The sequence below is a fragment of the Pseudomonas sp. GW456-E7 genome, from assembly GCF_059424105.1.
On the sequence record NZ_JBWKZB010000032.1, the window covers coordinates 1 to 57,147 of the forward strand.

General features: G+C 60.7%; 55 protein-coding genes. 11 read left to right on the plus strand and 44 right to left on the minus strand.

The genetic code is table 11. The features are described 5' to 3' along the window. Positions 1-141 precede the first annotated feature (141 nt). The 5 genes from mnmC (at position 142) to AC07YV_RS19655 (ending at position 7,619) form a co-directional block, all read left to right on the plus strand. Complete coding sequence (gene mnmC, locus AC07YV_RS19635; RefSeq protein WP_102700864.1) at positions 142-2,121, plus strand: bifunctional tRNA (5-methylaminomethyl-2-thiouridine)(34)-methyltransferase MnmC2/FAD-dependent 5-carboxymethylaminomethyl-2-thiouridine(34) oxidoreductase MnmC1; 1,980 nt, start codon at positions 142-144, stop codon at positions 2,119-2,121. Between the two features lie 170 nt (positions 2,122-2,291). Then, a complete protein-coding gene (locus AC07YV_RS19640; RefSeq protein WP_102700865.1) occupies positions 2,292-4,064 on the plus strand; it encodes an N-acetylglutaminylglutamine amidotransferase in 1,773 nt (590 codons plus the stop codon). 3 nt (positions 4,065-4,067) lie between these two features. Then, positions 4,068-5,816, plus strand: a complete 1,749-nt coding sequence (gene ngg, locus AC07YV_RS19645) for an N-acetylglutaminylglutamine synthetase (RefSeq protein ID WP_102700866.1) — start codon at positions 4,068-4,070, stop codon at positions 5,814-5,816. A 174-nt stretch (positions 5,817-5,990) separates the two neighbouring features. Then, complete coding sequence (locus tag AC07YV_RS19650) at positions 5,991-7,181, plus strand: osmoprotectant NAGGN system M42 family peptidase (protein WP_007973683.1); 1,191 nt, start codon at positions 5,991-5,993, stop codon at positions 7,179-7,181. Between the two features lie 210 nt (positions 7,182-7,391). Next, positions 7,392-7,619: a YheU family protein gene (locus AC07YV_RS19655; RefSeq protein WP_003199186.1), complete on the plus strand. Its 228-nt coding sequence runs from the start codon at positions 7,392-7,394 to the stop codon at positions 7,617-7,619. A 4-nt stretch (positions 7,620-7,623) separates the two neighbouring features. Here AC07YV_RS19655 and csrA read toward each other — a convergent pair whose 3' ends face one another. From csrA to AC07YV_RS19670, 3 genes are all read right to left on the minus strand, one after another. Continuing rightward, entirely contained in the window at positions 7,624-7,809 is a 186-nt protein-coding gene (gene csrA / locus AC07YV_RS19660; RefSeq protein ID WP_102700867.1) for a carbon storage regulator CsrA, read from the minus strand. Between the two features lie 154 nt (positions 7,810-7,963). Continuing rightward, on the minus strand, positions 7,964-8,296 hold the full coding sequence (locus AC07YV_RS19665; protein WP_008004345.1) for a YnfA family protein: 333 nt from the start codon (positions 8,294-8,296) through the stop codon (positions 7,964-7,966). Between the two features lie 64 nt (positions 8,297-8,360). After that, on the minus strand, positions 8,361-9,176 hold the full coding sequence (locus AC07YV_RS19670; RefSeq protein ID WP_102700868.1) for an SDR family oxidoreductase: 816 nt from the start codon (positions 9,174-9,176) through the stop codon (positions 8,361-8,363). Positions 9,177-9,454: 278 nt separating this feature from the next. Here AC07YV_RS19670 and AC07YV_RS19675 point away from each other — a divergent pair, with 278 nt between their 5' ends. After that, a complete protein-coding gene (locus AC07YV_RS19675) occupies positions 9,455-9,613 on the plus strand; it encodes a DUF3309 family protein (RefSeq protein ID WP_172435350.1) in 159 nt (52 codons plus the stop codon). A gap of 57 nt (positions 9,614-9,670) precedes the next feature. Here AC07YV_RS19675 and AC07YV_RS19680 read toward each other — a convergent pair whose 3' ends face one another. The 10 genes from AC07YV_RS19680 to AC07YV_RS19725 all read right to left on the minus strand — a co-directional run bounded on the left by AC07YV_RS19680 (position 9,671) and on the right by AC07YV_RS19725 (position 19,380). Then, positions 9,671-11,764 carry an LTA synthase family protein gene (locus AC07YV_RS19680; RefSeq protein WP_102700869.1) on the minus strand — a complete coding sequence of 698 codons (2,094 nt, stop codon included), beginning with the start codon at positions 11,762-11,764 and terminating at the stop codon, positions 9,671-9,673. A gap of 337 nt (positions 11,765-12,101) precedes the next feature. Continuing rightward, entirely contained in the window at positions 12,102-12,707 is a 606-nt protein-coding gene (locus AC07YV_RS19685) for an START domain-containing protein (protein WP_102700870.1), read from the minus strand. A gap of 42 nt (positions 12,708-12,749) precedes the next feature. Continuing rightward, entirely contained in the window at positions 12,750-13,004 is a 255-nt protein-coding gene (locus AC07YV_RS19690; RefSeq protein WP_102700871.1) for a YkgJ family cysteine cluster protein, read from the minus strand. Between the two features lie 166 nt (positions 13,005-13,170). Further along, complete coding sequence (locus tag AC07YV_RS19695) at positions 13,171-13,653, minus strand: translation initiation factor 2 (protein ID WP_102700872.1); 483 nt, start codon at positions 13,651-13,653, stop codon at positions 13,171-13,173. A gap of 80 nt (positions 13,654-13,733) precedes the next feature. Next, positions 13,734-15,173, minus strand: coding sequence for an aminotransferase-like domain-containing protein (locus AC07YV_RS19700; protein ID WP_102700873.1), 1,440 nt, complete (start codon positions 15,171-15,173; stop codon positions 13,734-13,736). 327 nt (positions 15,174-15,500) lie between these two features. Then, positions 15,501-16,307, minus strand: coding sequence for an OmpA family protein (locus AC07YV_RS19705; RefSeq protein ID WP_102700874.1), 807 nt, complete (start codon positions 16,305-16,307; stop codon positions 15,501-15,503). Then, complete coding sequence (locus tag AC07YV_RS19710; protein WP_015093949.1) at positions 16,304-16,660, minus strand: DUF4398 domain-containing protein; 357 nt, start codon at positions 16,658-16,660, stop codon at positions 16,304-16,306. The genes AC07YV_RS19705 and AC07YV_RS19710 overlap by 4 nt, the downstream gene beginning before the upstream one ends. 9 nt (positions 16,661-16,669) lie before the next feature. Beyond that, positions 16,670-17,506, minus strand: a complete 837-nt coding sequence (locus AC07YV_RS19715; protein ID WP_102700875.1) for a substrate-binding periplasmic protein — start codon at positions 17,504-17,506, stop codon at positions 16,670-16,672. A 194-nt stretch (positions 17,507-17,700) separates the two neighbouring features. Further along, complete coding sequence (locus AC07YV_RS19720) at positions 17,701-18,630, minus strand: electron transfer flavoprotein subunit alpha/FixB family protein (RefSeq protein WP_102700877.1); 930 nt, start codon at positions 18,628-18,630, stop codon at positions 17,701-17,703. Continuing rightward, positions 18,631-19,380 (minus strand): electron transfer flavoprotein subunit beta/FixA family protein, encoded by a 750-nt coding sequence (locus tag AC07YV_RS19725; protein ID WP_015093946.1) that lies wholly within the window; start codon positions 19,378-19,380, stop codon positions 18,631-18,633. A gap of 548 nt (positions 19,381-19,928) precedes the next feature. On the opposite strand from AC07YV_RS19725, the gene AC07YV_RS19730 reads away from it, so the two are divergent. After that, entirely contained in the window at positions 19,929-21,593 is a 1,665-nt protein-coding gene (locus tag AC07YV_RS19730; protein ID WP_102700878.1) for an electron transfer flavoprotein-ubiquinone oxidoreductase, read from the plus strand. Positions 21,594-21,770: 177 nt separating this feature from the next. Here the strand turns inward: AC07YV_RS19730 and AC07YV_RS19735 are convergent, their stop codons facing one another. The 6 genes from AC07YV_RS19735 to AC07YV_RS19760 form a co-directional block, all read right to left on the minus strand. After that, positions 21,771-22,574 (minus strand): IclR family transcriptional regulator, encoded by an 804-nt coding sequence (locus AC07YV_RS19735; protein WP_102700879.1) that lies wholly within the window; start codon positions 22,572-22,574, stop codon positions 21,771-21,773. 60 nt (positions 22,575-22,634) lie between these two features. Continuing rightward, positions 22,635-23,945 carry an MFS transporter gene (locus AC07YV_RS19740; RefSeq protein ID WP_102700880.1) on the minus strand — a complete coding sequence of 437 codons (1,311 nt, stop codon included), beginning with the start codon at positions 23,943-23,945 and terminating at the stop codon, positions 22,635-22,637. Positions 23,946-24,135: 190 nt separating this feature from the next. Further along, positions 24,136-25,284, minus strand: a complete 1,149-nt coding sequence (gene dgoD, locus AC07YV_RS19745) for a galactonate dehydratase (RefSeq protein ID WP_007977010.1) — start codon at positions 25,282-25,284, stop codon at positions 24,136-24,138. A 45-nt stretch (positions 25,285-25,329) separates the two neighbouring features. Then, the gene (locus AC07YV_RS19750) at positions 25,330-25,950 is read right to left on the minus strand and encodes a 2-dehydro-3-deoxy-6-phosphogalactonate aldolase (RefSeq protein ID WP_102700881.1); all 621 of its coding nucleotides are present in this window, start codon (positions 25,948-25,950) and stop codon (positions 25,330-25,332) included. A 19-nt stretch (positions 25,951-25,969) separates the two neighbouring features. Beyond that, positions 25,970-26,962, minus strand: a complete 993-nt coding sequence (locus AC07YV_RS19755; protein ID WP_102700882.1) for a 2-dehydro-3-deoxygalactonokinase — start codon at positions 26,960-26,962, stop codon at positions 25,970-25,972. Between the two features lie 197 nt (positions 26,963-27,159). Beyond that, on the minus strand, positions 27,160-27,642 hold the full coding sequence (locus AC07YV_RS19760) for a GNAT family N-acetyltransferase (protein ID WP_085724875.1): 483 nt from the start codon (positions 27,640-27,642) through the stop codon (positions 27,160-27,162). A 341-nt stretch (positions 27,643-27,983) separates the two neighbouring features. On the opposite strand from AC07YV_RS19760, the gene AC07YV_RS19765 reads away from it, so the two are divergent. Beyond that, positions 27,984-29,189, plus strand: a complete 1,206-nt coding sequence (locus tag AC07YV_RS19765) for an MFS transporter (protein ID WP_102700883.1) — start codon at positions 27,984-27,986, stop codon at positions 29,187-29,189. An 81-nt stretch (positions 29,190-29,270) separates the two neighbouring features. Then, positions 29,271-29,594 carry a hypothetical protein gene (locus AC07YV_RS19770; protein ID WP_102700884.1) on the plus strand — a complete coding sequence of 108 codons (324 nt, stop codon included), beginning with the start codon at positions 29,271-29,273 and terminating at the stop codon, positions 29,592-29,594. A 71-nt stretch (positions 29,595-29,665) separates the two neighbouring features. On the opposite strand, the gene araH is transcribed toward AC07YV_RS19770, so the two are convergent. From araH to AC07YV_RS19880, 22 genes are all read right to left on the minus strand, one after another. Further along, positions 29,666-30,634 carry an L-arabinose ABC transporter permease AraH gene (gene araH / locus AC07YV_RS19775; protein ID WP_102700920.1) on the minus strand — a complete coding sequence of 323 codons (969 nt, stop codon included), beginning with the start codon at positions 30,632-30,634 and terminating at the stop codon, positions 29,666-29,668. A gap of 12 nt (positions 30,635-30,646) precedes the next feature. Next, positions 30,647-32,185: an L-arabinose ABC transporter ATP-binding protein AraG gene (gene araG, locus AC07YV_RS19780; RefSeq protein ID WP_102700885.1), complete on the minus strand. Its 1,539-nt coding sequence runs from the start codon at positions 32,183-32,185 to the stop codon at positions 30,647-30,649. A gap of 64 nt (positions 32,186-32,249) precedes the next feature. Next, on the minus strand, positions 32,250-33,254 hold the full coding sequence (locus tag AC07YV_RS19785) for a substrate-binding domain-containing protein (protein ID WP_102700886.1): 1,005 nt from the start codon (positions 33,252-33,254) through the stop codon (positions 32,250-32,252). 138 nt (positions 33,255-33,392) lie between these two features. After that, positions 33,393-34,211 (minus strand): SDR family oxidoreductase, encoded by an 819-nt coding sequence (locus AC07YV_RS19790; protein WP_102700887.1) that lies wholly within the window; start codon positions 34,209-34,211, stop codon positions 33,393-33,395. A 274-nt stretch (positions 34,212-34,485) separates the two neighbouring features. Next, positions 34,486-35,361, minus strand: a complete 876-nt coding sequence (locus AC07YV_RS19795) for an SMP-30/gluconolactonase/LRE family protein (RefSeq protein ID WP_102700888.1) — start codon at positions 35,359-35,361, stop codon at positions 34,486-34,488. Positions 35,362-35,484: 123 nt separating this feature from the next. Then, entirely contained in the window at positions 35,485-36,201 is a 717-nt protein-coding gene (locus tag AC07YV_RS19800; protein ID WP_102700889.1) for a FadR/GntR family transcriptional regulator, read from the minus strand. Between the two features lie 191 nt (positions 36,202-36,392). Next, positions 36,393-36,953 carry a DUF1285 domain-containing protein gene (locus AC07YV_RS19805; RefSeq protein WP_102700890.1) on the minus strand — a complete coding sequence of 187 codons (561 nt, stop codon included), beginning with the start codon at positions 36,951-36,953 and terminating at the stop codon, positions 36,393-36,395. Between the two features lie 16 nt (positions 36,954-36,969). Further along, positions 36,970-37,578: a DUF4823 domain-containing protein gene (locus AC07YV_RS19810; protein ID WP_102700891.1), complete on the minus strand. Its 609-nt coding sequence runs from the start codon at positions 37,576-37,578 to the stop codon at positions 36,970-36,972. Between the two features lie 169 nt (positions 37,579-37,747). After that, positions 37,748-38,716: a GTP 3',8-cyclase MoaA gene (locus tag AC07YV_RS19815; RefSeq protein ID WP_102700892.1), complete on the minus strand. Its 969-nt coding sequence runs from the start codon at positions 38,714-38,716 to the stop codon at positions 37,748-37,750. Between the two features lie 137 nt (positions 38,717-38,853). Beyond that, positions 38,854-39,492 carry a TetR/AcrR family transcriptional regulator gene (locus tag AC07YV_RS19820; protein WP_007977040.1) on the minus strand — a complete coding sequence of 213 codons (639 nt, stop codon included), beginning with the start codon at positions 39,490-39,492 and terminating at the stop codon, positions 38,854-38,856. Between the two features lie 342 nt (positions 39,493-39,834). Beyond that, the gene (locus AC07YV_RS19825; protein ID WP_102673872.1) at positions 39,835-40,620 is read right to left on the minus strand and encodes a TatD family hydrolase; all 786 of its coding nucleotides are present in this window, start codon (positions 40,618-40,620) and stop codon (positions 39,835-39,837) included. A 68-nt stretch (positions 40,621-40,688) separates the two neighbouring features. Further along, a complete protein-coding gene (locus AC07YV_RS19830) occupies positions 40,689-41,675 on the minus strand; it encodes a DNA polymerase III subunit delta' (RefSeq protein WP_102700893.1) in 987 nt (328 codons plus the stop codon). Then, positions 41,668-42,300 carry a dTMP kinase gene (tmk, locus tag AC07YV_RS19835; protein WP_007977045.1) on the minus strand — a complete coding sequence of 211 codons (633 nt, stop codon included), beginning with the start codon at positions 42,298-42,300 and terminating at the stop codon, positions 41,668-41,670. Before tmk ends, AC07YV_RS19830 begins: the two co-directional genes overlap by 8 nt. Positions 42,301-42,319: 19 nt before the next feature. Then, positions 42,320-43,552: an endolytic transglycosylase MltG gene (gene mltG / locus AC07YV_RS19840; protein ID WP_102700894.1), complete on the minus strand. Its 1,233-nt coding sequence runs from the start codon at positions 43,550-43,552 to the stop codon at positions 42,320-42,322. Positions 43,553-43,555: 3 nt separating this feature from the next. Further along, entirely contained in the window at positions 43,556-44,371 is an 816-nt protein-coding gene (gene pabC / locus AC07YV_RS19845; RefSeq protein ID WP_102700895.1) for an aminodeoxychorismate lyase, read from the minus strand. Further along, positions 44,371-45,615, minus strand: a complete 1,245-nt coding sequence (gene fabF / locus AC07YV_RS19850; RefSeq protein ID WP_102700896.1) for a beta-ketoacyl-ACP synthase II — start codon at positions 45,613-45,615, stop codon at positions 44,371-44,373. Before fabF ends, pabC begins: the two co-directional genes overlap by 1 nt. 109 nt (positions 45,616-45,724) lie before the next feature. Further along, positions 45,725-45,961 carry an acyl carrier protein gene (gene acpP / locus AC07YV_RS19855; protein WP_003175607.1) on the minus strand — a complete coding sequence of 79 codons (237 nt, stop codon included), beginning with the start codon at positions 45,959-45,961 and terminating at the stop codon, positions 45,725-45,727. A gap of 196 nt (positions 45,962-46,157) precedes the next feature. After that, positions 46,158-46,898 (minus strand): 3-oxoacyl-ACP reductase FabG, encoded by a 741-nt coding sequence (gene fabG, locus AC07YV_RS19860; protein ID WP_102700897.1) that lies wholly within the window; start codon positions 46,896-46,898, stop codon positions 46,158-46,160. 16 nt (positions 46,899-46,914) lie between these two features. Beyond that, on the minus strand, positions 46,915-47,853 hold the full coding sequence (gene fabD / locus AC07YV_RS19865; protein ID WP_007977053.1) for an ACP S-malonyltransferase: 939 nt from the start codon (positions 47,851-47,853) through the stop codon (positions 46,915-46,917). A 125-nt stretch (positions 47,854-47,978) separates the two neighbouring features. Next, positions 47,979-48,989: a phosphate acyltransferase PlsX gene (plsX, locus tag AC07YV_RS19870; protein ID WP_102700898.1), complete on the minus strand. Its 1,011-nt coding sequence runs from the start codon at positions 48,987-48,989 to the stop codon at positions 47,979-47,981. Between the two features lie 4 nt (positions 48,990-48,993). Beyond that, the gene (gene rpmF / locus AC07YV_RS19875; RefSeq protein ID WP_003179396.1) at positions 48,994-49,176 is read right to left on the minus strand and encodes a 50S ribosomal protein L32; all 183 of its coding nucleotides are present in this window, start codon (positions 49,174-49,176) and stop codon (positions 48,994-48,996) included. Positions 49,177-49,189: 13 nt separating this feature from the next. Next, the gene (locus tag AC07YV_RS19880) at positions 49,190-49,717 is read right to left on the minus strand and encodes a YceD family protein (protein WP_007942001.1); all 528 of its coding nucleotides are present in this window, start codon (positions 49,715-49,717) and stop codon (positions 49,190-49,192) included. A gap of 105 nt (positions 49,718-49,822) precedes the next feature. On the opposite strand from AC07YV_RS19880, the gene AC07YV_RS19885 reads away from it, so the two are divergent. Next, positions 49,823-50,401 (plus strand): Maf family protein, encoded by a 579-nt coding sequence (locus AC07YV_RS19885; RefSeq protein ID WP_102700899.1) that lies wholly within the window; start codon positions 49,823-49,825, stop codon positions 50,399-50,401. Between the two features lie 88 nt (positions 50,402-50,489). On the opposite strand, the gene AC07YV_RS19890 is transcribed toward AC07YV_RS19885, so the two are convergent. From AC07YV_RS19890 to rluC, 3 genes are read right to left on the minus strand one after another with little or no spacing between them, the layout of a single operon-like run. After that, the gene (locus tag AC07YV_RS19890; RefSeq protein ID WP_102700900.1) at positions 50,490-51,479 is read right to left on the minus strand and encodes a S49 family peptidase; all 990 of its coding nucleotides are present in this window, start codon (positions 51,477-51,479) and stop codon (positions 50,490-50,492) included. Between the two features lie 24 nt (positions 51,480-51,503). Further along, on the minus strand, positions 51,504-52,166 hold the full coding sequence (locus AC07YV_RS19895; RefSeq protein WP_102700901.1) for an HAD-IA family hydrolase: 663 nt from the start codon (positions 52,164-52,166) through the stop codon (positions 51,504-51,506). Continuing rightward, positions 52,153-53,115 carry a 23S rRNA pseudouridine(955/2504/2580) synthase RluC gene (gene rluC / locus AC07YV_RS19900; protein WP_095963753.1) on the minus strand — a complete coding sequence of 321 codons (963 nt, stop codon included), beginning with the start codon at positions 53,113-53,115 and terminating at the stop codon, positions 52,153-52,155. Before rluC ends, AC07YV_RS19895 begins: the two co-directional genes overlap by 14 nt. Before the next feature lie 701 nt (positions 53,116-53,816). Here rluC and rne point away from each other — a divergent pair. After that, positions 53,817-57,017 (plus strand): ribonuclease E, encoded by a 3,201-nt coding sequence (gene rne, locus AC07YV_RS19905; protein ID WP_102700903.1) that lies wholly within the window; start codon positions 53,817-53,819, stop codon positions 57,015-57,017. Positions 57,018-57,147: the final 130 nt, after the last annotated feature.

Below are 57,147 nucleotides of genomic sequence, written 5' to 3' on the forward strand. Positions count from 1 at the left end.
GTCGAGCGATGCGGCCTGGATCAAAAGATCGCAGCCTTCGGCAGCTCCTACAGGATTACGCAGCCCCATGTAGGAGCTGCCGAAGGCTGCGATCCTTTAGCGATCGGCTAGAATGGCGACCTTGCCGTTGCCGAGCCTGCCATGAAACCTGTATTGCCCCACGCCCAACTCGACTGGGACGACCAAGGTCGCCCGTATTCGCGAGTGTTCGATGATGTGTATTTCTCCGACAAATCGGGGCTGGACGAAACCCGCTACGTGTTCATCGAACAGAACCGCTTGGCAGAGCGCTTTGCGGCCTTGCCCGAGGGCGGTCGGCTGGTCATCGGTGAAACGGGGTTCGGCACCGGGCTGAATTTCCTGTGCGCCTGGCAGGTGTTCGAGCAACACGCCGTGGCCGGTGCGCGACTGCATTTTGTCAGCGTCGAAAAGTACCCGTTGAGCCCGGCCGACTTGCAACGTGCCCTGGCGCTGTGGCCGGAACTCAAGGTGTTTGCCGATCAACTGCTTGAGCAGTACGTAGCCATCCATCAGGGCTTTCAGCGCCTGACGCTGGACCACGGCCGCGTCACCCTGACCCTGCTGATCGGCGACGCACTGGAACAACTGCCCCAACTCGACGCCCGGATCGACGCCTGGTTCCTCGACGGTTTCGCTCCGGCGAAAAACCCTGACATGTGGACCGCCGAACTGTTTGCCGAACTGGCGCGCCTGGCCGCGCCCGGTGCCTCCATCAGCACTTTCACCAGCACCGGTTGGGTGCGACGCCTGCTCAACGCCGCCGGTTTCAAGATGAAACGCACCCCGGGCATCGGCCACAAATGGGAAATCCTGCGCGGCGAGTTCCTCGGCTGGCCCCACGACGTACCCGCCCCGGCGCCCGACAAGCCCTGGTTTGCCCGACCTGCACCAACGAGCGGCGAGCGCCGGGCACTGGTGATCGGTGCCGGGCTGGCCGGTTGTGCCAGCGCCGCCAGCCTGGCCGCACGGGGCTGGCACGTGACGTTGCTGGAGCGTCACGACGACGTCGCCCGGGAAGCGTCGGGCAATCCGCAGGGCGTGCTCTACCTGAAGTTATCGGCGCATGGCACGGCGCTGTCGCAAATGATCGTCAGCGGATTCGGCTACACCCGGCGACTGCTCGAACACTTGCAACGGGGCCGCGACTGGGACGATTGCGGCGTGTTGCAACTGGCCTTCGATGCCAAGGAAGCCGAACGCCAGGCGCAATTGGCGGCGGCGTTTGCGCCGGACCTGTTGCACCTGCTGGATCAATCCGGGGCCCAGGCCGTGGCCGGGATCGGATTGGCACAGGGTGGCCTGTTCTATCCGCAAGGCGGCTGGGTCCACCCACTGGCGCTGTGCCAGTGGCAGGCCGGCCACCCGCAGGTTCAACTGCTCACGCATTGTGATGCGCTGGAACTGCGCAAGGTCGGGGATCAGTGGCAAGCCTGGAACGGCGAGCAATTGCTGGCCTGCGCACCCGTGGTGGTCCTCGCCGGTGCCGCGGACATCCAGCGTTTCCCCGAGAGTGCCGGGTTGCCGCTCAAACGCATTCGCGGGCAAATCACCCGCCTGGCGCAAACGCCGCAAAGCCAGGTCCTGAGTACGGTGGTGTGCGCCGAAGGCTATGTCGCTCCCGCACGCTTGGGCGAACACACCCTGGGGGCCAGTTTCGATTTCAACAGCGATGACCTGACGCCGACCACGGCTGAACACCTGGGCAACCTGGCCATGCTCAACGAGATTTCCCACGATCTGGTCGAACGCCTGGAAATCGACCGCCTCGACCCCGAGAGCCTCCAGGGGCGCGCCGCGTTTCGCTGTACCAGCCCCGACTACCTGCCAATCGTCGGCCCACTGGCCGACACCCAGGCCTTCGCTCAGGCCTATGCCGCGCTGGGCAAGGACGCCCGGCAGGTGCCGGACGTCGAATGCCCGTGGCTCGACGGTTTGTACGTCAACAGCGGCCACGGCTCGCGCGGCCTGATCACCGCGCCACTGTCAGGAGAACTGCTGGCCGCCTGGCTGGACAACGAGCCCCTGCCCTTGCCCAGGAGCGTGGCCGAAGCCTGTCATCCCAACCGGTTTGCGTTACGGCGCCTGATCCGGGGCAAATAGTCGATACCGCCGTCGAGAGCGCCCGCACAGCGGCTCTCGGCCCCGGCTTCGCCCGCTTATAACTCATCGATATAAAACTCCCCTTGCCGAGGCGGGTCAGTTTCTGAGTACCCGCCATTTTGGCGCGGTATCGATTGACCCTCCCCAACGGAAAAACCGGTAAGGAATTTATGTGCGGATTAGCTGGCGAGTTACGTTTTGATCATCAACCTGCAGACCTTGCAGCCGTTGAACGAATCACCCATCACCTGGCCCCTCGCGGCCCCGACGCCTGGGGATTTCATAGCCAGGGGCCGGTTGCCCTGGGCCATCGGCGCCTGAAAATCATGGACCTGTCGGACGGCTCGGCACAGCCGATGATCGACCCGCAATTGGGCCTTTCCCTGGCCTTCAACGGCGCTATCTACAATTTTCCGGAACTGCGCGCCGAGCTTGAAAGCCTGGGTTACTCCTTCTATTCCGGTGGCGACACTGAAGTCTTGCTCAAGGGCTATCACGCCTGGGGCGAAGCCTTGCTGCCGAAACTCAACGGCATGTTTGCCTTTGCCGTCTGGGAGCGCGATGCCCAACGCCTGTTCATCGCCCGCGACCGTCTTGGCGTAAAACCCTTGTACCTGTCGCGCACCCGCCAGCGCTTGCGCTTTGCCTCAGCGCTGCCGGCCTTGCTCAAGGGCGGCGACATCAATCCGGTCCTCGATCCGGTGGCGCTCAATCACTACCTGAATTTCCACGCCGTGGTCCCGGCACCGCGCACGTTGCTGGCAGGCATCGAAAAACTGCCGCCAGCCACCTGGATGCGCATCGAAGCCGATGGTCGCACCGAGCAAAAAACCTGGTGGACCCTGGCCTACGGCCCCCACGACGACGAGAAAAACCTGACCCTCGAAGACTGGCGCGACCGGGTGCTCGACAGCACCCGCGAAGCCGTCGCGATTCGTCAGCGTGCGGCGGTCGATGTTGGCGTGCTGCTGTCCGGCGGTGTCGACTCGAGTCTGCTGGTGGGCCTGTTGCGGGAAGTCGGCGTGGACAATCTGTCGACCTTCTCCATCGGCTTCCAGGATGCCGGCGGCGAACGCGGTGACGAGTTCCAGTACTCCGACCTCATCGCCCGGCACTACGGCACGCAGCATCACCAATTGCGCATCGATGAAAAAGAGATCATCGAACAACTGCCCGCCGCATTCCGCGCCATGAGCGAACCGATGGTCAGTCACGACTGCATCGCCTTCTACCTGTTGTCTCGCGAAGTGGCCAAACACTGCAAGGTCGTCCAGAGCGGCCAGGGTGCCGATGAACTGTTCGCCGGCTACCACTGGTATCCGCAAGTGGACGGTGCGAGCGATCCCTATGCCGCGTACCGCGACGCATTTTTCGACCGCAGCTACGACGACTACGCGGCGACCGTGCAGCCAAAATGGCTGACCGCCAATGACGCCGCCGGTGACTTCGTCAAAGCCCATTTCGCCCAACCCGGTGCCGATGCGGCGGTGGACAAGGCCTTGCGCCTGGACAGCACGGTGATGCTGGTGGACGACCCGGTCAAACGCGTCGACAACATGACCATGGCCTGGGGCCTGGAAGCGCGCACGCCGTTTCTCGACTACCGCCTGGTGGAACTGTCGGCCCGGATTCCGGGGCGTTTCAAACTGCCGGACGGCGGCAAGCAAGTCTTGAAAGAAGCTGCGCGCCAAGTGATTCCCAGTGAAGTGATCGACCGCAAGAAAGGTTACTTCCCGGTGCCGGGCCTCAAGCATTTGCAGGGCGATACGCTGGAGTGGGTGCGTGAGTTGCTGCTCGATCCGAGCCAGGATCGCGGCCTGTTCAACCCGGCAATGCTCGACCGTCTGCTGACCGATCCGCAGGGACAATTGACGCCGTTGCGCGGCTCCAAGCTGTGGCAACTGGCTGCCCTCAACCTGTGGCTCAGCGAACAAGGAATCTGACCGATGAAACCTCACGCCACGGCTTTCAGCCAACGCCTGTTGCGCGGCCAGTCGCCTTCCTACGAACGTTTGCAGGCACGCCTGGCCGAGGATGGCAGTGAACTCGGCGCCGCACCGATTGCGGTGCATTGCGGTTGGGGCCGCCTGTTGATCGGCCACACCTTTGCCGATGCGGCGAGCCTCGCCGCGGAGTTGCTCAACGAGCAGCCCGGCGAACGGGACATCGCGCTGTACGTCGCCGCGCCCCAGCAGGTGTTGGGGCTGGAGCCGGCGCAGCTGTTCCTCGACCCGTCCGATACCTTGCGCCTGTGGTTCAGCGACTACCGCCAGGCGACCCGGGTGTTTCGTGGATTTCGCATTCGACGCGCGCAGAGCGACGCCGACTGGCAGGCCATCAACCAGCTGTATCAGGCGCGCGGCATGCTGCCGATCGATGCCACCCTGCTCACTGCGCGCCACCTGGGCGGCCCGGTGTACTGGCTGGCGGAAGACGATGACAGCGGCGCGGTCATCGGCAGCGTCATGGGCCTCAATCATGCAAAGGCCTTCAATGATCCGGAACACGGCAGCAGTCTCTGGTGCCTGGCGGTCGACCCGCATTGTGCGCGGCCGGGTGTCGGCGAGGTGCTGGTGCGGCATCTGATCGAACACTTCATGAGTCGCGGTCTCGCTTACCTCGACCTGTCCGTGCTGCACGACAACCGCCAGGCGAAAAGCCTGTACGCCAAGCTCGGCTTTCGCAACCTGTCGACCTTCGCCATCAAGCGCAAGAACGGCATCAACCAGTCGCTGTTTCTCGGGCCGGGCCCCGAAGCCGCCTTTAATCCGTACGCCCGGATCATCGTCGAGGAAGCACACCGTCGCGGCATCGATGTACAAGTCGATGACGCCGATGCCGGAATGTTCACCCTCAGCCATGGCGGGCGCCGGGTACGCTGCCGGGAATCCCTGAGTGATCTGACCAGCGCCATCAGCATGACCCTGTGCCAGGACAAGAGCCTGACCCACAAGGTGCTCAAGGCTGCCGGGTTGAACCTGCCCGTGCAGCAACTGGCGGGCAACGCCGATGACAATCTGGCGTTCCTTGATGAGCACCGGCGCGTGGTGGTCAAACCGCTGGACGGCGAACAGGGCCAAGGCGTGGCGGTCGACTTGCAGACCATCGAAGAGGTACAGCACGCCATCGAGGCGGCCCGCCAGTTTGATAGTCGCGTGCTGCTGGAAAGCTTCCACCAAGGCCTCGACCTGCGAATCCTGGTGATCGGTTTTGAAGTGGTCGCGGCCGCGATTCGCCGGCCGGCCGAAGTGGTCGGCGATGGCCAGCACTCCATCGGCGGGTTGATCGAAGCCCAGAGCCGGCGCCGACAAGCAGCCACGGGTGGCGAAAGCAAGATCCCGCTGGACGCGGAAACCCTTCGCACCTTGCAGGCGGCCGGATACGACTACAGCAGCATTCTGCCAGCCGGCGAGCATCTGTTCGTACGACGTACGGCGAATCTGCATACCGGCGGCATTCTCGAGGACGTCACGGCGATCCTGCATCCGACGCTGCTGGATGCGGCTGTACGGGCCGCCCGGGCGCTGGACATTCCCGTGGTCGGTCTCGACCTGATGGTGTCCGCCGCTGACCAGCCGGACTACGTGTTTATCGAAGCCAACGAACGGGCCGGGCTGGCCAACCACGAACCGCAGCCGACGGCGGAGCGGTTTGTCGATTTGTTGTTTCCCCACAGCCAGCCGGCGGTCTCTTAGCGATGCGTTGCCTGGACTGGCCCCTTCGCGGGCAAGCCCGCTCCCACATTCGACCGCATTTGCATGGAGTAACTCGGTCAACTGTGGGAGCGGGCTTGCTCGCGAAGACGGACTGACAAACAACACAAATCCCTCATCGAAACCATCGATGCGCTCAACTCATCAGGAGTTTCCATGACCAGCAAAATCCCCGAACCGGACCTCGGTTACCTGCAAAAAGTCCTGCTGGAAATGCTCGCCATTCCCAGCCCCACCGGGTTCACCGACACCATCGTGCGCTACGTCGCCGAACGCCTTGAAGAACTCGGCATTCCCTTCGAGCTGACCCGTCGCGGCACCATCCGCGCCACGCTCAAGGGCAAGAAGAACAGCCCCGACCGCGCCGTTTCCGCCCACCTGGACACCATCGGCGCGGCGGTTCGTGCAGTGAAGGATAACGGGCGCCTGACCCTCGCGCCGGTTGGCTGCTGGTCCAGCCGCTTTGCCGAAGGCAGCCGGGTCAGCCTGTTTACCGACAACGGCGTGATCCGTGGCAGCGTTCTGCCCTTGATGGCGTCCGGGCACGCGTTCAATACCGCCGTGGATGAAATGCCGATCAGTTGGGATCACATCGAGTTGCGCCTGGATGCCTACTGCGCCACCCGCGCCGACTGCGAGTCGCTGGGCATCAGCGTCGGCGATTTCGTCGCCTTCGACCCGTTGCCGGAGTTCACCGAAAGCGGCCATATCAGCGCCCGCCACCTCGATGACAAGGCTGGAGTGGCCGCACTGCTGGCGGCCCTCAAAGCCATCGTCGACAGTGGCGAAGAACTGATGATCGACTGCCATCCGCTGTTCACCATCACCGAGGAAACCGGCAGCGGTGCCGCGGCGGCGTTGCCCTGGGATGTCAGTGAATTCGTCGGCATCGACATCGCACCGGTCGCGCCCGGCCAACACTCCAGCGAACATGCAGTAAGCATCGCGATGCAGGACTCCGGCGGACCGTATGACTATCATCTGTCGCGCCACCTCTTACGCCTGGCCAGCGACAACGAGCTGCCGGCACGCCGCGACCTGTTCCGCTACTACTTCAGCGACGCGCATTCGGCGGTCACCGCCGGCCACGACATTCGCACGGCCCTGCTCGCCTTCGGCTGCGATGCCACCCACGGTTACGAACGCACCCACATCGACAGCCTCGCCGCCCTGAGCCGCCTGCTCGGTGCCTACATCCTCAGCCCGCCGGTGTTTGCCAGCGATGCGCAACCGGCCAAGGGCTCACTGGACCGGTTCAGCCATCAGCTCGAACATGACACCCAGATGGAAAGCGATACGCGGGTGCCGTCGGTGGACAGCCTGGTGGGGCAGCGGTCGGAGAGCTGATCCAGGATCTTCATCGCCGGGTAAACCGCTATCGCGAGCAAGCTCGCTCCCACAGTTGATCGGTGGTGAACACAATTCTCCGGTTCGCCGCTGAACTTTGTGGGAGCGAGCTTGCTCGCGATGGCGTCAGTGCAGACAACATCAAATCCCAGGCTAGCCGATACCGGCCATACGCCGTAGCATCGCGCCATTGATCCAACCGAGGTGCCTATGCTGATCCCCCACGACCAACTTGAAGTCGACACCCTCACCCGCCTGATCGAGGATTTCGTGACCCGCGACGGCACCGATAATGGTGACGACACGCCGCTGGAAACCCGCGTACTGCGCGTGCGCCAGGCGCTGACCAAGGGCCAGGCACTGATAGTCTTCGACCCGGAAAGCGAGCAATGCCAACTGATGCTCAAGCATGACGTGCCCAAGCACCTGTTTGACTGAAGCTTCAGCGTTCTTTGGTTTTCGCCAGTTTGTTCTGGATGCGTTCATAGATTTCGGCGCGGTGCACATTGACGTCCTGGGGAGCCTCGACGCCAAAGCGAACGTGGTTTCCGTTGACCGCGAGAACGCGCACGCAAATGTTGTCACCGATGGAAATGGTTTCGCCCACAACGCGACTGAGTACGAGCATAAGGAGTGTCCTTCAGGGGTTATTGGCCCCTGAAGATGCCCGGCCCGCCGTGCGCCTACAATGCTCCGACAGCAAACCGGACCGGACTGACAGCCCCTGAGCCACCCCGCTGACGGAAAAGTCCGACACGCCGGGTGATTGTAGGGACGAGCTGTCAGGACGCGGAGAATCGCGGCCCGAACAGGATGATACTCGCGCCAATGACACACAGCGCCACGCCGAGCCAGTCCGAACCCAGCGGACGAATCCGCTCGACCACGGCCAGCCAACCAATCGAGGCAATGATGTAGATGCCACCGTAGGCAGCGTAGGCGCGGCCGGCGTAGGTGGCCTCGATACGGGTCAGCAGCAGCGCGAACAGGGTCAGGCTGAGGAGCGCCGGCACCACCCACCACATGCTTTTACCCTGGCGCAGCCACATCCAGAAGGCGAAGCAACCGGCAATTTCGAACAGCGCGGCGAGGAAAAACCACAGGTAATTGAGCATGCAAGCGTCTCGCAAGGATGGCCGATGGCGGCCACCCTAACCACAGCGTTGCCTGCGGGCAAGATCAGCTTGCGGATTGCCTGGCCTTGGCGCGCATTTTATCGGCCATGACGGTCATTTCGTTGTAGAGCAATTGCGGGTCCTTCTGCTTGATCGCCCAGGCCATGCGGCCCTGTTCGTGGGGCAGGATCATGAACTCGCCGGCAGCGACCTGCCGGTAGATGTAGTCGGCGATGTCGGCGGCGCTGATCGGCGAGCTTTCCAGCAGCTTGCCGACCTGGGCTTTCATGGCCGGGGTTGGGCCGCGGAAGGAGTCCAGCAGGTTGGTCTGGAAGAACGACGGGCACACCACATGTACGCCGACTTCCTGATGCGCCAGCTCGATCAGCAGGCTTTCGGACAACGCCACCACGCCCGCCTTGGCCACGTTGTAGTTGCTCATCGCCGGGCCTTGCATCAGCGCGGCCATGGACGCGATGTTGATGATCTTGCCTTTGCTTTGTTCCAGCAGCGGCAGGAAAGCCTTGCAGCCCTTGACCACACCCATCAGGTTGATCGCGATCTGCCAGTCCCAGTCCTCCAGGGACAGCTCACTGAAGAAGCCGCCAGAGGCTACACCCGCGTTATTGACGATGACATCGATGCCGCCGAGCTTGACCTCACAGGTCTGGGCGAACGCCGTCAGCTGGCTGTAGTCGCGCACGTCGCAGCGCTGGATAAAACCATCGCCACCGGCTTCACGGACCAGCTTCAGGGTTTCCTGCAAACCGGGCTCGCTGACGTCCGACAAGGCCAGCTGCCAACCTTCACGCGCCCAGCGCAGCGCGATTTCGCGACCCAGGCCAGAGCCTGCACCAGTGATCATCATGCGATTTTGCATAGCAAACAGCCTTGTTGTTCTCGGAAGATGCATCGAGTGTAGCGAAGGAAATTGTCCGACCCACGCTCCATCAGATTGCTGAATGGCCCGAGCAAACCGCGGGCGCGTCACAAGCAACTAAGGCAATCACAAAAGAAATAAGAACCTGTCCGAAATACTTCAAAAAAACTTGGAATTTTCCGGCAGGCGCGAGAGTCGGATTTTTTAAGCAGCTCGAATTTACTTCATTCCCGCTGACCTGATTGGCATGGTCATTCCACTGCATTTTCAACAAGGAAATAGACATGGGCACAATACTGATCATCATTCTGATCCTGTTACTGATTGGTGGTTTACCGGTCTTCCCGCACTCCAGAAGTTGGGGTTACGGCCCGTCCGGAATCATCGGCGTCGTGTTGGTGGTGCTGTTGATCCTGCTCTTGCTCGGCCGAATATAAAAACCGTCAGGCAAAAAAAGAGGCCCTCGAAGGGCCTCTTTTCTATTGCGTCACAACTTAGTCCGGCTTGCCGTCAACGACACCTGCGGTGTTGTCCAGCAGGCTCTTGGTCGCTGTTTGCAAGAAAGCTTCGAGCTTGAGTTTCAACTCGGCGGTACGCGGCGCGTCAGCAATGATTTCGGCGCGAGGCTTGCCGCCCAATTCATACTGATACAACTTCGGTGCCATATCCTTGTCCTTCGGCAGGACCAGAATCTGGTCGGCGGTGAGGATGGCCGTGGTCTGCTCGCTGCCCGACGGCTTGATCACACCAATGCCGAGGTCGCCTTGCGGCAGGTTGAGCAGGTCGCGTCCCCAGCACTGATGGCGCACTTCGCCACCGATACGGCCCATGATGGTCGGCACGATGTCGATCTGGGTGCCCACGGTGTGGTCACGCTGACCGAATTTTTCCTGGATGCCCGGCGCGATCATCAGCATTGGCACGTTGAAGCGGCCCAGGTCCATCTCGGTGATCTGCTGTTCGTTACCAAAACCGTGGTCACCGACGATGACAAACAGGGTTTCCTTGAAGTACGGCTCCTTGCGGGCCTTTTCAAAGAACTGGCCCAGTGCCCAGTCCGAGTAACGCATGGCGGTCAGGTGTTCGTTCAGGCTGCCACGATCGGTGACGCGCTCGACCGGCAATGGCGTCGGCAAGGCGTAAGGCGTGTGGTTGGACAGGGTTTGCAGCAAGGCATAGAACGGCTTGCCGTTTTCTCGCGCCTTGAGCTCGACCAGGCCACGGTCGAACATGTCCTGGTCGGACACGCCCCAGGTCGGATCAGAGAACACCGGGTTCACAAAATCGTTACGACCGATGAAGTTGGTCATGCCCTGGTTGCTGAAGAAACCCGACTGGTTGTCCCAGGCGAAATCGCCGTTGTAGACATACACGTCGTCGAAGTCACGGGCACTGAGCAACTGCGGCAGACCAGACAGCTTGTGGCTGCCTTCCGGGGTCTGCATCAGGTATTCGAAGCCCGGCAGGTTCGGGAAGCAGGCCATGGTGGCGAACATACCCTGGTGGGTATGGGTGCCGTTGGAGAAGAAGCGGTCGAACAGCAAGCCTTCCTTTGACAGTTTGTCGAGGTATGGCGTGATGTTGCCCGGCCCGCCCAGCGCTCCCACCGAGTGACCGGCCATGCTTTCCATCAGGATCACAACGACGTTCTTGATCGGCAGGGTCTTGTCGGCCGGCGGGGTGTAATCGCGACGTACCGCTGCGGTGTCGGTATCCACCAGTTTGTCGGCCGGTACCACCAGCATGTCACGCACCACTTGCTGGGCTTGAGGCTGAGGCAGGGTCGCCTTCCAGATATTGTCGCGATCCTCGGACATCCGGCTCTTGGCTGCGGCGACCAGAGAAAGAGTACCGTTGAGACCCAACTGGTTGGCGAAGTTGGAATCTGTGGTGTAGACATCACCCCAGCGCATCGGTGGGCCTTGACGCAAGGTGCCACGGGCCGCGACGACGCAGATCAGCAGGCAAACCACGAACACACCAATGCGTGCATACCACGGCGCAACCTGGCGAGTGCCGATGCTGCCGCCACTGAACGGGCCACGAGGGCGGGTCGCACGGTCCGCGCCCTTGAATGCCAGGCTCAGGATCCAGGTGCCCACGGCCCATGCCAGCAGGTAGCGGACCACGGGGAAACCGTACCAGAGCATGCTCATCACGGTTTTCGGATCTTCCTTGACGTACTGGAAGACCAGGCCGTTGAGGCGCTGGTGGAACTCACGATAGAAGTCCATCTCCATCAGGCCCAGGAACAGCGCAATGCTGGAGACGACAGTCAGCCAGAGACGGAACAGCCCGCGTGCGGCCATGGCCCGGACACTGAACAATGCCAGCAGCAACGGAATACTGAGATAGACCACCAGACGCAGGTCGAAACGCAGACCGTTGGCGAAGGCCTCGAGGAAGGTCGAAGCCGGTGTATCGAGGATCATCGAGCGGTTGTAGACCAGCAGCGCGACGCGCAGCAGGCTGAACATGACCATCATGACCAGGGCACACAACAGCGTGTAGGCCAGATGCGATTTGACGGTCGGTTGCAGCAGGCGACTAGAAGCTCGCTGCTGATTCAGGGCGTCCGGGATTGCCATGTCGTTTTAGGACCCATTGGAAGTTGAAGTTTCAAAAATACAGCTGCGCCTTGCCCTCTTTTTGGCCAGTACCAGGCCCCGGGGATTGCGCGGTGCGCAAATGTTGCACGATCAACGGCTGTATTGCCATTGATAACTACCCTCATCCCGACTGTTTCATCCTGCATTCAGGAATACGCTGCGGGTTGCGGGAGAGCCGGCGAATTGTCTTGGAGACGTGGTGAAAATTTCGTGCAACGCATATCTGAAAACAAATTAAAGCGCCCTGCCCTGTCAAAAACGCAAACGCCCCGAACCGGTCGGGGCGCTGCGAAGTCACCTTAAATGAACCACACCGTCACTTCTCGGCGCGTTCCTTGAGGGCTTTCAAGGTATTGAACGGGGCATCCACCACGAACTTGTTGGCCACCATCGACGGCACGCTGCCGCCCGGTTCGGTGTGCACCTGATAGGTCACTTCGATCTGGTCGCCCTTGGGTACGAACTTCCAGAAACCGTCGACCTTGGTGACGCGGACGAAGCCTTTTTCTTCAGGAAGGTATTTCGGTACGCCTTCGAGCTTGCGGGTCAGGCTGCCATCGGCACCTTCGGTGGTGGTGATGTGCAGCACCGAATCACGCGGAGTAACCGGCCATGGGGTGTTGAACTGAGTGTAGGTCCAGCTCTGGTCACCTTCGTGCTTGAGCAGCTTCTGGGTTTTGCATTCGTGAATCCAGGCGCAGGCTCCGGACACGTCATCCTGCAACGCACGCAGCTTGGCCATGGTGGTTTTCATCAGCGTGACGCCCTGGTAGGCCTTGTAGTCGGACCCGGCCACTTCACTCAGGGAGATCTTGATGCCGTCTTCGTCTTTTTTGACTTTCCAGTCTTCGGCCTGGGCCGTCGAGGTAGCCAGCACAACCGTCAAACCGCACAGCACAGCCATACGATGCAGCGAACCCATAGTCTTATTCCTTATTGTTGAAGTTCCGTTCGTTGGAACACATCACGCCGCCGTCATTTGCTCCCACCAGCCAATCAGCCGGATGGCTTCTTCGCTGCTGCTTCCGCACACCTCGGGGTCGGCCTCGAAGGCAGAACACACCGCCGGCCGTTCCGGCTGGCCGAAAATATTGCACAGGTTATCGGCGGAAAGTTGCAGGCAACGCTGCCCCGCGGCCTTGCCGTCAGGCATACCGGGTATCGGTGAACTGATGGAAGGGGCAATGCAACAAGCGCCACAACCCTCACGGCATTTCATGACGACAAGCTCCTCGCGACGAGTGATGTGTAAAAGGACGGGGCACAGAGTACCCGCTAAAACAGTTGTTTTAAATTACCTGCGAGCGGGTTTTTCCACGCAAACGGGCATGACCGAGCAGTCTCCGACAAAGCGTCTGTTCTGCGGCTCGCGGATCTTGTTGGCGTTACTGCTTGAACTCGAAATCCAGTGCCGCGCCTTCAACCTCGCGGCGCTCTTCATTGCGCAGTTGCAGCTGCATTTCATTGCTGAGCAGGCGGCCGTTGAGCTGGAACGGGCTGCTGCCGCTTTTGTCACCGAACATCTGGGGTAACAGCGGTTCGCGCTTGGACAACGGCATTGTTCCGACCGGTTTGAGTTCCTGAACCATATCCTTGGGCAAGCTCAGGTCCAGCTTGGCGGATGGAAGCTCGGTCTTTACCACTTCGCTGGCCGGTTTCGATTTGGAAGCAATGGGTAGGCGTTTTTTCGCGGGCGTCGCCGGTTTCCTGGCCGGCGAGGCTTTTTTTGCGGGTGCGGTTTCTATCGGTGCTACGTGGAAACTGCCGGTGGTCTGCTGGTCCTGCTCGGTGGCGGCAACGACGGATACCGGCTGAATACTCGCAATCAGGCAGAGCAAAAGCCAGGCAGCAGGAAAAATCGGTTTCATGTATCCAACGGTGGGTGCAAACGGCAGAGGTACATATGCTCGCCTGTTGCAGCCCACAAGACAAGCGCAGTAGCAGACTATTACAAACCGCCAGCCATCTCCTGGCAGAGTTGGGTGGCCAGCATGCCCAGGGTCATCAACGCGCGCTCGGCTTCACGATTCCAGGGCGTGCCGCAATTGAGGCGAATGCAGTGATTGAATTGCTCGGTATTACTGAATATCAGCCCGGGCGCAATACTGATGCCCTGCTGCAATGCCCGCACGTGCAACTCCTGGGTGTTGACCCGCCCCGGCAGACTGACCCACAGAATGAAGCCACCGGTAGGCCGGGTCATCTGCGTGCCTTCCGGGAAATACTGCTGCACGGCCAGCTGGAAGGCACTGAGGTTCTTGCGGTACTCCTGACGGATGAAGCGCAAATGCCGGTCGTACCCGCCGTTTTCAAGGTAAGCGGCAATGCCCATCTGGGTCACGCTGCACGCTGAATGCGTGCTGAAGGTCTGCAAGCGCTGGATTTCCTGCTGAAACTTGCCGGCAATCATCCAGCCGATCCGCACCCCGGGCGACAGGGTTTTCGAGAAGCTCGAGCAATAGATCACCCGGTCCAGCCGATCATAGGCCTTGAGGGATTTGGTGCGTCCCTGCTCGAACATCAGCTCACCGTAGATATCGTCTTCGACAATCTGGATATCGAAGTCCGACGCCAGGCGCAGCAGTTGTTTCTGTCGTTCTTCAGGCATGGTGCCGCCCAACGGGTTACTCAGCCGGGTGGTCAGCACCAACGCCTTGATCGACCATTGGTTGGCTGCCAGTTGCAGGGCTTCCAGGCTCATGCCCGTGGCCGGATCGCTAGGGATCTCGATGACCTTGAGGCCCAACAGATCGGCCAGTTGCAGCAACCCGTAATAGGTCGGCGACTCGGCTGCAATCAGATCGCCCGGGCGGGTCAGCACGCGCAAGGACATCTGCAGCGCATCGACGCAGCCGTGGGTGATCACCACTTCCGACGGATCGACCACAACGCCGGCATCGCGCATGCGGATCGCCACCTGCCGGCGCAACGGCTCGAAACCGGGACTGAACATGTAACTGAAGGCCCGCGGGCTATGGAAACGAGTGACTTTGGCCAATTGCTGATGCAGCGCCCGCACCGGCAAATAGTCGACACTCGGCACCGCAGCGCCCAGCGGGAAGACACCTTCACGACGGGATTCGACCAACACTTGTTGAATGATGCTGCTACGGGTGACCAGGCCGGGGCGCTCGACCCGGGCGATGTCCGGCGTCGGCGCCGTGAGTGCCGGTGTCTGGTGCACGTAGTAACCCGACTGCGGCCGGGCGCGGATCAGCCCCTGATCTTCGAGATTGGCATACGCCTGCAACACCGTCGCATGACTGACATTGAGCTGCGAACTCATCTTGCGCACCGAAGGCACGCGCTCTCCCGGCTGATAGACCCCACGGCGGATGTCTTCGGCCAGTTGTTGAGCAATACGTTGATAGAGCAAAAGATTGGTCATGACGCAGCACTCGATTTCACGGGCATTTTATTCTTGTGTAAAACAATACCGGAACAGTTTAGAAGTGTACGGGGACAGTTACCACAATAGTCGACCGTACAGTGCAGTGTCAGCAAAATCTGTACTGTTTTGTGCGGTAATCGGCAGGCATAAAAAAACCCGGCGCTGCATGGCAGACCGGGCTGTAGGAGCTTGTAGGAGCTGTCGAGTGAAACGAGGCTGCGATCTTTTCAGCCCCACTTGAGCATCAAGAGCAAGATCAACAGATCGCAGCCTCGTTTCACTCGACAGCTCCTACAGGGTGCATAGCGTCACCCTGGAGCAGATTTAGCGGGCGGCGCCGAGCTGGCCGTTTTCGTCGGAAAACACAATCTCCACCCGACGGTTCTGTGCACGGCCCCGTTCCGACGCATTCGCGTCCACGGGATACTCGTCGCCATAACCTTCGACCTGGATGCGCTTGTCGTCGATGCCCAGGTCTATCAGCACGTCAGCCACCGACTGTGCGCGGTCGCGAGACAGCTTGAGGTTTTCCTGCTTGCCCCCGGTACTGTCCGTGTAACCTTCGATGCGCACCACACGCTTGGGGTTGAGTTGCAGGAACTGCACGATCTTCAACACCACGCGGTTGGCCGAAGGTTTCAATTCCGCTTCGCCGGTGTCGAACAGCATGTCGCCCAACGTCATCACCAGACCGCGGTCGGTCTGGGAGGTGGTCAATGCCAGGATCTGCTCTTCGAGCCATTTGCCTTGCTGCTGCACACTGAACAGTTTGGACTCACGCAATGCCAGTTGCAGACGCTGGCGTTCCAGTTCGAGTTTTGCCGCTTGCTCTTCGTTGAGCGCCTGATTGGTGTGTTCCCGGGCAATGGCGCTATAGCGCTGGCTCAGGTAGGCGTAATGCACCACGTCCGAACCACTGCCCCAATAGCTGGACAGGCGGTCGGCACGGGCCAGGGACTCACCGGCGCGGATCACGTCCTTGGGGGCGATTCGCAGCACATTGGAGTCTTCCTTGACCTTCTGAAAGTCGGTTCCGGCCTGCTGCAACGCGTTCTCACTGTGCTGGCTGACGCAACCGGTCAGGCTGGCGGCCAGGATCAAACCGCCAAGGGTTTTGCGCTTGAGGCTCATTGAGCATCTCCCAGTTGCTTTTGCAGACGGGCGATGCGGGTGTTAAGCACGTTCAACTGTTCCTCGCTCTTGGCCGTCAACACCTTGGCCTCAGCCAGGCGCGCATCCAGCTCGGCCTGTTCGGCCCGCATGCGCGCGTTCTTGAACGATTGATCAGTCATGTTGCCCTTGGCACGGTTGTACTTGTCCTCGGCCAGTTTCATTTCCGGCACATCGTCGGCGGTGGCACCCACGGCCTTGGCCTGTTCGAGTGCCTGTTCGGTCAGGCGCATTTGTTCATTCGGCGCCGGATCGGTTGCACAACCCGCCAGGGCGACAATGGCCACGGCAGCGAAAAGAGGTCGAATACTCACTAAATATCCCTACTGTTTTGGGGTACTGACGGGTTGTTGCGAGGGTTGCTGCGGTTGTGAGCGCTGTGCCTTCCAGCGCTCGATATTGCGCATCAGCACGGCTTCCGTCAGTCCGGACGCGGGCAATTCTGTCATCTTTTTGGCCAACTGTCCGCGCAACCACGGATCGTTGCAGGCCGAGTTGTGGGAAATCGCCAGGAACAGGCCAGGCTTGTCGACCGGTTGCGAACGTGCGATCAGATCACCGGCCATGCCCAACGTCTGTGCAGTCGCCATGCCCGAGTAACGTCCGGCCAGGACAAATTCGACTTCACCCAACAACAGTTTCTGAAAGGCCAGGGTCAGGTTGGACGTGCGCGCAAGGGTTAATTGCTGTGCGGCAAAGGTGCCGAATTCCGGGGTCAATCGAGCCTTTTCCGACACGGCACCCGGATGGCCGTGCAGATCTGGCGCTTCGTTGTAGACCAGCGTCGAGTCCTTGCGCGTCCAGACCAGGTAGTCGTTTTCCAGCAAGGGTGGATGGATGTAATCCAGGGTTTCCAACTCACTGACGGTCAACGTCGCGTCCGCCAGCATGTCCATGCGTCCGCTGCGCACTTCGTCCAGGGCCTGGGCGCGTTTGCCGGCATACAGCAGTTCGACCTTGAGCCCCAACTCCCCCGCCACTTGCTGCAGCAAATCGGCACTGGCACCGATCAGGTGTTTGGGATTCTGCGGGTCTTGCCACAGGTACGGCGGCGCGTCGGGGCTGCCGGTGACCACCAGGCGTTCGCATTTGCCTGCGGCGAAAGACAGCGCCGGCAACAGCGTCAATCCCAGCAAGCTCCACACACAGCGCAGATCCATGGCTTCACACTCCACTCATACCCGGTTATGCCCCCCTGTAGGAGCGAGCCTGCTCGCGATGGGCGTTAACGATGACGCGTTCATTCTGGAAAAACGCGGCGCATTGAAGTCCATCGCGAGCAAGCTCGCTCCTACAGAAGAGCAAAAAAAAGCCCGACCAAAAGGCCGGGCTCTTTATAAGTGAAGCAGCCGGTTTAGACCAGCTTCTCCAGCTCAGGGATGGCTTCGAACAGGTCCGCCACCAGGCCGTAATCGGCCACCTGGAAGATCGGCGCTTCTTCGTCCTTGTTGATCGCAACGATCACTTTGGAGTCTTTCATGCCGGCCAGGTGCTGGATCGCGCCGGAGATACCGACGGCGATGTACAGCTGTGGAGCAACGATCTTGCCGGTCTGACCGACCTGCATGTCGTTCGGAACAAAACCTGCGTCGACCGCGGCGCGCGAAGCACCCACGGCAGCGCCCAGCTTGTCGGCCAGGGCGTACAGGTGTTTGAAGTTGTCGCCGTTCTGCATGCCGCGCCCGCCGGAAACGACGATCTTGGCAGCGGTCAGTTCCGGACGATCGGACTTGGCCAGTTCTTCGCCGACGAAGCTGGAGATGCCAGCGTCGTGGGCAGCAGCAACCGCCTCAACAGCAGCCGAACCACCTTCAGCGGCAACCGGGTCGAAACCGGTGGCACGCACGGTGATCACTTTCACTGCAGCGTTCGATTGAACGGTAGCGATGGCGTTACCGGCGTAGATCGGGCGCTTGAAGGTGTCAGCGCTTTCTACCGAGATGATCTCGGAGATCTGGTCAACGTCCAGTGCAGCGGCAACGCGCGGCAGGATGTTTTTACCGTTGGAAGTAGCGGCAGCCAGGATGTGGCTGTAGCCCTTGCCGAGTTCGGCAACCAGCGGCGCAACGTTTTCCGGCAGTTGGTGAGCGTAGGCAGCGTTATCGGCTACCAGCACTTTAGCCACGCCAGCGACTTTCGCAGCGGCTTCAGCCACGGCGCCAGCGCCCTGGCCTGCAACCAGAACGTGGATGTCACCACCGATTTTGGCGGCGGCAGCAAGGGTGTTCAGCGTGGCCGGGGCCAGCACTTTGTTGTCGTGTTCAGCAATAACCAAGATAGTCATTTAGATTACCTTCGCTTCGTTTTTCAGTTTCTCGACCAGTTCAGCCACCGACTTGACCTTGATACCCGCGCTGCGTGCAGCCGGCGCTTCGACTTTCAGGGTCTTGTTGGTGGAGGCGGTGGAAACGCCCAAAGCGTCCGGAGTCAGCACTTCGAGAGGCTTCTTCTTGGCTTTCATGATGTTTGGCAGAGACGCGTAGCGCGGCTCGTTCAAACGCAGGTCGGTGGTGACGATGGCCGGCAGTTTCAGGGAAACTGTCTGCGCGCCGCCGTCGATTTCGCGAGTCACAGCAACGCTGTCACCGCTGATTTCGACTTTCGAAGCGAACGTGCCCTGACCGTAGCCGCTCAATGCAGCGAGCATCTGGCCAGTCTGGTTGTTGTCGCTGTCGATGGCTTGTTTGCCAAGGATCACCAGCTGAGGCTGTTCCTTGTCGACAACGGCCTTCAGCAGCTTGGCAACGGCCAGGGAAGTCAGGTCTTCGGCGGACTCGACGAGGATGGCGCGGTCGGCACCCAGGGCCAGCGCGGTGCGCAGTTGCTCTTGAGCGGTGGACGGGCCGACGGAGACGACGACGATTTCAGTCGCAACACCTTTTTCTTTCAGGCGTACGGCTTCTTCCACGGCGATCTCGCAGAACGGGTTCATCGACATCTTGACGTTGGCAAGATCGACGCCGGAATTGTCCGCCTTGACGCGAACCTTGACGTTGTAATCCACAACGCGTTTGACAGCTACAAGAACCTTCATGGATTCCTCGTTACTCTCCGGTGAAAAGAAAGTCGCCTAGGCGAACCTGGCGGTTGATGCTCATCGGGCGCAAGGGCACCTCCAAAAACGCCGGCAAAGGTGTCAAGTGACCAGCGCTCATGATCTGCATGACCGTTCGTCAGTGGTGACTGACGAGTCATTCAACATCGCGGCGTGTAAACTGCGCATCAAACCCGCGCAGCGCATCACTCTCTACTGCCATCGCCCTGTCTTTAGAGGTGCTCTTGAAACCAACTGCCAGCCTACGGCGAGCGCAAAACCGCCCGTATCTTGACCGGAACGCCTATTCCGGTCAATACGCCAAAATGGCCGTTCATAAGGCGCGTGACTTTGATTTCTCTGGCTTTGAGCCAATTCAAACAAACGTTTGTATTGGACGCTGAGAGTGGTGTAGATATAATGCGCCACCCAAAGAGAAAGGTGGTCAATCGATTGTCCGCTTTCGGCGTTGCGCCGGAATTCATGGATGCGACACCCAACCTCCAAATTAGAAAAAAAACTGTTGAGCCTTGAGTAGGAGATAACCTGTGGAACGCGAATACATGGAATTCGACGTCGTCATCGTCGGTGCCGGCCCCGCTGGTCTTTCCGCCGCCTGCCGCTTGAAGCAGAAGGCCGCCGAAGCCGGTAAGGAAATCAGCGTCTGCGTGGTCGAAAAAGGCTCCGAAGTCGGTGCTCACATTCTGTCCGGTGCCGTGTTCGAACCACGCGCCCTGAACGAACTGTTCCCGGACTGGAAAGAACTCGGCGCGCCGCTGAACACCCCCGTCACCCGTGACGACATCTTCGTGCTGAAGAACGCTGAAAGCGCGCAGAAAGTTCCAGACTTCTTTGTGCCCAAGACCATGCACAACGAAGGCAACTACATCATCTCCCTGGGCAACCTGTGCCGCTGGCTGGCCCAGCAGGCCGAGAACCTGGGCGTGGAAATCTACCCGGGCTTCGCCGCTCAGGAAGCGCTGATCGACGAGAACGGCGTAGTTCGCGGGATCATCACCGGCGACCTGGGCGTTGACCGCGAAGGCAACCCGAAAGAAGGCCTGTACACCCCGGGCATGGAACTGCGTGGCAAGTACACGCTGTTCGCCGAAGGTTGCCGTGGCCACATCGGCAAGCAGCTGATCAAGCGCTTCAACCTCGACAGCGATGCCGACGCCCAGCACTACGGCATCGGCCTGAAGGAAATCTGGGAAGTCGACCCGGCCAAACACCAGCCAGGCCTGGTGGTGCACACCGCCGGTTGGCCTCTGGACATCATGGGCACCGAGAACACCGGTGGCTCGTTCCTCTATCACCTGGAAAACAACCAGGTCGTCGTCGGCCTGATCGTCGACCTGTCCTACAGCAACACCTACCTGTCGCCATTCGACGAGTTCCAGCGCCTCAAGCATCACCCGGTGCTCAAGCAGTACCTGGAAGGCGGCAAGCGCATCAGCTACGGCGCTCGCGCGATCTGCAAAGGCGGCCTGAACTCGCTGCCGAAGATGGTCTTCAAGGGCGGCGCGCTGATCGGTTGCGACCTCGGCACCCTGAACTTCGCCAAGATCAAAGGCAGCCACACCGCGATGAAGTCCGGCATGCTCGCCGCTGAATCCGTGGCCGAAGCACTGTTCGCTGAAAAGGACGGCAGCGAAGAGCTGACCACCTACGTCGACGCGTTCAAGAAGAGCTGGCTCTACGACGAACTGTTCGCCAGCCGCAACTTCGGCCCGGCGATCCACAAGTTCGGCGCCATCGTCGGTGGCGGCTTCAACTGGCTGGACCAGAACATCTTCGGCGGCAAACTGCCGTTCACCCTGCACGACACCAAGCCGGATTACGCGTGCCTGAAACTGGCGGCCGATTGCAAGAAGATCGACTACCCGAAACCGGACGGCAAGATCAGCTTCGACAAACTGAGCTCGGTGTTCATCTCCGGTACCAACCACGAAGAAGAGCAGCCGTGCCACCTGAAGCTGGCCGATCCGAGCATCCCGATCAGCAAGAACCTGCCGCTGTACGATGAGCCGGCACAGCGTTACTGCCCGGCCGGCGTGTATGAAGTGATCACCAAGGAAGACGGCGAGAAGCGCTTCCAGATCAACGCCCAGAACTGCGTTCACTGCAAGACCTGCGACATCAAGGACCCTGCACAGAACATCACCTGGGTAACGCCGGAAGGCGCTGGTGGCCCGACTTACCCGAACATGTAAGCCGACCGCTGAACATCAAGGCTCCCGGATGGGGGCCTTTTTGTTGCCTGGCATTTATGCAACAACACAAACCCCTTGTGGGAGCGGGCTTGCTCGCGAAAGCGGTCATTCATTCAACATTGATGTCGACTGATACACCGCTTTCGCGAGCAAGCCCGCTCCCACAAAGGGGTCGAATCAGACCTTGAGACCCAGCTCCGCCGAGAGCCGCGCCGTAACACCCTTGATCAGTGGAATCAGCTCGGCCATTTTCTCCAGCGGCATATACGGCACGGTACTGGCGATGCTGATGCCGGCGACGATGCGCTTGCTGGCATCGCGCACCGGCGCCGCCACGCAACGGATCGACGGCTCGTTATCTTCCAGATCGAAGGCGTAGCCGCCGGCCACGTACTCGACCATGCGCTGCTGAAACTGCTCCCAGGACTGCTCCGGGTGCTGCGGCCAGAACTGGTTTTTCCCACCCACCGGCAGGCTGACTTCGTACAGGCGCTGCCACTCTTGCGGCGAATCATCAAGCATCAGCGCCTTGCCGATCCCGGTGCGCGCCAGCGGCATCCGATGGCCGACCCGCGAGCGCATTTCCGGGCCATTGCGTCCCGGGTTCTTGTGCAGGTACAGCACTTCGTCGCCTTCACGGATCGCCAGATGAACGGTGTCGCCGGTCAACGCCGACAACTCATCCAGATACGGCCCGGCCAGGGTCACCAACGGCAACTCTTCACGGGCCTGAAAGCCCAACTCGATCAACTTCGGCCCCAGCAGATAACCGACTTGCGGCACCACCCGCAGGTAACGCTCGTCCACCAGGCAACTGGCCAGGCGATGGGTGGTGCTGCGCGTGGTGCCGATCAGCCGGGCGATTTCCTTGAGATCGCGGGCGCCGCTGGCCACGGCATGAACCACACCCAAACCGCGAAGCAGGGTCTGGGTGCCGGTCGGTGCGGCGTCCTTGGCGATTTTTGGGGCGTCTTCCTGCATATCCAGCCTATACCGTTGAGCGAGTGAACGGGCGGCATTATGGTCGCCCGCGTGCCACGACTACAACTTGATACGCTCGACCTTGCCCACCAGCAAGATGTAGGACAGTGCACCGATCAATGCCAGCACCGAGATGTAGGTGATCGCCGGGGCAAAGGAATCACCCGTGGCGAGGAAGCCGATCACGATAGGCGTGGCAATCGCCGACAGGTTGCCGATGAAGTTGAACACCCCGCCGGTCAGCCCGAGCAAACGTGCCGGGGCGAGCGTCGACACCAATGACCAGGTGATCGAAGCCAGGCCGTTGCCGAAAAATGCCAGCGCGAGGAAGGCAATCACCAGCGGCGTCGACTCAACGAAGTTGGCGCCGATAATCGAGGTGGAAATCAGCAAGCCGCTGATGATCGGCAACTTGCGGGCGAAACCCACCGTGTAACCGCGACGGATCAAAAAGTCCGAGAAAAAACCGGAACACAGTACGCCGACAAAGGCCGCGAGAAACGGCAGCGACGCCAGCAGGCCGGACTTGATGAAGTCCATGCCGCGGTATTTCACCAGGTAGGTCGGGAACCACGTCAGGAAAAACCACAGGGTCGAGTTGAGGCAGAACTGGCCGAGGTAGATACCCCAGAGCTTGCGTTTGGTCAGGACAATCCCCAGGTCAGTCCAGCTGAATTTGGTTTTGACCTTGGCCTGTTCGGCCTGGATATCCACCAGCCCACCGCCCTCGCGGATCAAGTCGATCTCCGCCTGATTGGCGCCTTTGAAATCCCGTGGCTCGCGATACACCGCGTACCAGATCACGGCCCACAGAATGCCTACCGCGCCGGTGGTGACGAACACCATGTGCCAGCCGAATTCGTGCTGCAGCCAGGCCAGCACCGGTGTCAGGAAGGCCAGGCCGACGAATTGTCCGGAGGTGTAGAAACCGATGGCCGTGGCACGCTCCCGCTCGGGGAACCAGGTGGTGACCACGCGGCTGTTGATCGGATAGGCCGGCGCTTCCAGGGCCCCGACCGCCATGCGCAGCACGAACAGCGCGATGAAGCTGCCGGCGAAGCCGAGCATCACGGTGGCAATCGACCACAGCAACAGCGCTGCCGTGTAAAGAATGCGTGGCGGGACCCGGTCTACCAGCCAGCCGCCGGGGATCTGCATGGCCGCGTAGGTCCAGCCGAAGGCAGAGAAGATCAGGCCGACGTGGATCGGGTCGATGCCCAGGTCACTGGTCAATGCCGGGGCGGCAATCGACAGGTTGCTGCGGTCCAGGTAGTTGATCACCACGGTGATGAACAACAGCACCATGATGAAAAAACGCTTGCGGCTGGGCGCCACCAACGACGCCTGGCCGGTGAGGGTTTGCGGTTGCATGGGGGGGTGCCTCTTCTTATGGTTATTGAGGTCGAAAACCGGGTTAACGCAGATCTCACTGTGCAAGGAGATCAAACTGTGGGAGCGAGCCTGCTCGCGAATGCGGTGTGTCAGGCAACATCCATGTTGAATGCACCATCGTCTTCGCGAGCAGGCTCGCTCCCACAGGGTTCAGTGGTGTGTCAGTGACTCACCACTCGGCAAAACTGCCATCGGCATGGCGCCAGATCGGGTTGCGCCAGCGGTGGCCGATGGCGGCGCGTTCGATCACGTATTCCTCGTTGATCTCGATGCCCAGGCCCGGGCCGTTCGGGATCTTCACGAAGCCCTGGTCGTAATCGAACACCCGTGGGTCTTTCACGTAGTCGAGCAGGTCGTTGCTCTCGTTGTAGTGGATGCCCAGGCTCTGCTCCTGGATGAATGCGTTGTAGCAAGCCGCGTCCAGTTGCAGGCAAGCCGCCAGGGCAATCGGGCCCAGCGGGCAATGCAGCGCCAGCGCCACGTCGTAGGCTTCGGCCATGTTGGCGATCTTGCGGGTTTCGGTGATGCCTCCGGCATGGGACGCATCCGGCTGGATGATGTCGACGTAGCCTTCGCTGAGCACGCGCTTGAAATCCCAGCGCGAGAACAGGCGCTCGCCGAGGGCAATCGGTGTGCTGGTCAGTGGTGCCAGTTCTTTCAGCGCTTCGTAGTTTTCGCTGAGCACCGGCTCTTCGATGAACATCAGCTTGTACGGATCAAGCTCCTTCATCAGCACCTTGGCCATGGGCTTGTGCACCCGGCCATGGAAGTCCACGCCGATGCCGACGTTCGGGCCGACCGCATCGCGCACGGCAGCGACGTTGGCCAGGGCCTGGTCGACTTTGTCGAAGGTGTCGAGGAATTGCAGTTCTTCGGTGCCGTTCATTTTCACCGCGGTGAAACCGCGCTCGACCGCTTCTTTGGCCGCACGCGCCGTGTCCGCCGGGCGGTCACCGCCGATCCACGAATACACGCGAATCTTGTCCCGCACCTGACCACCCAGCAGGTCGCTGACCGACACCCCCAGCGCCTTGCCCTTGATGTCCCACAACGCCTGGTCGATACCGGCCAGGGCGCTCATGTGGATCGCGCCGCCACGGTAGAAGCCACCGCGATAGAGCACGGTCCAGATGTCTTCGATGTTGCGTGGGTCTTTGCCGATCAGGTAGTCGGACAATTCCTCAACGGCAGCGGCGACGGTATGGGCGCGGCCTTCGACCACGGGCTCGCCCCAACCGGTGACGCCCTCGTCGGTTTCGACCTTGAGGAAGCACCAGCGTGGCGGAACGATGAAGGTGGTCAGTTTGGTGATTTTCATCTGTTGTCTCTCTTATGGATGCAGCGCTCGCAGCGCCAAAAAGTCTTAGCGAAGGGCTTTCCAGGCAGCGACATAGGCCTTGGCATTGGCCGCCACTTGCTCCGGGGTCATGCCCGGTTTGAACAGACCGGAGCCGAGGCCGAAACCTTTGACGCCCGCGTCGATAAACTCCTGCATGTTGTCCGGGGTGATGCCACCGACCGGCGCCAGGATCGTCCCGGCCGGCAGTACCGCCAGCCAGGCCTTGACGACTGCCGGCCCCATTTGCTCGGCCGGGAACAGCTTGAGGATGTCCGCGCCTTCGGCCAGCGCCGCGAAGGCTTCGGTCGGTGTGGCGACACCGGGCGACAGGTACAGCCCCGCCGCTTTCGCCGCACGCAGGACCTTCGGATCGCTATGGGGCATGACGATCACCTGCCCCCCCGCCGCTTTCACCCGTTCGACCTGTTCCGGGGTCAGCACCGTGCCGGCACCGATCAGGCAATCGGCAGGCAAGATACTGCGCAGGATGCGGATACTGTCGTACGGTTCAGGGGAATTGAGCGGCACTTCGATGACGCGAAATCCGGCGGCGTACAGGACTTCGCCGATAGCGGCAGCTTCCTGTGGACGCAGGCCGCGCAGGATCGCGATCAGGCCGTTTTGCGCCAGCGCTTGTTTGAGCATGTCAGACCTCCAGGCAGGTTTAACGGGATGCGGTGGACGTGACCAGACCGGCGGCGAGCGCCAGTTGCCACAATCCGCGTTCGGTGGCCTGTTCGGCCAGGGTCACCCGGGTAAAACCGCAGGCGTCGAGCGCACGGCGGTAGCGGGCACAGAGATGGGTATTGCCGATAAGGATGATCGACGGCAAATGGACGCTGTTGCGCCGACGCCGCTGGACATTGGCCAGGGCCGACAACTCGTGGCCGATCAGCAGGCCGGACAGATAGTCCGCCTGAGCGGTGGCGCTCAATTCGCCGGTCAGGCCCAGGCTACGGGCACTGAACAGGGTCGACAGCGGACCGGTTTCACCGTCCGCCGACAACGCGACCTGCACGCCACGATCAAACGCGTCGCCATCGAAAGACCCGCCACGCTGCTGGGTGCGTCCGAGAATGCTGTGCTCGCTGAGCACGGCGAAGACTTCGCCAGTCATGAAGGTATCGAAATGCACGATGCAGCCGTCGGCCACTTCGACCCATTTCGAATGACTGCCCGGCAGGCCGATCAGCAGGTCCGCGCTCGCCTCGCCCGGCAGGTTCTGCAGCACACCGAGCACCTGGGTTTCTTCGCCGCGCATCACGTTCGGCAGACGTGAACGCTCGATGACGCCGGGCACGATGTGCACATCGACGCCACGCAGGCTGCACACGGTTTGCAAGGAAGTGCCGAGCGTGGCGACGTTCGCCGGCGTGTCGCGATACGCCGCTTCGCACCAGCCCTGGGCGCTGCCGACCATGCCACAGGCAATCACCGGCAATTGCGGCTGGGCATCGAGCCAGTCACCGCATGCCTCATCGAAGGCCAGTTCAAAACCGTCGGTGCATTCCCGGCCGCCAATGACTCGAGGTGTCTTGGGCAACTGCATGATCCCCGACGCCAGCGAGCGCTGTTCGAGCACCTGCCCGCCTTCAGCCAGTTTGTAAGCACGTAATGAGGTTGTCCCCCAGTCGAGCGCGATCAATTGCGCCTGCATCGCTTCACCTGTTTTGGTTTTTGGCAGTGAGTGAGCGGGACTATAAACCCGGATGCCGGGAAATCTCAATATATAAATATCAATCCCATATTGTGAGACGAAGACAAAAAAAAGATCGCAGCCTTCCGCAACTCCTACAAGGTGAACGTTCGTCCCGGTGTAGGAGCTGCCGAAGGCTGCGATCTTTTAAGGGCCGATCAATTACCCGCAGCAAAATCCCTCAAAACGGCCCCGTCCATCCGATACCGAACCCACTCCTCCTGCGGCTGCGCACCCAGGGATTTGTAGAAATCGATGGCCGGCGTATTCCACTCCAGCACGCTCCACTCGAAACGGCCGCAGTCGTTGGCGCAGGCGATTTTCGCCAGATGCCGCAGCAGGGTCTTGCCCGCGCCACCGCCGCGTTGTTCCGGCGTGATGTAAAGGTCTTCGAGGTACAGGCAATTGCTGCCCAACCAGGTGGAATAGCTGAAGAAGAACACCGCGAAACCGATGGCAGCACCGTCGCGCAGGCAGATCAGGCCGTGGGCGGTGGCGCCTTCGCTGAACAGGCTGCGCTCGATATCGGCAACGCTGGCGATGACTTCATGGCGGGCACGTTCGTAGTCGGCCAGTTCGGTGATGAACGCGAGGATTTGCGGTGCATCACTGGGGGTCGCCGGGCGGATTTCGATCGTCATGGACGTGCCTTGTCTAAAGTTGAAAACGCCATACTAAGACGACGCGTGGCCTGTGGCGAGGGGGCTTGCCTGTGGCGAGGGAGCTTGCTCCCGCCGGGTTGCGCAGCAGCCCCAAAAAGAACACTTGAGTCTTACTGGTGGAACGCAGTCTTTGAGAAAGGGCCTGCTTCGCAGGCCAGCGGGAGCAAGCTCCCTCGCCACAAAAGCTGGATCGCCACAACAACGCAGAGGCTTCACTCCGGTCACCACTAACCCTGGCATCGATAACCTTGGACCTGACATTCGGGCACTGCGTGGTTAGATAGCGGCGCTGCTCACTTATCCGGTCAAGGAACCGCGTCATGTCTACCGCAACACCCCCAGTCTCAAGCAAGTTGTTCGGCCTGTTTTGCCTCGCCAGTTACCTGTTGTCGTTGTCTTACGGCTCGACCTTCCTGCTGTCGCTGTTGATCAGCGCGCGTGGCGGCAACGAACACGATGCCGGCAGTGTGATTTCGGCGGCGATGCTCAGCACCTTTGCGGCGGTGATCGTTTCCGGCCATCTGTCCGACCTGCTCGGTGCCGCCCGGTCAGTGGCACTGTTCGGTGTGTTGCTGGTAGCGGCCAGCCTGGGCTTCGCCCTGACCCCGGGCTTCGGCCCTCTGCTGTTGTTTTTCGGCCTGTTGCTGGGCTTGGGTTGGGGCGTGTTCTACACCCTGGGGCCGATCATGGTGGCAAGCCTGGTAACACCCGCACAGCGCGCCAGATACTTCGCCCTGCTGTCGGGCAGCATGATGACCGGGATCGGCAGTGGTCCACTGCTCGGCCGCGCGGCGAGTGCCCTCGGGTATCCGGTGAGCGCTGCGTTTTATCTGGCGGCACTGGCCAGCCTGATCGGTGTGCTGCTGTTCTGGCGCCTGCAGCAAAAATTGAATCAGGCCTCCCTGCCATCGGGCAGCATGTCGCGGATTTCGTGGCGTGCAGCGGGTCAGGTGCTGTCGTCCAGGGCTGTCTTCCCGATCATCATGGTCGGTCTTGGTGGCTGCGTGTTCGGCGGGCTGTCGAGCTTTCAAACCAGTTATGCCGCAGCGCGCTCGCTCGACTACTCGCTGTTCTTCCTCGGCTTCATGAGCGCGGCGATCAGTGGCCGGATGCTGATTGCCGGGTTCGTGGTCAAGCGCGACCCATTGCGTGCCTCGTGTCTGCTTTCGGGGCTGATGCTGGCATCGATCGTCATGTTCGGTTTTGTCGTCGACAGCAGCTTCAGCTACGTGCTCGCGGCGGTGATGCTCGGGATCGGTTACGGCCTGACCTACTCGGTGATCAACGGCCTGGCCGCCAATGAAGCGCCGACTGGCACCACCGCGCAATCCCTGCTGCTGTTCAGCCTGTCGTACTTCATCGGAGTGTTCGGCTTCCCCTTGCTGGCCGGGAAAATCATCGTCGAGCAAGGGATGGCCACCCTGCTGCTCACCGTGTTGGCGGTTGCTACGCTCAACTGGTTGATCACCGCAGGCCGATTGATCTGGCGAAGGGCAGCAGCGGTCAGGGCATTGACGCAGGCCTGAGCCGTCCGTCGCTGACAACGCACCTATCCCGGTCGAGGACGGACTAATCAGGTATGGACTCTACCCGTTGGAGACAACACCATGATCCTGTCCAGGTTGACCGCCCTCGCCCTCACCGCCCTGCTGTCTTGTGCCTCGTTCGCCGGGACCCTCGGCTCAAGCACCGGCCCGACCAATCCGGTGGAAAAACCCAGGGCGCCAGCCATCCAGAGTGCCCCCGGCATGAACACCGATGGCACCACGATCGACCACAACCTGCCTCCGTCCACCGGCACCGACCCACGCATCCAGGGCAATGACATGGGGCGTCAGGGCGGGGCGGATTTGCCGGACAAAAAAACGCCCGGCAGCGGTGGTCTCGGCTCAAGCACCACCGAGGACGAGGACAGCAATATGAGGCAATAGTGAAGCCAGGATAAATGTACTGAAGCTGATGGCCCCTTCACGGGCAAACCCGCACACAGAGGAAATGAGTCTCAGCGTTGCTTGAGGCGGTCAATAACCACCGCCAGCAGCAAGATCGAACCGCGAATCACATACTGATAAAACGTATCGATGTTCTTCAGGTTCATCGCATTCTCGATGATCGCCAGAATCAACACCCCGGCAATCACGTGCCGGATCATGCCGATACCGCCACTCAACGATACCCCGCCCAGTACACAGGCCGAGATCACGGTCAGCTCGAAACCCTGGCCGATCATCGGTTGGCCGGAGGTCATGCGCGACGCCAGGATCACCCCGGCCAACGCGCCAATCACGCCATGCACGGCAAAGATGATGATCTTGGTCCGGTCGACATTGACCCCGGCCAGCAACGCCGCCTCCTGATTGCCGCCGATGGCCATGGTGTTGCGCCCGTAGGTCGTGTAGTTCAGCAGCCAGCCGAAGAACAGGAAGCAGACGATGGTGATCAGGATCGGTACCGGCACGCCGAACATCTGGCCGTTACCGAACACGAAGAACGACTCCTGGGATACCCCCACCGCTTTGCCGTTGGCGAAGATGTAAGCCAGGCCGCGCACTATCTGCATGGTCGCCAGCGTGGTGATCAGCGCGTTGACCCGCAGCTTGGCGATGACGATGCCGTTGATCAGCCCGACGATCAGGCCCATCACCATCGCTGCACAGACACCGAGAAACACACTGTTGGTGTCGCGCATCACCACCGCCGCAACCACCCCGGCACAGGCAATCACCGAGCCCACCGACAAGTCGAAATGCCCGGACGCCAGGCAATACAACATGGTGCACGCGGCAATGCCGGTGGTGGAAATCGCCAGGCCCAGGCCACGCATGTTCAGCGGTGACAGGAAGTTGTCGATCATCAGGGTACAGAGCACGAAGATTCCGACGGCCGCCAGCAGCATTACCCAGTCATCTAGAAAGCGCCGCATATCCAGCGGTTTGCGTGTAGTCGGCAGGGTGTTGTTTTGGGTTGTCATCATAGTCACCTCTCAGTTCGCCACGCCGTCGGCGCGTTGGCGCGGCAAAGCCAGTTGCAGCAGGTTGGATTCGTTGGCCTGGTCGCGGCTCAGTTCGCCACGCAGCGCGCCTTCGCACAGCACCAGGATGCGGTCGGAAATGCCCATGACTTCCATCAAGTCGCTGGACACCACAATCACCGCGATCCCTTCGGTCGCCAGGTTATGGATGATCTGGTAGATCTCGGCCTTGGCGCCGATGTCGATGCCGCGGGTCGGTTCGTCGAGCAGCAGCACTTTCATCGGCATCGACAGCCAGCGGCCGAGAATCGCCTTCTGTTGATTGCCGCCGGATAGAAACTTGATCGGCTGCCCGGCGTGTGGTGTTTTCACCTTGAGCGCCTTGATCTGCTGGTCGGCGTTGCCTTTCTCCCACAAGCCACGCAACAGGCAGCCGAAGGTGGAGTGGGCGCCGCGGGCGCTGATGTTGATGTTCTCGGCGACACTGGCCAGCGGCAGGATGCCTTCCTTCTTGCGGTCCTCGGGGCACAACAGGATCCCGGCGGCAATCGCGTCCCGGGGTGAACGCAGCTTCAGTGCATGGCCACGCAGTTTCAGCTGTCCGGCGCTGTTGCGTGTCAGGCCGCTGAGCAGGCGCAACAGTTCGGTGCGACCGGCGCCCACCAGCCCGAACAACCCGAGGATCTCGCCTTTGTGCACCTCGAAACTCACGGGCTCGCGTAACCCCGGCCCGAGCAGACCGTCGACCTTGAGTGCCACCGCGCCGCGCTGGCGCGGGCGGTAATCGTAGATGTCCTGGATGTCGCGCCCGACCATGCAGGTGACCAATTGATCATGGGTCAGCTCGCTCATGTCATCGAACGTGCGCACGTATCGCCCGTCCTTGAACACCGTCACCGCATTGCAGATGCGGAACACTTCTTCCATGCGGTGGGAGACATAGAGCACCACTTTGCCCTCGTCCCGCAGCCGGCCGATGATCGCCATCAGGCGGTCGATCTCCCGCGCCGAAAGGCTGCTGGTGGGTTCGTCGAAGGCAATCACATGGGCGCCACGGGACAGCGCCTTGGCGATTTCCACCAGTTGCCGTTGCCCCAGGGACAGGCGCCCGACTTTCTCCTGCAGGTCAATCTCATCGGCCAGCCCTTTGAGACAGGCCAACGCCTGCTGGCGCAGGGTGCCGCGATTGATCAGGCCAAAACTGGCCGGCAGATGCCCGAGAAACAGGTTCTCCGCCACGGTCATTTCCGGCACCAGATGCAGTTCCTGGTGAATCACCGCGACGCCACTGCCGATGCTGTCGGCGGTGGACTTGAAGTCCATCGTCCGCTCGCCGATCTGCAAGGCTCCGCTGCTGGGTATGTAGGCCCCGCCGAGGATTTTCAGCAGCGTCGATTTGCCGGCGCCGTTCTCGCCCATCAAGGCATGAACCTGCCCCGGATAGGCGACGAAGCTGATGTTGTCCAGCGCCTTCACCCCGGGAAAGGTCTTGCCGATCCCGTTGAAACGCAAGCTGCCGCTGTGTTGCTGTGTATGTGTTTGCGCGTGCATAACCCACCTCTTCAAACCGGACAGGCAACCTCGTCACCGAGGCCGCCGCTGAAATCAATGGCCGTCAGTTCCACAGGCCGATCTTTTCCAGTTCCTGCTTGAAGTTGTCGCGGGTGATCAGCGTCACGTCATCCATGGCGGTGTACTTCGCCGGTTCTTTGCCGGTGGTGACCCACTCGTACATCATGCTTGCGGTGTTGTAGCCCTCGATGTGCGGGCTCGGCAGCATCGAACCATAGAAGCCGCTGTCGGGCTTCTTCAGCTCGCCGATGGCGTCGGTACCATTGATGCCGATGCCGATCACGTTGGCCGCAGCGAACCCGGCGCTCTCGGTGGCGCGCACACCGCCGAGTACGGTGTTGTCGTTCATGCCGCCGATGATCAGGTTCTTCGCTGCACTCGGCAGTTTCACCAATGCCGAGTTGGTGGCGTCCATGCTGCCCGGCACGTCGAGGGTCTTGAGGGCCGAGAACAGGATGTGGTCCTTCGGCATGCCGGCGTCTTCCAGGGCTTTCACCGAACCGTCGGTGCGCTTCTTGCCGGTGTCGAGTTCGTTGTAGGTGTTGATTACCGCGTACGTATCTTTCCAGTCCCAGCCGCGTTTCTTCGCCTCGGTGGCCATGGCATGGCCTTGCTTCTGGCCGACTTCGAACGCGGCCATGCCGAGGTACGGCACGTCTTCCATGAACTTGCCGCTGGCATCGACGAAACGGTCATCGACGGCGATCACCTTCAACCCGTTGAGCTTGGCCTTGGCCATGATTGCCGGGCCGAGGGACACGTCCGGCGGGCAGATCACGAAGCCTTTGGCGCCATTGGCCGCGAGGCTGTCGATGGCCGACAGGGTTTTCTCACCGTCCGGCACGGCGATCTTGATCAGGGTGAAGCCCTTCTCTTTCCCGGCCTTTTCGGCAAACGCCCACTCAGTCTGGAACCAGGGTTCTTCCGCCTGCTTGACCAGGAAACCGATTTTCACTTCCTCGGCCGCCAGCAGCGTGCTGCTCAGGCTGACCGCCGATACCGCCAACGCGGCACAGCACAGGGAACGGATAGCATGACGACGATTCATAAGCTGACTCCTTGTTATTTTTGTTGAGCGTTCTTTGAAAGCGTTCTGTAAAGCCAAGGCGGTAAACCGAACCGCCAATAGTCATATCGTATGATGATTGGATTTCAGACGTACCAGGACGCCTGAAAGCCCGGTCACTCAGTCGTGATACATCACCGAACGCCCACCATCGATGGTGATGCACGAGGCATTGATGAACGGTGCTTCATCACTGGCCAGGAACACCGCGGTCATCGCCACTTCAATCGGCTGGCCGATGCGTTTGGGTGGATGCAGGTCAAACGCACGTTGGCGCTCAGCGTGAGGGTCGGTGAAACCGTTCCAGTAATCGATATTGATCTGAGTTTCGATATAGCCCGGTGCGATGGCGTTGACGCGGATGCCCCTGGACGCATATTCGATGCCCAGCGCGCGGGTCAGGCCGAGCAAGCCGTGCTTGGCCACCGGGTAGGGAAAGCAGCCCGGAATGATGTGGGAGGAATGGGTCGAGGCAATATTGATGATGCTGCCGATGCCCTGCTCGATCATCTGCGGCAGCACCGCCTTGCAGCCATACCACGCGCCATCGAGGTCAATGGCAAAGCAGCGACGCCAGTCTTCCTCGGTCATTTCCAGCGGATCACGGAACACGTTGACCCCGGCGCAGTTGACCAGCACATCGATCCGGCCGTGTCGCTCGACCGCCAGCCTGGCCATCGCCTGCAGATCCTGCGGCTGTGAAACGTCAGCCTTGATCGCCACCACGTCGGCGCCCTGTCCGCGCCAGTGCGCCGCGACCTTCTCGACCTTCTCGGCCTGGATGTCGCTGATGATCAGCCTGGCCTGCTGGGACGCAAAGGTTGCCACAATGGCCTCGCCAATGCCCTGGGCGGCACCGGTCAGCAGCACGACTTTGTCTTTGAGGCGCTCACCCTTGGGCGGTTCGGGCACTGGGGGCAACGACAGCGGTTCAGCCATGGTTCAAGACTCCTGTTCGAAAACACGACGAAAACCGGACATCAGTCGATGGCCGGTCAAATTGCGTTGTGGAAGAAAACAGGTGAGGGCGAAAACGTTTCAGCTTGAAAACGCTTTGCGGCACTGTCTCCGCTAGGGAGCACGGGGGAGTTTCGCTGCATCACTTCACCTGTTTTGTTTTTTTGAGTGTGAGTGCATGTAACTGGTGAGGCCGACTATAAACCTGGCCTGCGACAAATCTCAATATATATATTTACATCCCATATTATGGGACTTAATCCGCAAAGCGCGTGCAACGCTTCCCGGGCACCTCCACCGGAATCGACAACACCGCCCCATCCAGCGGATGTCCCAGCGGACTCGCCGCGCTGGTGATGTGCAGGGTTTTCAGGTCCTCACCGCCGAACACGCAACTGGTGGGACGACTGATCGGCAGTTCGATGGTCCGGTCGATTTTGCCGTCAGGGCTCAACCTGAGCAGACAGTGTCCATCCCAACGGGCATTCCAGATAAAACCTTCGGCATCCATCGCCGAACCGTCCGGGCCGCCGCGCCCATGCGGGCCAAACCAGACCTGCGGCGCATCAAGGGCGCCGTCGCTGCGGATGAAGTGTCGATACAAGGTGCCATCGAGGCTGTCGCCGAAATAAACGCGGGTACCGTCATCGCTCCACAACAGCGTGTTGGGAATGCCCAGGTTGCGCAGTAACGGCACAACCCGCCCGGTACGATTGATGCGAAACAGTCCACCCGAACGGCGCACGATGGGCAGGTCTTCACCCTGTTCTCCGATATTGTTTTGCATGGTACCCAGCCAGAGCCGGCCCTGGGCGTCGCAGCGAGCTTCGTTGGGGCGGTTGCCCGGTTGCGGATCGGCCACGCAGAACAATGTCAGGCGCGGCGCCAGGCCCGGTGAATCGAGATCGAGCCGATACACGCCACTGCTCAATGTCACCAGCGCGTCGCCGCTTTCACAGGGGATAAAGGCGGACACATGTTCCGGCATCTGCCAGATCTGCACGTTGGTGCCGATCAACCGCAACGCCTGTTTACCCGCGATATCCACCCAATACAGGGCCTGGGTCGGCGCATCCCAGAACGGACCTTCGCCCAGTTTCGCCCGATGCCCGGTAACCACCGTCAACGTCATGAAACCTCCTGCAGGGTTCTTGTTTTTATGATGGAGCGAGCTTGCTGGCGATGGTGTGTCAGTCGGCCTCGTGGTGCTGATACACCCTCGCGAGCAAGCTCGCTCCTACAGCGGTTCGAGTTCTCAGCTGGCCTTTTTGTCGGCCATGACTTGCGGGTAGTAACGCTTGATCGCCAGGGCGGCGTTATCGATCAGGGTCATGCAGGCCCAGACACCCCGAGCGGTATCACGGGCCGCGATAGCCTCGGCCAGGTCCCGGTGAATCGGCAAGGTGCGACGCAGTTCATCCGGATCGGCAGCGGACACTTCAAAGGCCACCGCCAGCAACGCACCGAGGGCGGGAACCATTTGTTCGATGAATTGATTGTGGCTGGCGGCGAGGATGCACTCGTGGAAGAGCTGGTCGGCACGGTTGTAATCGATGCCGTTGTCCACTGCCCGTTCCAGTGCGTTGCAGGCCAACAGGATCGCGTCCACCTGTTCGCCGGTCGCGCGCTCGCAAGCCCAGCGCACGGCCATCGGTTCGATGGTGCGACGCAAATCGAGCAGATCGTCGACGAAGTTTTCCGGCAAGCCGCTGCGCGACAGCCAGCCGACGACTTGTGGATCGAAGAGGTTCCAGCGCCGCACCGGCAACACCCGCGTGCCGACTTTCGGGCCGACCTCGAGCATGCCTTTGGCAACCAGGGTTTTGATCGCTTCGCGGATGACCGTGCGGCTCACGCCAAGTTGCTCGCCGAGGTCGGCTTCGACCTTGAGTGACTCACCCGGCCTGACCTGCCCCGTGGCCAGCCAGCATCCCAGCCAGTCGACCGTCGTAGCATGAAAGCTGTTGGACATGGGCACCTCGAAGCCGTATGCGATGGAGGACCACGCTAATCATCATACGATTGGGTGTCAATTTGATTTTTTGAAGAAATCAGAAATCTAATGTGGGAGCGGGCTTGCTCGCGAAGACGGAGTCACATCCAACAAAGATGTCGGCTGACCCAGCGCTTTCGCGAGCAAGCCCGCTCCCACAGGGTTTTGCGTCAGGGTTCGAGGCCGATGGGGAAAAACTCGCCGCCACTCCAGACACCGAGCCAGCGCTGGCCGTCGATCTCTCGGCTCACTGCCAGCTCTACCAGCTGATAGAACACATTGCGATGGATCAACGCCTCTAGATTGCTGCGCACATGGACGTAAGGGGCTGGCTCCTGCGTGTCGGGATCGATCACTACGCGCAGCGGATGCTCCGCACCGGCCTCGGTGGTTTCATCGACGTTGGTGGTGAAGCGCAACACCTGCGCCTCACCCTCGCCTTCCATGTCCACCGCAATCGCCACGAACGGCGCATCGTCGACTTTGATGCCGACCTTTTCCACCGGGGTAATCAGGAAATAATCATCGCCGTCGCGGCGAATGATGGTGGAGAACAGCTTGACCATCGGCTTACGCCCGATCGGCGTGCCCAGGTAATACCAGGTGCCGTCCCGGGCGATGCGCATGTCGATGTCGCCGCAGAAATCGGGGTTCCACAGGTGCACCGGCGGCAAGCCTTTGGTCTTGGGGATCTGCCCCAGCAAGTCGTTGGCTTTTTGCGGGCCACTCATGGCGTTCTCCTTGAAGTTACTGGTCGCTGAGCCCCAACAGGCCGCGCGCATATTGCTCCAGCGGCGGGCCCATCAGGTCTTCGGGTTTTTTATCGTGGAACGTCAGTAAACCGCCACGACTCTTGATGGTCGCAGTATCAATCAAATACTGGGTGCTGGTCTCGATCAACATGATCTGAATCATACCGCTGTCGATGCCGAGGCGATCCAGGGCTTCCTGATCCAGCCATTCGTCCGAGTTGCCGATACGGTCGTCCGACTTGGCGAATCGGGTGTAGAGCAGATAGTGCGCACCGGCGGCACGGGCTTCGCCCATGGCCTGGTCGAGGCCTTCCGGCGTGCGGGCACGGCGGACCATCGGGAAGTATTCGACGAAGCCATCGAAGGCGACTTCGGCAATCACGTTGGGCCGCGGGTAAATGGCGCTGCCCGGCGGCATGAAAGCGCCCTGGGCGATGTAGACGAACGAATCCGGTTGAATGCGCAGGTTGTTTACGCGCCGGCTGTCGCTGTGATCGAGCAGCCCCGCATCGCTCATATGGTAACGAGTCCCTTCGGCCATATCGCTGACGTTCATGCAGCCACCAAGCGCCAAAACGGCCAGCAGCAAAACCAGGCTACGCATCCTATCCTCCAGAGGCCGGTGTCGGAAAACCGGCGAATGGCCGTAGGATGCAGCTTTTGCGCCAGCTCATGGGCATTGTTGGCTTATCCATAGCCATCGCGAGCAAGCTCGCTCCCACAAGGGTTTACGCAAACCTGTGGGAGCGTGGCTTGCCCGCGATGAGGCCGGTTCAGCCGCCGATAATCTTCATGACAGTCGCGCCGCCAGAGAACGCCACTTCCTGCTTGTCCCCCAAGGCTTTCACCAGGAGCCTCTGCAAGGCCGGCAGCGCCTGGTGGCGCGGTTTGTCCAGCAGGTCGCCGACGTAATGGCGATTGCTCGACGACAGGCAGCCATGCAGCCACCCGGTGGAAGACAAGCGCAGTCGCGAGCAGGTCCGGCAGAACGGCACACTTTCGTTGGCGATCACGCCGAAGTAACCCTGGCCGGGAATTTCATAACGAACCGCCGTTGCATCGACCGGGGCATCGGCCTGCAGATACTCATAGCGCTCGCCGATCAGGCTCAGCAATTGCTGGAGGCTGACGAACTGTTGCAAAAAGGCATTGGAATCGTTGGCCAGGTGGCCCATGCGCATCAGCTCGATGAAGCGCAGTTCATAACCGCGCTCCAGGCAGTAGTCGAGCAGCGGCATCACCTGATCAAGATTCTGCCCACGCAGCGGCACCATGTTGACCTTGATCTTCATGCCGGCTGCACTGGCCTCGTTCATGCCGTTTAGCACGGTGGCCAGGTCGCCGCCCCGGGCAATGCCGCGGAACGCACTGGCGTCGAGGGTGTCGAGGGAGACATTGAGGCGCCGAATGCCGGCGTTCACCAGCAGCGGCAGTTTCTTCGCCAGCAGCTGGCCATTGGTGGTCAGGCTGATGTCTTCCAGGCCCATCTGCCCGACCGCCGTCATGAACGCTTCGAGTTTCGGGCTGACCAGCGGCTCGCCGCCAGTAATGCGCAGACGCTCGATCCCTGCCGCCTCAATCAGATAAGCCACACCGCGTGCCATCGCTTCGGCCGACAATTCATCCTGCGCAGCCACCAGCCGCTTGCCGTTGGGCACGCAGTAGGTACAGGCGTAATTGCAGGCAGAGGTCAGACTGATTCGCAAGTTGCGAAAACGCCTGCCTTGACGGTCAACGATCATGGTCACTCCGGCGGAAGAATATCGGGCCGCTAAAACTTGACTCAGAAATCAAGTTTTAGCAAGTCCTCTACCTGAGTATATTCCTGCGCTACTGCGCCAAGTAGCGAAATCATGGCGCAATAAGGCAACTGAATGAATCAGCTGCCGGAAGTGTCGGTGTCGCGCTTGCGTTTGTTGCCCATGCGCACGCCGATATCCATCAGGAACTGGAAGAAACCTTCCTGATCTTCCAGCACATTGCTCCAGAACGGCGAGTGATACAGCGCGACGGCGCCGTGCACCAGCGCCCAGGACGCGCAGTAGTGGAAGTAAGGTGGCACGTCTTCCAGCTTGCCTTCGCTGATCCGGCCCTTGATCAGCAGGGTCAGGCGTTCGAAGTTCGAGGCACGGATCTTGTGCAGCTCCTCGATCATCTCCGGTACCTGGTTGCCCTTGACCACTTTCTCTTCGAGGCGGTCGAAAAGGCGATAGCGTTGTGGATCGCGCATGCGGAATTCGAAGTAGGCCCGGGACAGGGCCTCCTTGTCCTTGTCGACATCGGCCGAATGCAGCAGTGCGTTCAAATCGCGCTCGTAGTCGAGCATCAGGCGCAGATAGATTTCCGCCTTGGATTTGAAATGCTTGTAGATCGTGCCTTTGCCGATACCGACGGCATCAGCAATCATCTCGACGGTGACACTGTCTTCACCTTGTTCGAGGAACAGCTTTAGCGCGGTATCGAGAATTTCCTGCTCGCGGCGACGAAACTCACGGACCTTACGAGGTTCTTTATGCATAAGAAAAGGTCTGTCGGGGTCAAAATTCGAAGCCGCGTATTATGCCTAACTTACGCAAAAATGCACGGATCATCCGACCATATCTGCGCTTTCCGGTCATTCCGCGCACGATTACCGGTTGATGAGAACTCTTCCGAAGCGCACGTATTCCAAATTTGTTTAAAAACCCTGACCAGCAAACTGGACGAGGCGCAATCCTGATCAATACTTGAACTGTCGGCGGGGCATCTCCCCCAAGTGTCACGCCGATATTGGTACCAACGGACCGCGTGCCATTGTTTTACTCCTAATGGTCTTAACCCGGATTCACCCCCCAGAACCCGGGTTTTTTTTGCCTGCGATTTAACCTTTTACATGCGCCAGCGGGAACAGCCGCTTGAAATTGGCCGTGGTCTGCTCGGCAAACCGCTCGTAGGGTTCACCACGCAACATTGCCAGAAATTCCGCTACTTCACGCACGTACTGCGGCAGGTTTGGCTTGCCGCGATGGGGAATCGGCGCCAGGTAGGGCGAATCGGTTTCCACCAGCAAGCGGTCGGCCGGCACCTTGCTGGCCACATCGCGCAACGCATCGGCATTGCGAAAAGTGACAATCCCGGACAAGGAAATGTAATAGCCCATGTCCAGTGCAGCCTTCGCCATGTCCCAGTCTTCGGTAAAGCAGTGCAATACGCCCGCCTGGGGCAATGCCGCTTCGCGCAGCAAGTCCAGGGTATCGGTGCGGGCCCCGCGGGTGTGGATGATCACCGGTTTGCCGGTCTGCTGCGCCGCTTGCAGGTGCAGGCGAAAGGATTCCTGCTGCAACTGCGCCGCTTCCGGCTCGTAGTGGTAATCGAGGCCGGTTTCGCCGATGGCGACCACACGCGGGTGATTGAGCTCCTGCAACAGCCAGTCCAGCGCCGGCGCGGCACCGGGCTGTACATCCAGAGGGTGCACGCCCACCGAGCAGTCGACATCGTCATAACGTTCGGCCAGGGCTTTGACGTCGGCCGCGTTGTCCGCGCTGACACCGATACACAGAAAGTGCCCGACCCCGCGCTGCCGGGCGGCATCCAGAGCAGCATCCAGGGAGCCGTCGTGCGCGGCCAGGTCGAGGCGATCAAGGTGACAATGGGAATCTACGAGCATAAAGGGCTGCAACTTACATCGAATGGGTGGGACGGTCGGGTGTACTGATAGAGTCTAGGCGCAGGCAGTCATCTTTGGGCAGGCAACGACGCCCATTGCACCAGCAAGGCCTCCAGCAGCAAGGCCGGATTGAGGTTGGCCTTGCTCAAGACTTTCTGTCGTTGGGCGAGAATCCAGTCCTGGATATCGAGGACTTTGCCCTGGGCGCTTTTCTGCGCCAGGTATTGCACCACCTTGCGCATGTCGGCCAGGCCAAGGCCGGCTTCGTCCTGGGTCAACTGATAGCGCAGGATCAGGCTCGACCAGTCGCAGAACCAATCGAACAGGCGCAACATCGGAATGTTTTTCCATTCTTCGGCCAGTTGCGTCGGCGACTGCTGTTGCTTGAGGAGTTTCTTCACCCCTTCCACGACTTGCATGCGCTGTTCACGCACGCCCTGGGCCTGGAGATTGACCGCCGCCAGTGGCGAACCGGCGGCCAGCGTCAGCAACTCGACGCGCTCCTCTTCGGAACATTCCGGCAATGCCTGGGCCAGCCACTTCAAGCTCATGGCCTCGCCCGGCAGCGGGCAGGCCTGCTGTACGCAGCGACTCTTGATGGTGGGCAACAAGCGGCTCGGCTGGTGGCTGACCAGCAATAAAACCGTATCGCCGGACGGTTCTTCAAGGCTTTTGAGCAAGGCGTTGGCGGCGTTGATGTTCATCGACTCGACCGGCTCGATCAGCACCACTTTGCGCCCGCCCAACTGCGCGGTCTGCACCACGAAACCGACCAGATCGCGAACCTGATCGACCTTGATCGCCTTGTCGGCTTCCTCCGGTTCCAGGATGTAGTTATCCGGGTGACTGCCAGCCTTGAGCAGCAGGCAGGATTTGCATTCGCCGCAGGCCTCCAGCGTCTTCGGGCGCTGGCATAGCAAGCTGGCCATCAGGCGCTCGGCCAGTGCCCGCTTGCCGATCCCGGCCGGGCCATGCAGCAGGTAGGCGTGCGCATGCTGCGCACGACCCGCCAGGTGCTGCCAGAGGCTTTCCTGCCACGGATAGGCCTCAGCCACGGTTCAACTCCAGCAGGCGCGGCAACAAGGCATCCAGCGATTGCTGAACCTGTGCCAACGGTTGGGCCGCATCGACCAGCACATAACGCGCCGGATCCGCCTTGGCCCGCTTGAGGAACGCATGGCGTACGGCATCGAAAAAGGTCCGGCCTTCGAGTTCGAAGCGATCCAGGCGGCCGCGTGCGCTGGCGCGGGCCAGACCCACCTCGACAGGCAGATCGAAAATCAGTGTCAGGTCCGGGCGCAGATCGCCTTGAACGAAGGTTTCCAGAGCCGCGATGCGCTCAAGCGACAAGCCACGGCCGCCGCCCTGGTAGGCGTAAGTCGAATCGGTAAAACGATCACACAAGACCACGGCACCGCGGGCCAGTGCCGGGCGAATCACTTCAGCCAGGTGTTGGGCGCGCGCCGCGAACACCAACAGCAACTCGGTATCCGGGTTCATGACTTCGTCGACGGGAGCCAACAACACCTCACGGATGCGCTCGGCCAACGGCGTGCCCCCCGGCTCGCGGGTCAGCACCACCTCGATGCCGGCGGCGCGCAAGCGCTCGGCCAGGTATTCGCGATTGGTGCTCTTGCCGGCGCCTTCCGGGCCTTCCAGAGTAATAAACAAGCCAGTCACAGGCAGTCCTTAGTCAGAGTCATTGCGGGCTTTTCGGTGCGCTTGCATCGGGTTCCGGTGTTTCCGGAGCTGGCGCAGGATCTTGCGCCGGCACTTGCGGCAGTGCCTCGGGAGCCGTGTTCGGTGAAGCGGCCGGGATCGGAGCCAGCTCCTGCGAAGCCTTGGCTTCCTGCGTGCCGTTCTGCTCGGTCTGGGTCGGCGCCGTCTCTGGCGTGGCAGTGGGCGCCGGGCTGGAGCGGTAATCGGCGCGACGCTTGAGCTGGAACTCCTTCACGGCATTGTTGTGGGCATCCAGGTCGTCGGAGAACACGTGAGTGCCATCACCGCGGGCCACGAAGTAAAGGCTGCTGCCCTCCACCGGATTGAGTGCCGCATGAATGGCTTCGCGACCGACCATCGAAATCGGCGTCGGCGGCAGGCCCGTATTCATGTAGGTGTTGTAGGGCGTCGATTCCCTTAGGTGAGCCCGGGTCAGTTTACCGCTGTAGCGGTCGCCGAGGCCGTAGATCACCGTCGGATCGGTCTGCAGCAGCATGCCCATCGCCATGCGTCGCACAAACACACCGGCAATCTGCCCGCGCTCCTGCGGCACGCCGGTTTCCTTTTCCACCAGCGAAGCCATGATCAGCGCCTGGTAGGGCTCGGTGTACGGCACATCGGAAGAGCGCTGCTGCCACTCCTTGGCGAGCACTTCGTCGAGGCGGTCGTAGGCGGTTTTCAGCAGCTCGATATCGGACATGCCGCGCACGTAACGATAGGTGTCAGGGAAGAAGCGCCCTTCCGGAAAAATCCCGGTGTGGCCAAGCTTGTCCATGACCTGGCTGTCGCTCAAACCGTCGAGGCTATGATCGAGCTTCTCTTCCTTGGCCAGCGCTGCGCGAACCTGGCGGAAATTCCAGCCTTCGACCAGGGTCAGGCTGTACTGAACCATTTCCCCGCGTTTCCACAGGTCGATCAGTCCTTCGACGGTCATGCCCGGTTGCATGCGGTATTCACCGCTGTGCAGCGGTTGTTTGCCGAGATTGAAGCGCCAATACACGCGCAGCCAGAAGGCGTCCTTGATGACACCATTGGCTTCGAGTCGGTAGAAGGTGCGGGTCGGTGTGGTGCCCTTGGGCACATCCAGCAATTGTTCCTGGGCAATGTTCAGCGGCTGTACCAGCGCCGAATGAATTTTCCAGGCTGAAGCACCCATCAGCAGCCCTGCCAGAACCACTCCGGTTTCCAGCAGCAGCAAGAGTTTACGTCTCACGTATCAAGCATCCAGTAGCACACGGGCAATGGTTTGGAGTTTACGGGTGAGCGGCCCAACCGGCCAGTGAAGAGCAGCATAGGCACGCACCGGCCAGATACCATACACGCTGTTGCAGACAAAGACTTCGTCAGCCCATTGCAGCTGTTCGAGGGGAATGTCGGTGATTTGCGTGGGGATTCCCAGCGATCTGGCCTGGAACAATAGTTCGGCACGCATCACCCCGGCCACGCCGCAGCGCTTGAGGTCAGCCGTGATGAGCACGCCGTCACGCACCAGGAACAGATTGCTGAACACGCCTTCGATCACGCGCCCGGCCTGATCGAGCATCAAGCCTTCGGCATGCTCGGTGTCCTGCCATTCGGCACGGGCCAGGACTTGTTCAAGTCGGTTGAGGTGCTTGAGGCCGGCCAGCAATGGCTGCCTGGACAATCGCGTGGTGCAGGGAAACAGTCGAATACCCTGCTCGCCATGCGCGGCAGGGTAAGCCGCAGGTGGATTGCCTTGCAGAATGCGTCGGGCCTGGGCCGAAGGATCGGGCGCGTAACCGCGCAGGCCGTCGCCGCGGGTGAGAATGAGCTTGAGCACCCCGTCACCCAATGCCGCGGCGTAGGCCAGCAGTTCGCTGCGGATCAATTCCTGATCGGCAGCAAGCGCCAGACGCGAACAGCCATCCGCCAGACGCGACAGATGCCGCTCCAGTAACACGGGCTTGCCGTTGCGCACGGCGACGGTCTCGAACAGACCATCGCCGTAAGCCAGGCCGCGATCCTTCAGCGACAAAGCGTCAGCCGGCTGACCGTCGACCCAGCTGTCCATCAGCCTGCGAACCGGCGGAACACCAGCGAGCCGTTGGTGCCGCCAAAACCGAAGGAGTTGGACACGACCACATCGATATCCATGTTGCGCGCGGTGTGCGGCACGAAATCGAGGTCGCAGCCTTCATCCGGCTCATCGAGGTTGATGGTCGGCGGCGCCACCTGGCTGTTGATGGCCAGCACGCTGAAGATCGCCTCGACCGCGCCCGCCGCACCCAGCAGGTGGCCGGTCATGGATTTGGTCGAACTGACGGCCAGCTTGTAGGCATGCTCACCGAACACCGACTTGATCGCATTGACTTCAGCAAGATCGCCTGCGGGAGTCGACGTGCCGTGGGCGTTGATGTACTGCACTTGATCGCCATTGATCTTCGCATCGCGCAGCGCATTGGTGATGCAACGGGCAGCACCCGCGCCATCGGCAGGTGGCGAAGTCATATGGTAGGCATCGCCGCTGGTGCCGAAGCCAATGAGTTCGGCGTAGATGGTCGCACCACGGGCCCTGGCGTGTTCCAGCTCTTCCAGAACCAGAGCACCGGCACCATTGGACAGCACGAAGCCGTCACGGCCCTTGTCCCATGGACGGCTGGCGCGGGTCGGCTCATCGTTGCGGGTCGACAGCGCGCGGGAGGCACCGAAGCCGCCCATGCCCAGACCGCAGGCAGCCATCTCGGCGCCGCCGGCAATCATCACGTCGGCTTCGTCGTACATGATGTTGCGGGCTGCCATGCCAATGCAGTGGGTACCGGTGGTACAGGCCGTGGCGATGGCGTAGTTAGGCCCCTGTGCCCCCAGATGGATGGACAGGAAACCGGAAATCATATTGATGATCGAGCCTGGCACGAAGAACGGGGAAATCCGTCGTGGGCCGGTCTCGTGCAGCGTGCGGGCGGTCTCTTCGATATTGGTCAGACCGCCAATACCCGAGCCCATGGCCACGCCGATGCGCTCACGGTTGGCGTCGGTGACTTCCAGACCGGCGTTGCGCACCGCCTGAAAACCTGCGGCCAGACCGTATTGAATGAACAGGTCGAGCTTGCGGGCTTCCTTGACCGACAGGTATTCCTCGACATTGAAGTCCTTTACCGAGCCGCCAAAACGGGTGGAATAGGCAGAAAGGTCGGCGTGTTCGATCAGACCAATGCCACTGCGGCCAGCCAGAATGCCCTGCCAGCTGCTCGGCACATCCGTGCCCAGTGGCGACAACATACCCATACCGGTGACTACGACGCGTCTACGCGACACAGCACTCTCCTTTTTTCAAATGACGACTTTGCATCAGGCCTAAAGAAAAAACCGCACGCCATGATGGCAGTGCGGTTTTTCCATGACAGCGAGCAACGATTACAAACTATTACGCCTGGTGGCTAGTAACGTAGTCGATTGCAGCTTGTACAGTAGTGATCTTCTCGGCTTCTTCGTCAGGGATTTCGGTCTCGAATTCCTCTTCCAGAGCCATCACCAGCTCAACGGTGTCAAGGGAGTCGGCACCCAGGTCTTCAACGAAGGAAGCAGTGTTGACCACTTCTTCTTCTTTAACGCCCAGTTGCTCAGCAACGATTTTCTTGACGCGCTCTTCGATGGTGCTCATACCTTGTTTTCACTCCTAATGGACAAATTCAGGCAGCTGGCCAGTGGGTAAGTGTATAGAAAGGCTTTTCAGCTTTTCAACTGAAAGCTTCACTCCTCGAACCCGGTGACCCTCTGCCTATAAATAGATTGCAGCTTTATAACGGATTTTAGACAGCTCGTATGACATTTTTTTGAAGCAATCCGTCACATTTGAATTACATGTACATCCCGCCGTTCACCGGGATTGTAGCTCCGGTAACGTAAGCCGCACCGTCCGACGCAAGAAAAGCGACCACGGACGCGATCTCTTGAGCCTGCCCCAGACGACCCAGCGGAATCTGCGACTGCAAGGCTTCACGCTGCGCCTCGGGCAGTTCACGGGTCATATCGGTATCGATGAACCCTGGGGCCACCGAGTTTACCGTAATCGCACGCGAACCGACTTCACGCGCCAATGCACGACTGAAACCTTCCAGACCGGCCTTGGCGGCAGCGTAGTTTACTTGGCCTGCGTTGCCCATGGCACCCACAACCGAACCAATACTGATAATTCGGCCCCAACGGGCTTTGGTCATGCCACGCAAAACGCCCTTGGACAGGCGGAACAGACTGTTCAGATTGGTATCGACAACGTCGTGCCACTCGTCGTCTTTCATGCGCATCATCAGGTTATCGCGGGTGATACCGGCATTGTTGACCAGGATCGCCGGCGCACCGAACTGCTCCTGGATGCTCGCCAGGACCGCCGCCACGGACTCGTCACTGGTGACATTGAGTTCCAGGCCGGTACCTTGAATACCGTTTTCCTTCAGGGTCGCGGCAATACGCTCGGCACCCGACGCGGAAGTCGCGGTACCTACAACGATGGCGCCCTGACGACCCAGTTCCAGGGCGATAGCCTGGCCGATGCCACGGCTTGCACCGGTGACCAGTGCAACTTTACCTTGCAGACTCATGCAAGCTTCTCCTGATTCAGGCCAACGCTGCACGGGCGGCAGCGAAGGCATCTGGGGTATTGAGGTTGGATGTCGATACGCCTTCGGCGCAACGCTTGTTCAGGCCGGCCAGCACTTTGCCCGGGCCGCACTCGACCAGATTGGTCGCGCCCCTGGCAGCCAGCGCCTGTACGGATTCGACCCAGCGTACGGGCTTGTACAGCTGTTCGAGCAGATCACGCTTGAGGGTTTCCAGATCGGCCGGCACTTCAGCGCTGACGTTCTGGACCACAGGAATCTGTGGCGCCTGCCAATTGATCGCGGCGATCGATTCGGCGAAACGCTCAGCAGCCGGACGCATCAGCTCGCAGTGGGACGGCACGCTGACCGGCAGTGGCATGGCGCGCTTGGCACCACGCGCCTTGCAGCCTTCGATGGCGCGTTCAACCGCAGCCTTGGCACCGGCGATAACCACCTGGCCCGGCGAGTTGAAATTGACCGCGCTGACCACTTCGCCTTGCGCCGCTTCGGCACAGGCTGCCAGTACGTCGGCATCGTCCAGCCCCAGGATGGCAGCCATGCCCCCCTGCCCGGCCGGAACGGCTTCCTGCATCAGCTGGCCACGACGCTCGACGAGTTTCACCGCGTCGCCCAGGCTCAGGCTGCCCGCTGCCACCAGCGCGCTGTATTCACCCAGGCTGTGCCCGGCGACGTAGGCCGGACGCGCACCACCTTCGGCCAGCCACAGACGCCACAGGGCGATCGAGGCGGTCAGAATGGCCGGTTGGGTTTTATCGGTTTGATTGAGTTGCTCTTCCGGCCCTTGCTGGGTCAGTGCCCACAGGTCGTAACCCAGTGCATCGGAAGCTTCTTTGAATGTTTCAAGGACAACCGGATGTTGTGCGCCCAGCTCGGCCAGCATGCCGAGGGACTGCGAACCTTGTCCCGGGAAGACGAATGCGAGGGAAGCAGACATGTAACAAGCCCCTAATGATCTTGTCGTCGGAGAATTGGCGCCCCGCTTTGGGGACGCAAGAAACTGACAGTTGGATGGCCCATCGAACCAAGCGGTCACATTTAAGCATTGTCCGACGAAAACGCCTAAAGCAACAAATCCTCCAGACGACCGTGCAGGCGCTCGGGAAGATTCTCCTGAATCTCGATCATGGCGCGCGAAATGGCGCTCTGGAAACCCTGGACCCCGGCAGAACCATGGCTCTTCACCACAATCCCCTGCAAGCCGAGAAAGCTCGCGCCGTTATGCCGGGCAGGCGCCAGGTCGGCCTGCAGACGCTTCATCAACGGCAGCGCCAGTGCACCGACCGCACGTGAGGCCAGGCTCTTCTTGAACAACGCCTCGATGCGCCCGGCAATCATGGTCGCCAGGCCTTCGCTGGATTTGAGCAGGATGTTACCGACAAAACCGTCACACACCACCACATCCGCTTCGCCACGGTACAAACCGTCGCCCTCGATAAAGCCGATGTAATTGATGCCCCGGGCGCCTTGCAACAAAGTCGCTGCCAGCTTGACCTGCTGATTGCCCTTGATGTCTTCGGTGCCGATGTTCAGCAACGCGACCCGTGGACGGCTGATGCCCAGCGTCTCCGCCGCCACCGAACCCATCACCGCAAACTGCAACAGATGCTCGGCACTGCAATCGACGTTGGCACCCAGGTCGAGCAATTGGCAGTAACCCTTTTGCGTCGGAATCGCCGCCACCATGGCCGGACGGTCAATGCCCGGCAGGGTCTTGAGCACGAAGCGCGACAACGCCATCAGCGCACCGGTATTGCCGGCACTGACACAGGCCTGGACTTTACCGTCGCGCAGCAACTCAAGGGCCACGCGCATCGATGAGTCGGGCTTGCCTCGCAAGGCCTGGGCGGGTTTTTCGTCCATGCCGATGACTTCGCTCGCCGGAGCAATCGACAGGCGCGCGCGATCCACAGCCGAATGGCCAGCGATCAATTCTTCAAGTAGGGAGGGTTGACCGACGAGGGTCAGGTGCAGCGAGGGTGTGGCGGACAGGCAAGCAAGACTGGCCTGGACAATGCTGCGGGGACCGAAGTCCCCGCCCATTGCGTCAATCGCGATGACTTGAGCGGACAAGTGATTACTCGTCAGCGCCCTTGTCGATCACTTTACGGCCACGGTATACGCCTTCTGGCGATACGTGGTGACGCAGGTGAACTTCACCGGTGGTTTTTTCTACAGACAGGGTGCTAGCCTCGAGAGCGTCGTGCGAACGGCGCATGTCACGGGCAGAGCGGGATTTTTTGTTCTGCTGAACAGCCATAATTGATTAACTCCTAAACGTTTGGGTCACGCTTTAACTGCGCCAATACACTGAACGGGTTGGACCGCGTTACCTCGTCCTCGCTCGGTTCGGGCTCATCTGCTCCCGCCGGCTGCTGGCATTCTTCCGGATGATGAGCAGGCACAATGGGCAAGGCGAGCAGAAGCTCCTCCTCGATCAGTGACTGCAGATCCAATGGATCTTCGCCCAGTTCCAGCACGTCATAACCTTTCGGCAACGACTGGGTATTCGCACCCTCCTTCACCACAGCGTAACTGCATTCGCTATGGATCGGCAGGGTGACCAGCTCAAGACAACGCTGGCAAACCATTTTGACTTCAGTGTCGATAAAGCTGTGGATAACCACAGATTTACGTTCATCTCGTTCAAAAACGAATTTAGCCTGCACCGTACCGACATTGTCGGAAAGCGGGTCGCAGAGTCTCTCCAAATCGGCCAGCAGCATTTCACCTTGAAGGGTGGTGCCACGATCAGCCAATTTGCGCGGGTCAACGTGAGGTGGAATCGGGTCATTCAACATAGGCGCAGCATTATAGGGATGCACCCGCCCATGTCAAAGGAAATTCAGCCCTGTCCGTCACTTGGAAGCCTCGCTAGAATTCGTACCTGCCTTATGGAGATGCGCATGCTGCCTTTATTACTCGCTTCCGGCTCGGTCTATCGCCGGGAATTGCTGGCCCGCCTGCAACTGCCATTCACCTGCAGTTCACCGGATATCGACGAAAGCCATCGCCCAGGCGAATCCGCCATCGCGCTGGTCAAGCGCCTTGCCGAAGAGAAAGCGCGCGCCCTGGCCGCCAGCCATACCGCTCATCTGATAATCGGCTCCGACCAGGTCGCCGTGCTGGGAGAGCGGATAATCGGCAAGCCCCACACCTTCGAAAAAGCCCGCGAACAACTGCTGGCCGCCAGCGGCGCCAGCGTGACATTCCTGACCGGCCTGGCCTTGCTCAACAGCCAGACAGGGCACTGCCAGGTCGATTGCGTGCCGTTCACCGTACACATGCGCACACTCGACGCCACCCGCATCGAGCGCTACCTGCACGCCGAGCAGCCCTACGATTGCGCAGGCAGCTTCAAGGCCGAAGGCCTGGGGGTCAGCCTGTTTCGCAGCACCGAGGGGCCTGACGCCACCAGCCTGATCGGTCTGCCGCTGATTCGCTTGATCGATATGTTGTTGGTCGAAGGGGTGCAAATACCCTGAAAGCAAAAGATCGCAGCCTTCGGCAGCTCCTACAGAGATCACCTGTAGGAGCTGCCGAAGGCTGCGATCTTTTGACCTTAAAGCCGGCTTAACGCAACGACGGACCGTTAAACCCCATCCACATCGCCAAATGCTCAGCCACGCTGGCACCGAGCTTTTTCGAGAAGCGATCGAATGGCGACTCCTGAACGGTAAAGTCCACCAACTCTTTCTCGCCGATCACATCCCGCGCAACCGAACTGGCATTGCCCAGTCCATCGATCAACCCCAGCGGCAGCGCCTGCTCGCCAGACCAGACCAGACCGGAGAACAACTCCGGATGCTCCTTGTCCTTCAGGCGATCGCCCCGCCCTTGCTTGACGCTGTTGATGAACTGCTTGTGGGTCGTATCGAGCACACCCTGCCAGAAAGCGGTTTCTTCCGGCTTCTGCGGCTGGAACGGATCGAGGAACGACTTGTGCTCGCCCGAGGTGTAGGTGCGACGCTCGACGCCCAGCTTCTCCATGGTGCCGACAAAGCCGTAACCGGCTGCCGTCACACCGATGGAGCCGACCAGGCTCGCCTTGTCGGCGTAGATCTGATCCGCCGCACTGGCGATGTAGTAAGCACCGGAAGCCCCCAGGTCGGAAATGACCGCATACAGCTTGGTGTCCGGATGCAGGCCGCGCAGGCGACGGATCTCGTCATAGACATAACCCGACTGCACCGGACTGCCGCCCGGGCTGTTGATGCGCAGGATGACACCCTTGACCTTTTTGTCCTCGAAAGCCGCACGCAGGCTGCCAACGATATTGTCTGCGCTGGCCGGCTCCTTGTCGGCAATCACGCCTGTCACATCGATCAACGCCGTGTAATTGGCACTGAGGGTAGCGGCCTTTTCCATATCCATCAGCGGCGAAAACAGTGCAATAACGCCGAAAAGATACACAAAGGTCAGCAACTTGAAGAATATGCCCCAGCGACGGGAGCGACGCTGCTCCTGCACGCTGGCCAGCAGCGTCTTCTCCAGCAGCTTCCAGCTCTTGTCGTCACCGCTCTCTGCGCTCGCCTTGGCGGGCGCCTTCCATTCGTCGGTCATGCCATCCACCCCAAAAACAACCGGTTAAGCCTGCTGACTCAGCCAGGCGTGCAATTCTGAAAAACGGTCGATGGCCAGTCGCGGCTCATAAAGCTTCAACGCATCGATCGATTGAGCGCCATAGCTTACCGCCACCGACTCCATGCCGGCGTTGCGCGCCATCTGCAAATCAAAGGACGAATCACCGACCATCAATGCCTGCTCCGGGCGCACTTCGCAATGCGCGAGGATCTGCTCGAGCATCAGCGGATGGGGCTTGCTGGCGGTCTCGTCGGCGGCACGGGTGATATCGAAGTAATCCTCCCAGCCATGGGTCTTCAACACCCGATCCAGCCCGCGACGGGCCTTGCCGGTCGCCACAGCCAGATGATAACCCTCGGCACGAAATGCCTCGAGCGACTCGACCACGCCCTCGAACAACGGCGAAGGCACGGCCTCCGACGCAATGTAATGTTCAGCATAGTGCTCGCGGAACCCGATCAACTCTGCGTCGCCGATTTCGGGATACAGGGTGCGGATCGCTTCCGGCAAGCCCAGGCCGATGATGCCCTTGACGGCAAAATCGTCGCGCTGTTCAAAACCGGAGCGCCGGGAGGCAACATGCATCGCCTCGACAATCCGGCCAATGGAATCGGCCAGCGTGCCGTCCCAATCGAAGATCAGCAGCTTGTAATCAGATGGGCGCACTCAATCGCTCCACAGTCTTGGCCCACATCTCGTCGACCGGCGCCTGCAACTTCAGCTCGCCGCCATCAGGCAACGGCACGGTCAGCATGTAGGCATGCAGGAACAGGCGCTTGCCGCCCAGATCGCGGATTTCCTTGCTGAAACCTTCTTCGCCGTACTTGGTGTCGCCAGCGATGCAGTGCCCGGCGTGCAAGGTATGCACGCGAATCTGGTGAGTGCGGCCGGTAATCGGCTTGGCTTCGATCAGGGTGGCAAAGTCGCCGAAGCGGCGCAGGACCTTGAACACGGTCACGGACTCCTTGCCCTCCTCCTCGTCGACCTCGACCATGCGCTCGCCGGAGCGCAGATTGCTCTTGCCCAGCGACGCACGGACCTGCTTGATCGAGCTCGCCCAGTTGCCGCGGACCAGCGCCATGTAGCGCTTGTCGACGCCATCACCGCGCAACGCAGTGTGCAAGTGGCGCAACATGCTGCGCTTCTTGGCGATCATCAACAGGCCGGACGTGTCACGGTCGAGACGGTGAACCAGTTCGAGCTCCTTGCAATCGGGGCGCAACTGACGAAAGGCTTCGATCACCCCGAACGTCAGGCCGCTACCGCCGTGAACCGCAATGCCGGCGGGCTTGTTGATCACGATCAGGGCCTTGTCTTCGAAGACAATCGAGGCTTCGAGCCGCTGCAGCAGGCCTTGTGCCAGTGGCACCGGTTCGTCGCGCTCAGGCACGCGAACCGGCGGCACGCGCACGATATCACCCGCCTGCAGCTTGTACTCGGGCTTGATCCGACCTTTGTTCACGCGCACTTCGCCCTTGCGCAAAATGCGGTAAATCAAGGTCTTGGGCACGCCTTTGAGTCGGGCGAGAAGGAAATTATCAATACGCTGGCCGGCATATTCCGGCGAGACCTCAAGCAGTTGTACGCCTGGAGTCGGGGGGGTAGTCGTCGTCATGCCGCAGATGATAACAATTTTTTATGGAATTGAAGCACTTAATCATTGCTGCTATAGTCGCGAACGCCGCCAAAAGCGGCCTGGACAGCGGACCAACGGTCAAAAACCGGCCCTGACCAACGCAATTCACCAGGACGCGAGGCCGTCCTACGGGGCTTTCGCTACGTAACGGTGGAGTTTGCAGGTGTAACGAGCGCAGGTGACATGAGGCCTGAATCACGCCACAAAGCAGAGTTTCCACTCGTTTTGCGAGCCATATTCACGGCCAGTTCACAAAGTGCAGTCAGCTGCGAATGACCCCGAGCGAAGGCATCGGAAACAACGCCTAAATTAGCCATGATGCGTGACCTCCCCTTTCGGAGCTCACGGTAAATGCCAACCCGCTGCGGATTCTGCGCGCGGCAGCACCCGAATTATCAGGGATACGTGTAGGGTGGAGATGCACAACCGCCGGACTGTGTAGCAACAGGTTTTCTCAAGACGCTTCATCTCGTCCACAGCCGCTGGTTGATTCCTCCTCCTGACTGAGTGCTTAAGTAGCCACAGCAAGCAGGACGCGTACGTCGCGATGATGGCCCACATTGGCCGGACTTCGCTGGACACGGGAAATGGCCAACCACTCCCGACGCACCTGACACCGACCGTGAGAAGTCGTGTGTGCCGAACGCCGTTTCCGGCAGCCCGGAAACCGACGGTACTACATGAAAAGAATGCTGATTAACGCAACTCAACCCGAAGAGTTGCGTGTTGCACTGGTAGATGGCCAGCGCCTCTACGACCTGGACATCGAATCCGGTGCACGCGAGCAGAAGAAGGCCAACATCTATAAAGGCCGGATTACTCGCATCGAACCAAGCCTCGAGGCTGCCTTTGTCGATTTCGGCTCTGAGCGCCACGGCTTCCTGCCCCTCAAAGAAATCTCCCGCGAATACTTCAAGAAAGCCCCGGAAGGTCGCGTCAACATCAAGGACGTCCTGAGCGAAGGCCAGGAAGTCATCGTTCAGGTCGAAAAAGAAGAACGTGGCAACAAGGGCGCTGCCCTGACCACCTTCATCAGCCTGGCCGGTCGTTACCTGGTGCTGATGCCGAACAACCCGCGTGCCGGCGGTATCTCCCGTCGCATCGAAGGCGAAGAGCGCAACGAACTGCGTGAAGCCCTGAACGGTCTGGTTGCCCCGGCCGACATGGGCCTGATCGTGCGCACTGCCGGCCTTGGCCGCAGCAGCGAAGAAATGCAGTGGGACCTCGACTACCTGCTGCAACTGTGGACCGCCATCAAGGAAGCCTCGCTGGACCGCGCCGCGCCGTTCCTGATCTACCAGGAAAGCAACGTGATCATCCGCGCGATCCGCGACTACCTGCGCCAGGACATCGGCGAAGTGCTGATCGACAGCGTTGAAGCCCAGGACGAAGCCCTGACCTTCATCCGCCAGGTGATGCCGCAGTACGCCAGCAAGATCAAGCTCTACGAAGACAGCGTTCCGCTGTTCAACCGCTTCCAGATCGAAAGCCAGATCGAAACCGCTTTCCAGCGCGTCGTCGAACTGCCTTCCGGCGGTTCCATCGTGATCGATCCGACCGAAGCCCTGGTGTCCATCGACATCAACTCGGCGCGCGCCACCAAAGGCAGCGACATCGAAGAAACCGCGCTGCAGACCAACCTTGAAGCGGCCGAAGAAATCGCCCGTCAGTTGCGCCTGCGCGACATCGGCGGCCTGATCGTCATCGACTTCATCGACATGACCCCTGCCAAGAACCAGCGCGCCGTGGAAGAGAAAGTCCGCGAATGCCTGGAAGCCGACCGCGCTCGCGTGCAAGTCGGTCGCATCTCGCGCTTCGGCCTGCTGGAAATGTCCCGTCAGCGTCTGCGTCCATCCCTGGGCGAAAGCAGCGGCATCGTCTGCCCGCGTTGCAACGGCACCGGCATCATCCGTGACGTTGAATCGCTGTCCCTGGCGATCCTGCGCCTGATCGAAGAAGAAGCCCTGAAAGACCGTACCGCCGAAGTTCGCGCACAAGTGCCGATCCCGGTGGCTGCGTTCCTGCTCAACGAAAAACGCAACTCGATCACCAAGATCGAACTGCGCACCCGCGCCCGCATCGTCATCCTGCCGAACGATCACCTCGAGACGCCGCACTTCGAAGTGCAACGCCTGCGTGATGACAGCCCGGAAGCGGCGACCAACCAGTCCAGCTACGAAATCGCCGCTGCCGCTGCCGAAGTCGAAGAAGTCCAGCCTGCCGCTGCGACCCGCACCCTGGTTCGCCAGGAAGCCGCGGTCAAGACCGCTCCGGCCCGCGCCAACGCTCCGGTTCCGACCGAAGTTGCCGCTCCGGCCCCGGCTCCGGCCGTCGTGCCTGAGCCAAGCCTGTTCAAAGGCCTGGTGAAGTCGCTGGTGAGCCTGTTCGCCACCAAGGAAGAGCCTGTCGCGCCGGTTGTGGTTGAAAAGCCAGCCGCCGAGCGTCCGGCCCGCAACGAAGAGCGTCGCAACGGTCGCCAGCAGAGCCGCAACCGTAACGGTCGCCGCGATGAAGAGCGCAAGCCTCGCGAAGAACGTGCACCGCGTGAAGAGCGCGCTCCGCGTGAAGAGCGTCAGCCACGCGAAGTGCGCGAGCCTCGCGAGTCCCGTGAAGAAACCCCGGCAGTCGCTCGCGAAGAACGCGCACCACGCGCGCCTCGTGAAGAACGTGCACCGCGCGCTCCACGTGAAGATCGCAAGCCACGTGGCGAGCGTGAAGAACGCGTGCGTGAACTGCGCGAGCCTCTGGATGCCGCTCCGGCTGCTCCGGCCGCCGCTGCTACCGCAGAAGAGCGTCCGGCTCGCCAGCCCCGTGAAGAGCGTGCTCCACGCCCACCGCGTGAAGAGCGTCAGCCTCGTGCCGAACAAGCTGCCGCCGCCGCTGCCGAAGAAGAACTGACCACCAACGAAGAGCAACTGCAGGAAGAGGGTCAGGAAAACGCCGAAGGCGATCGTCCACGCCGCCGTTCCCGTGGCCAGCGTCGTCGCAGCAACCGTCGCGAGCGTCAGCGTGACGCCAACGGCAACGTGATCGAAGGTTCGGAAGAGTCCGAGTCCGGCGAAAATGCCGAAGCGCCAAGCACTGCCGATCTGGCCGCCGGCCTGGCTGTCACCGCAGCCGTTGCCAGCAGCGTGATCAGCGCTCCAGCCGAAGCTGAAGCCAATGTGCAAGCCGAACGCGCCACTGCCGCGACCCTGGAAGCGGCTCAGGTTGAAGCGCCAGCCGTTGAAGCGACCACACCGGTCGAAGTCACCGCCTCGCCGGAAATCGAAGTGGCGCCAGCACCTGAAGCACAGCCAGCCGTTGAAGCGGCTGTCGAGCCGGCTCCAGTGGTTGAAGCTCCTGCCGTAGCTGCAGAAGCTGTCGTCGAGACCGTGACTGAAACCGTTCGCGAAGTGCGTGAAGAGCAAACGGCGTTCAACTGGGTGGCCGAGCCAGCCGTCGCTGAAACACCAGCGCCTGCTGCCGAGACCCAAGTGGCCGAAGCCATGGTTTCCGAGCCGGTGGTTGCCGCCGCGGAACCGGCTCCAGCAGCGGTGGTTGAAGCGCCTGTCGTTGAAGCTGAGGTCGTTACCCAAGCGCCTGCGCCGGTCGTCGAAGCCGCGCCTGTCAGCGCCCTGACGCCAAGTGGCCGTGCGCCTAACGACCCGCGTGAAGTGCGTCGTCGCAAGCGTGAAGCCGAGCGTCTGCAGAAGGAAGCTGAGCTGGCTGCCGCTGCGGCTCCGGCTGAAGCGGTTGAGGCAGCGCCTGCCCCGGCCGCCGAAGTGGTTGCCGAGCCGGCCGAGTCGGTGATCCACGAAGCGCCGCGTTCCGTTCAGGAAGCGGTAGAGCAACACGAGCAAGCCCTGGAAAAAGAGCACGAGACCAAACCTCTCGCCTGATTCCATCGGCCACTGAAAAGCCCCGCCTGGTGAACCCAGGCGGGGCTTTTTTTATATCCCTGAATATCCCCCAATCCCCTGTGGGAGCGAGCTTGCTCGCGATAGCGGAATGATATTCAACATTGGTGCT

Bases quoted from the DNA above. Each gene is read 5' to 3' on its own strand.
- AC07YV_RS19820 (WP_007977040.1), bottom strand. From the start codon at position 39,492: ATGCATAAAGAACCTCGTAAGGTCCGTGAGTTTCGTCGCCGCGAGCAG.
- ngg (WP_102700866.1), top strand. From the start codon at position 4,068: ATGAAACCTCACGCCACGGCTTTCAGCCAACGCCTGTTGCGCGGCCAG.
- araH (WP_102700920.1), bottom strand. From the start codon at position 30,634: ATGACAACCCAAAACAACACCCTGCCGACTACACGCAAACCGCTGGAT.
- AC07YV_RS19785 (WP_102700886.1), bottom strand. From the start codon at position 33,254: ATGAATCGTCGTCATGCTATCCGTTCCCTGTGCTGTGCCGCGTTGGCG.
- AC07YV_RS19790 (WP_102700887.1), bottom strand. From the start codon at position 34,211: ATGGCTGAACCGCTGTCGTTGCCCCCAGTGCCCGAACCGCCCAAGGGT.
- AC07YV_RS19655 (WP_003199186.1), top strand. From the start codon at position 7,392: ATGCTGATCCCCCACGACCAACTTGAAGTCGACACCCTCACCCGCCTG.
- AC07YV_RS19705 (WP_102700874.1), bottom strand. From the start codon at position 16,307: ATGAGCCTCAAGCGCAAAACCCTTGGCGGTTTGATCCTGGCCGCCAGC.
- dgoD (WP_007977010.1), bottom strand. From the start codon at position 25,284: ATGAAAATCACCAAACTGACCACCTTCATCGTTCCGCCACGCTGGTGC.
- AC07YV_RS19665 (WP_008004345.1), bottom strand. From the start codon at position 8,296: ATGCTCAATTACCTGTGGTTTTTCCTCGCCGCGCTGTTCGAAATTGCC.
- pabC (WP_102700895.1), bottom strand. From the start codon at position 44,371: ATGGACAGCTGGGTCGACGGTCAGCCGGCTGACGCTTTGTCGCTGAAG.
- AC07YV_RS19885 (WP_102700899.1), top strand. From the start codon at position 49,823: ATGCTGCCTTTATTACTCGCTTCCGGCTCGGTCTATCGCCGGGAATTG.
- AC07YV_RS19770 (WP_102700884.1), top strand. From the start codon at position 29,271: ATGATCCTGTCCAGGTTGACCGCCCTCGCCCTCACCGCCCTGCTGTCT.
- AC07YV_RS19825 (WP_102673872.1), bottom strand. From the start codon at position 40,620: ATGCTCGTAGATTCCCATTGTCACCTTGATCGCCTCGACCTGGCCGCG.
- AC07YV_RS19800 (WP_102700889.1), bottom strand. From the start codon at position 36,201: ATGTCCAACAGCTTTCATGCTACGACGGTCGACTGGCTGGGATGCTGG.
- AC07YV_RS19640 (WP_102700865.1), top strand. From the start codon at position 2,292: ATGTGCGGATTAGCTGGCGAGTTACGTTTTGATCATCAACCTGCAGAC.
- AC07YV_RS19735 (WP_102700879.1), bottom strand. From the start codon at position 22,574: ATGCAGGAAGACGCCCCAAAAATCGCCAAGGACGCCGCACCGACCGGC.
- AC07YV_RS19760 (WP_085724875.1), bottom strand. From the start codon at position 27,642: ATGACGATCGAAATCCGCCCGGCGACCCCCAGTGATGCACCGCAAATC.
- mnmC (WP_102700864.1), top strand. From the start codon at position 142: ATGAAACCTGTATTGCCCCACGCCCAACTCGACTGGGACGACCAAGGT.
- AC07YV_RS19810 (WP_102700891.1), bottom strand. From the start codon at position 37,578: ATGCGTAGCCTGGTTTTGCTGCTGGCCGTTTTGGCGCTTGGTGGCTGC.
- AC07YV_RS19715 (WP_102700875.1), bottom strand. From the start codon at position 17,506: ATGGATCTGCGCTGTGTGTGGAGCTTGCTGGGATTGACGCTGTTGCCG.
- AC07YV_RS19805 (WP_102700890.1), bottom strand. From the start codon at position 36,953: ATGAGTGGCCCGCAAAAAGCCAACGACTTGCTGGGGCAGATCCCCAAG.
- AC07YV_RS19725 (WP_015093946.1), bottom strand. From the start codon at position 19,380: ATGAAGGTTCTTGTAGCTGTCAAACGCGTTGTGGATTACAACGTCAAG.
- acpP (WP_003175607.1), bottom strand. From the start codon at position 45,961: ATGAGCACCATCGAAGAGCGCGTCAAGAAAATCGTTGCTGAGCAACTG.
- AC07YV_RS19685 (WP_102700870.1), bottom strand. From the start codon at position 12,707: ATGGGTTCGCTGCATCGTATGGCTGTGCTGTGCGGTTTGACGGTTGTG.
- AC07YV_RS19720 (WP_102700877.1), bottom strand. From the start codon at position 18,630: ATGACTATCTTGGTTATTGCTGAACACGACAACAAAGTGCTGGCCCCG.
- AC07YV_RS19755 (WP_102700882.1), bottom strand. From the start codon at position 26,962: ATGCAGGCGCAATTGATCGCGCTCGACTGGGGGACAACCTCATTACGT.
- rne (WP_102700903.1), top strand. From the start codon at position 53,817: ATGAAAAGAATGCTGATTAACGCAACTCAACCCGAAGAGTTGCGTGTT.
- AC07YV_RS19880 (WP_007942001.1), bottom strand. From the start codon at position 49,717: ATGTTGAATGACCCGATTCCACCTCACGTTGACCCGCGCAAATTGGCT.
- AC07YV_RS19765 (WP_102700883.1), top strand. From the start codon at position 27,984: ATGTCTACCGCAACACCCCCAGTCTCAAGCAAGTTGTTCGGCCTGTTT.
- AC07YV_RS19670 (WP_102700868.1), bottom strand. From the start codon at position 9,176: ATGCAAAATCGCATGATGATCACTGGTGCAGGCTCTGGCCTGGGTCGC.
- AC07YV_RS19750 (WP_102700881.1), bottom strand. From the start codon at position 25,950: ATGCTCAAACAAGCGCTGGCGCAAAACGGCCTGATCGCGATCCTGCGC.
- fabG (WP_102700897.1), bottom strand. From the start codon at position 46,898: ATGAGTCTGCAAGGTAAAGTTGCACTGGTCACCGGTGCAAGCCGTGGC.
- fabD (WP_007977053.1), bottom strand. From the start codon at position 47,853: ATGTCTGCTTCCCTCGCATTCGTCTTCCCGGGACAAGGTTCGCAGTCC.
- AC07YV_RS19795 (WP_102700888.1), bottom strand. From the start codon at position 35,361: ATGACGTTGACGGTGGTTACCGGGCATCGGGCGAAACTGGGCGAAGGT.
- AC07YV_RS19690 (WP_102700871.1), bottom strand. From the start codon at position 13,004: ATGAAATGCCGTGAGGGTTGTGGCGCTTGTTGCATTGCCCCTTCCATC.
- rluC (WP_095963753.1), bottom strand. From the start codon at position 53,115: ATGACGACGACTACCCCCCCGACTCCAGGCGTACAACTGCTTGAGGTC.
- csrA (WP_102700867.1), bottom strand. From the start codon at position 7,809: ATGCTCGTACTCAGTCGCGTTGTGGGCGAAACCATTTCCATCGGTGAC.
- rpmF (WP_003179396.1), bottom strand. From the start codon at position 49,176: ATGGCTGTTCAGCAGAACAAAAAATCCCGCTCTGCCCGTGACATGCGC.
- araG (WP_102700885.1), bottom strand. From the start codon at position 32,185: ATGCACGCGCAAACACATACACAGCAACACAGCGGCAGCTTGCGTTTC.
- AC07YV_RS19695 (WP_102700872.1), bottom strand. From the start codon at position 13,653: ATGAAACCGATTTTTCCTGCTGCCTGGCTTTTGCTCTGCCTGATTGCG.
- AC07YV_RS19700 (WP_102700873.1), bottom strand. From the start codon at position 15,173: ATGACCAATCTTTTGCTCTATCAACGTATTGCTCAACAACTGGCCGAA.
- AC07YV_RS19650 (WP_007973683.1), top strand. From the start codon at position 5,991: ATGACCAGCAAAATCCCCGAACCGGACCTCGGTTACCTGCAAAAAGTC.
- AC07YV_RS19680 (WP_102700869.1), bottom strand. From the start codon at position 11,764: ATGGCAATCCCGGACGCCCTGAATCAGCAGCGAGCTTCTAGTCGCCTG.
- AC07YV_RS19740 (WP_102700880.1), bottom strand. From the start codon at position 23,945: ATGCAACCGCAAACCCTCACCGGCCAGGCGTCGTTGGTGGCGCCCAGC.
- AC07YV_RS19815 (WP_102700892.1), bottom strand. From the start codon at position 38,716: ATGATCGTTGACCGTCAAGGCAGGCGTTTTCGCAACTTGCGAATCAGT.
- AC07YV_RS19890 (WP_102700900.1), bottom strand. From the start codon at position 51,479: ATGACCGACGAATGGAAGGCGCCCGCCAAGGCGAGCGCAGAGAGCGGT.